This is a genomic window from Citrobacter sp. GW821-FHT07H02, assembly GCF_059418505.1.
Genome location: NZ_JBWKPZ010000004.1, coordinates 173,014 through 230,684, shown reverse-complemented (window position 1 = coordinate 230,684; position 57,671 = coordinate 173,014). Strand labels below are relative to the sequence as shown.

Here is a 57,671-nt window from a genome sequence, read left to right as displayed (position 1 = left end):
GACAGGACGCTTAAAGCGTGCTTCGTCAATACCCGCGAAGTAATACAGTTCACCTGGCTCCAGTTTTCCTACGCTTTTAAATGCGAGGATACCTGTTGCCTGAGCCATCGCTTCCAGAATCAGCACACCCGGGAAAATCGGTTTGCCAGGGAAATGGCCCTGGAAAAATGGCTCGTTAACGGAGACATTCTTCACTGCGCGCAGAAAACGACCTTCTTCAAAATCCAGCACACGATCAACCAGCAAAAACGGAAAACGGTGCGGCAGAAGTTCTAAAATCTCTTCAATATGCAGAGTATGAGTGTTAGTAGTCAAAATACTCTTCCTGTCTAAATATACTAAAAGGCAATAATAACACGGCCTGCCGCAATCGAAAGAATGCTGACAGGCCGGAAAGTTTGGCACGCAAAAGGTGAAGCGTTAGTCTTGCTGATTAACCTTGCGCTCAATCGCTTTGAGACGCTTGCTCATATCATCAATGTTCATCACCAGCGCAGCGGTTTTACGCCATACTTTATTAGGTTGCAACGGAATGCCTGAGGAATAGACGCCAGGTTCAGTGATGGGACGCATCACCATACCCATGCCAGTCACCGTGACTTTGTCGCATATTTCCATATGCCCGTTGATCACACTGGCGCCGCCAATCATGCAGTAACGGCCAATCTTCAGGCTGCCCGCCATAATGACGCCACCGGCAACCGCCGTATTGTCGCCAATCACGACGTTATGTGCAATCTGACACTGATTATCAATGATCACACCATTACCGATAATGGTATCGTCCAGCGCACCACGATCGATAGTTGTACAAGCGCCGATCTCCACGCGATCGCCGATAATAACGCGACCAAGTTGCGGGATCTTAACCCAATTACCACGATCGTTGGCATAGCCAAAACCGTCTGCACCCACAACCGTGCTGGATTGGATCAGACAATTTTCACCAATATGAATGTCGTGGTAAATCGTCACATTTGCCCACAAGCGTGAACCTGCGCCGATTTTTGTATTCTTTCCAACGAAGCAACCCGGACCGATAACCACGTTATCGCCGAGCGTTACGCCAGATTCGATCACCGCATTTGCACCTACGGAGACATTGCTACCCAGCGTCGCCGTTGCATCAATCACTGCACTGGGTGCAATGTTTTGCGCGGGCTGCGGCGTGGTATCTAAAATTTGTGCCATTCGCGCATACGTCAGGTAGGGATTCTTCACTACCAGGGCGGCACTCTTAGCAAAAGGAAGATCATCCTGCGTCATCACGACGGCAGAAGCCTGACATAAGGCCAGATGTTCACGGTACTTAGGATTTACCATGAACGTGATATTACCTGTTTGCGCAGATTGCATGGACGCAACGCCGGTGATGACGATATCGCCATCACCGTGTAATTCTGCATCCAACTGCTCTGCTAAATCAGCCAGTCGAATTGAAGGCATTACTTATTTAACCTGTTTCAGTACGTCAGCGGTGATATCTTTCACTTCGCTGCTGTTGTAAGCAACGGTGTTAGCATCAACGACCAGATCGATATCCTGGCTGTTAGCGACGGATTTCACAGCAGTCTGGATACGAGTAACCAGTTTGCCACGTTCTTCGTTGGAACGGCGCGCACGATCCTGCTCAAAAGACTGTGCTTTCTGAGCAAAAGTCTGGCGTTGAGCCATTACTTCTTTTTCCAGCTTAGTACGATCGCTACCTGCTTTCATAGACTGCAGACGTTGCATTTTAGATTGCAGATCGGATTCCATACGCTGCAGTTCGCTGGCACGGCCTTTGAACTCATTTTCCAGCGTGCTGGAAACACCCGTCTTCTGCGCAACCTGCTGGAACAGACTACCCATGTTGACGATTGCAATTTTGTCAGCAGCCTGTGCGGACGTAACCATCGCTAAACCGAGACCTGCAGCTAATAACCACTTTTTCACAATAAACTCCTTACCATCCCATTTGCACCCGAAGGTACAGCTCTTTGCGTGGCCAGGCGACCCTTAATGGGATCGCCAAAAGTCATCGCTACACAACACTTACATTCCTTTGCGAAGAACAGTTACCAGGTTTTACCAATGTTAAACTGGAACTGCTCTTTTTTGTCTCCATCGTAATCCTTAAACGGCTGGGCATAGGAGAAGACCAACGGCCCCAATGGGGACATCCATTGTAATGCGATACCTGCAGACATACGGATATTGCTTGGATCGCTGTAGTCCGGATAACCGGCATACTTGCTGGAATCCCAGTTAGTATCCCACACGGTACCCATATCCCAGAAGAACGAGGTACGGACCGAGTTGGCGTATTTTTCGCTAATGAACGGCGTTGGGGTAATGAATTCCAGGCTGGCGACAGCCATCGCGTTACCGCCCACTGCATCATCAGATTCGCACGGCGCTGTGTTAGTGCTTGCGCACTCGTTTTCGAAATCATCGTCACCGTCATGACGACTGTTCGCAGGTAAATACAGTGCCTTCGGACCAATGGTATTGGACTGGAAACCACGCACGGTGCTTGAACCACCCGCATAGAAGTTCTCATAGAACGGCATTTCTTTGCCGCCTAAGCCATCACCATAGCCCCAACGGGTACGACCCAGAACCACCCATTTGTGATCATCATCAATCGGCACATAGGTCGCCGTATCCAATGTCGCTTTGTAGTATTCGTTGTCAGAGCCCGGAATGGTCACTTTACCGTTCAGGTTGATACGCGTCCCTTCCGTCGGGAAGTACCCGCGGTCAAGTTTGTTGTACGTCCAACCATAGTTGAAGGTGAAGTCATCTGCAGCGAAACTGTTATTATCATTCGTCGGGTCTGGATTTTCTCCCATCGAATCAAGATAACGCCACATCGCTACCTGCGGCTGCATGTTAGACAGTTTGTTATGCACATAACCTAAACCGGCACGCAGCGTGTTGTATTCGTTGATTGGGAAGCCCAGCGTGACGTCCGTACCATAACTTTTGTTGGTATAGTCGGACAGGTCAGCATCATCAGCTTCAAAGTCGTTATAGAAGACACGACCACCGAGGCTAACACCATCAACGGTAAAGTACGGGTTCGTTATAGACAACTCAGTATAGGTTTGATAGTCGTTTTTGGTACCGTTGATCCCAACGGAATAACCCGTACCCAACCAGTTGTCCTGCTGAACGCCCGCCTGGAAGCTGACGCCGCTTTCCGTACCGTAACCAATACCGAAGTTGAAGCTACCGGTGTTACGTTCTTTGACCTTGTACACCACATCAACCTGATCCGGGACGCCTGGAACACGCTGTGTATCGGTGTCGACGGTTTCAAAGTAACCCAGACGGTTCAGACGTTCTTTACCCTGATCGACCAGATCGCTGCCTAACCATGCCCCTTCCATCTGACGCATTTCACGGCGCAAAACGGAATCTTTGGAGGTATCGTTACCTTCGAAACGGATCTTACGCACATAGAAACGGTTACCCGCATCCACGTTCACACGTAATTTTACGGTTTTGTCAGCATCGTTGATTTCAGGCTGCGACTGTACACGCGGATATGCATAACCATAGCGACCCAGAAGCTTCTTGATATCATCTTCCATTTTGGTCACTTTGGTGCCGTTATAGAGTTCACCTGGCTCTATCTTCGTCAGGCTCTCAATTTCAGCTGAATGACCCGCCAGGTTACCGCTCACCTCAACGCCCGAAAGCTTGTACTGCTCGCCTTCGGTGATGTTAACAGTGATGTAGATCCCTTTCTTGTCCGGTGTCAGACTTACCTGCGTAGAGTCGATATTGAAACGCGCGTAACCGCGATCCAGATAGTAGCTGCGCAAAGTTTCGAGGTCGCCCGCCAGTTTCTGTTTCTGGTACTTACGGTCGCCCACGACGTTCCACCACGGTACTTCATCCCGCAGTTGGAAGTGAGAAATGAGTTCGTCAGTGCTGAAGGCATGGTTACCGACGATATTGATCTGTTGGATCTTCGCCGATACGCCTTCCTGGAACACCAGTTTGAGGTCAACACGGTTACGCGGCAACGGTGTGACAACCGCTTTCACGCTGGCGCTGTATTTACCGACGCTATAGTAGAAGTCTTCCAGTCCTTTTTCGATATCAGCCAGAGTGGTGCGATCCAGAGATTCGCCAACACGCACGCCAGACGCCTCGAGGTTTTGCTTAAGCATTTCTTCTTTTACCGATTTGTTACCGGAGAAAGTAATGCTGGCAATTGTCGGACGTTCTTTTACCTGAACCAGAAGGGTATCACCGTCACGCAGGACACGGACATCCTCAAAGTTACCAGTGGCAAACAGAGCGCGGATGGTATTACTGATATCTTCATCATTAACCGTGTCGCCTGTGCGCACCGGCATACTGAGGAGGGCCGCACCAACAGCGACTCGCTGCAGGCCTTCGAAATGAATGTCCTTCACTACGAACCCTTCAGCACCGTATACGGTGGCGCTGCTAAACAGCAGCGACGCTATGAGCAACTTTTTCATCGCCATCGTTATTATGCGTTCTTCCTAACACTCTCTTACAACCGAGAGAAATCATTGAAAAGTGCAAGCCCCATTAACAACACCAGCAAAATCGAGCCAATGCGATAACTAAAGTCTTGAACCCGCTCGGATACCGGACCGCCCTTCAGCTTTTCAATCGCCAGGAACAGCAGATGCCCCCCGTCAAGAACGGGCAACGGAAACAGGTTGATTATCCCTAAGTTCACGCTGATAAGCGCAAGAAACATCAGGTAATAAATGCCCCCAAACTCCGCTGACATCCCAGCCCCCTGGGCGATAGAAATCGGCCCACTGAGGTTGTTCAGTTTCACATCACCGGTAATCAATTTTCCCAGCATACTGACCGTCAGCTTCATCAACTGCCACGTTTTGTCCGTGGCCTCGAGGATGGCGCTGAATGGCCCATACTGGCGTACTGTCTTGTACTCATCTGGCAGAGGAATAATTTTAGGCACCACGCCCGCAAAACCTTCTGCTTTACCGTTAACCGGTTTTGTATCCGGAATTAACGTCAAAGACAAGGAACTCCCCTGCCTTTCGATTTCGAGAGCTAACGGCTTACCTGGATTATCGCGCACCAGCGTCACGAACATCATCCATTGCGTTAGCGATTGACCATCGACTTTAACGATCCTGTCGCCAGCTTGCAAACCCGCCTTACTTGCTGCGGAGTTCGTTTGCACTTCTGACAACACGGGTTCAATCTGTGGACCGCGTGGTCGAATCCCTAAAGACGATACAGGATCTTCTTTGTCTGGCTCAAATGCCCACTGACGCAAATCCAGCGTTTTGTCCTGTCGTTGGTTGCTACCAAACGGCGCCACGCTGATAGTCGTATGCTCATCGCCGATTTTCGACACCAATTGTAAACGGACGGCATCCCAATCAGGGGTTTCGATACCATCAACGGCTTTAAGTTCCGTCCCTGGACGAATTTGCGCCTGAGCAGCAATGGAGTTGGGCGTTATTTCGCCAACCACCGGACGCACACCAGGGACACCGATGATAAAGACCAGCCAGTAAGCAAATATAGCGAAAAGGAAGTTTGCAATCGGACCTGCGGCGATTATCGCCGCCCGCTGTCCAACGGTTTTGTTGTTGAATGCATGGTGGCGCAGTTCCGGTATCACCGGCTCTGCGCGCTCATCCAACATTTTGACGTAACCGCCGAGGGGGATAAGAGCGATGACATACTCAGTGCCAAAACGATCGGTACGTCGCCAAAGCGCTTTACCAAAACCGATGGAAAAGCGCTCGACACGAACGCCGCAGCGCCGGGCAACCCAGAAATGACCAAATTCATGCACGGTGATAAGCACACCCAGTGCGATGATGAATGCAGCCAGATTCCAGAGAATACTCAGCATAATACCTTCCGTTAAAGCGTCCTGAATACCAGCAACAGCAGGCACGCAAAGACCGGTACTGCAGCCGTCAGGCTATCAATACGATCAAGAATACCACCATGTCCAGGGATCAAATGACCGCTATCCTTAATTCCCGCTTCACGCTTAAACATACTCTCCGTTAAGTCACCCAGCACAGAGGCCAGCGCAGCAACAATAGAGCATATGAACAAGGTTGAAGGCGCGACATCAAGGTTAGCCCACATACTGTAACCCCATGAGATCACCGCAGCGGTCACCAGACCACCAATGAAACCTTGCCATGTTTTACCGGGAGAAACCTTTGGCGCCAGCTTATGTTTGCCAAACAGTTTGCCAAACATATACGCCCCGGAGTCAGCTCCCCAGACAAGGATCATGACATAGAGCAGCCACACGGCGCCACTGTAATGATTCTCATCATAGTGCCAGGCGCGAAGCGCCAGCATTCCCCAAAAGAAGGGAACGATGGTCAATACGCCGAAAATAACGCGTAATGTCTTCGAATTACGCCACATTGCGGCTGAGCCCGGATAAAACAACACCAGCAATAACGCCACAACCCACCAGCCTAGCGACAGCCAAAGCGAGGCTTCAACGAGCGGTTGGCGAATATTGTGATGATATTCGGGTAATAAAAATAGCATCAGTGCCAGCAATAACCCGCACAGCACCGCCAGCCAGACCCGTTGTGTACGAGTGGCAAAACCGCTTAACTGTCCCCATTCCCAGGCGGCCAGCATACAAACGACCAGCGTAACAATGGCGAACCCCACCGGCGGCAACAGAAAAAGCGCCGCGATGACAACAGGTATTAAAACAAAAGCAGAAATCAGGCGATACTTCAGCAAAAGCGACCCCCATCAGGCTTTGTCATCACCGGGCTCGGTGCCGCCGAAACGACGCTCTCGATTAGCAAAGGCATGCAGCGCACCTTCAAAGTCTTGTTCATCGAAATCGGGCCAAAGAACATCAGTAAAGTAAAGTTCGGCGTAGGCAATTTGCCACAGCAAAAAATTACTGATGCGATGCTCTCCCCCAGTCCTAATTACTAAATCCACAGGAGCCAGCTCATGCATGCAGATTTGCTGACTTAGCATTTCTTCATCGATCTGATCAGGGCGCAGAAGACCTTCCTGCACCTGTTCTGCCAGTTGCCTGACTCCCTGGACAATATCCCAACGTCCGCCGTAGTTCGCGGCAATATTCAGCGTCAACCCGGTATTCTGGGCCGTTAGCGCTTCAGATTTGCGAATACGTTCCTGCAAACGCGAGTTAAATCGACTGGTATCTCCAATAATGCGCAGACGAACGTTATGGCGATGCAGGCTTTTTACTTCACTATCAAGCGCCCACACAAACAGCTCCATTAACGCACTGACTTCCTGCGCTGGTCGGTTCCAGTTCTCACTACTAAAGGCATACAGCGTTAACGCGTCAATACCGTTATTGGCAGCGAAAGACACAGCACGGCGGACAGATTTTGCCCCGGCCTTGTGCCCAAAGGCTCGAATCTTCCCTTGTTTCTTCGCCCAGCGACCATTGCCATCCATAATGATCGCAACATGACGACAGCCATGTGCTGGCAAATTTTCGCTTAATGGTTGAGTTGCAGACAACATAACGCGTTTTTAGTCCCTGAAAGGATTTAACGGTACTCAGGAATACTGAAGCCTTTACAAAAAAAAGCCGTGTCAAACCACGGCTTACCTGACCGAAAAAAGCCAAATACCTACGATCAGGTGGCGCAGACTATATCACTGAAGCACAACGCTAACAAATAGCACGATCTACTGTAGATGGATTATCGTCATACGGAGAGTCGCGTCACTTGCTTTCTGGCGACTTCCCGTGCGACAGCATCGACCCTCAGTACGTCGTCTACGCTTTGTGGCTCCTGCAGATCCATGTTATCCAGCACCGATAAATTCAGACTGGCAATATCGGTAAAACGAATCTGCTGTGCAAGAAATGCTGCAACAGTGACTTCATTTGCCGCATTAAGCGCGGTTGTGGCAGCTTGTCCCTGCTCGAAGGCGTCCATGGCCAGTTTCAGGCACGGATAGCGCTGATAATCCGGCGCAGAGAACGTCAACGCACTGAGCGAGCAAAAATCAAGCGGCTTCACGCCAGAGGAAACACGATTCGGCCATGCCATCGTATGGGCAATTGGCGTGCGCATGTCCGGTTCTCCCAATTGCGCCAGCACACTACCGTCCTGATAGCGCACCATGGAATGAATCACAGACTGCGGATGAATCAGCACTTCCATCTGACTTGCGCTGGCATTGAACAACCAACGCGCTTCAATGTATTCCAGACCTTTATTCATCATAGTGGCCGAATCGACAGAGATTTTTCTCCCCATCGACCAGTTCGGATGACGGCATGCCTGATCGGGCGTCATCGCCGTCAGATCGTGCAATGGCGTTTCACGGAACGGGCCACCAGACCCGGTAAGCAAAATCGACATTACGCCATTTTGCTCCAGGTCAGCGTATCCCAGGTTGTGCTGAATAGGTTGCGGTAAACTCTGAAAAATCGCGTTATGTTCGCTATCTACCGGTAAAAGCTGGGCTTTACTGTGTTTCACCGCATCCATGAACAGCCGCCCGCAGGTCACCAGCGACTCTTTATTCGCCAGCAGAATGGTTTTCCCCGCGTGGATAGCCGCCAGCGTTGGCAACAGACCGGCAGCGCCAACAATCGCCGCCATCACCTGATCAACGTCATCAAGCGCCGCCATATCACAGGCCGATTGTTGCCCGCTCAGTACCTCAGTACGGCTGCCATGCTGCAAAAGCGCAGCTTTCACCTGACGGGCGCTGTTCTCATCGTCCATCACTGCGTAACGCGGGGTGAATTCCAGGCACTGCTCGACCATACGGGTAACATTTTTACCCGCCACAAGTGCAACAATACGGAAATTGTCTGGGTTATGGCGCACCACATCCAGTGTGCTGCAACCAATAGAGCCGGTTGAGCCCAGAATGGTTAAATGCTTCATAAGACGTCCAGAAGAATTGAGATACGATAAAAAGCAAAACGCCGCCAGCCAACCCTTACAGGTTTTCTGTGCGGCGTTTTAGTCGTACAGGAAAATCAGAACTGCATCAGTTCTGTTTCTTTTTCTGCCAGCGCCGCATCAACTTTCTTGATGGCTGCGTCGGTCATTTTCTGCACGTCTTCCTGAGAACGACGATCGTCATCTTCGCTGATCTCTTTCTCTTTCAGCAGAGCTTTCACTTTGTCGTTCGCATCGCGACGTACGTTACGTACGGCAACACGTGCTTGTTCAGCTTCACCACGAACGATTTTCGTCAGATCTTTACGACGTTCTTCCGTCAGCGGAGGCAGCGGAACACGAATATCGCTACCTGCAGAGCTTGGGTTCAGGCCGAGGTCAGAAGCCATAATCGCTTTCTCAACAGCAGGCCCCAAAGAACGGTCAAACACGTTGATTTTCAGAGTACGGGAATCTTCTACCGTTACGCTTGCCAGCTGACGCAGCGGCGTCGGCGTGCCGTAATATTCTACGACAATGCCATCCAGCAGGCTGGGAGAAGCACGACCCGTGCGTATTTTGCTGATTTGGTTTTTGAACGCTTCGACGCATTTGTCCATGCGTACTTCAGCATCTTTTCTGATTTCGCTAATCACGTTACGAATCCTTGAAAACTTGTCTCAGTCAGACCAGACAGTCGCACACAGTGGCAGTGTGCTAAGTATAGCCCTGATTAATTCATATACGGGTAAGAGCCTCTCCCGCGACAGTAAAGCGGAATATTACCTGTATTTGGACATCACGGGAATTATTCCGTGATTAAAGTCCCTTCTTTTTCGCCCATCACAACACGACGCAGCGCACCAGGCTTGTTCATGTTGAATACACGAATCGGCAATTTGTGGTCACGAGCCAGCGTGAAGGCAGCCAGATCCATCACTTTCAGCTCTTTATCCAGCACTTCATTGTAGGTCAATTGCTCGTACATGGTCGCGGTTGGATCTTTCGCAGGATCGGCAGTAAATACGCCATCTACTTTGGTGGCTTTCAGTACAACGTCCGCTTCAATTTCAATACCACGCAGGCACGCTGCGGAATCGGTAGTGAAGAACGGATTACCCGTACCGGCAGACAAAATAACCACACGGTTATTACGCAGCAGGCTAATCGCTTCTGCCCAGCTGTAATTGTCACATACGCCGTTCAGGGGAATAGCAGACATCAGGCGGGCGTTCACATAGGCGCGGTGAAGCGCATCGCGCATTGCCAGACCGTTCATTACGGTGGCCAGCATGCCCATGTGGTCGCCCACAACGCGGTTCATACCCGCTTTCGCCAGACCAGCACCACGGAACAAGTTACCGCCACCAATTACCACACCAACCTGAATACCCAGTTCAACCAGCTCTTTGATTTCCTGAGCCATACGATCCAGTATGCTTGCGTCGATACCGAAGCCTTCCGTACCCTGCAGAGCTTCGCCGCTCAACTTAAGCAGAATGCGTTTATAGACGGGTTTTGCATTGGTAGCCATGTTTCTTTCCTGAGACTGTCAACGATTAAGATGGGGGTTAATTCTGGCGACATATGATATGTCGCATATCAGCACAGAAACGCCTGGAGTCTGTCTGAATTTTGCCTGACGGACACAAAAAGAAGCCGCCCTCAGGCGGCTCCTTATAAAATTAAGACTGCTTGGACATCGCAGCAACTTCTGCTGCAAAGTCAGTCTCAACTTTCTCGATGCCTTCGCCCACTTCAAAGCGGATGAAGCCAGTAACGTCAGCGTTGTGCTCTTTCAGCAGCTGAGCAACAGATTTGCTCGGCTCCATGACGAACGGCTGGCCAGTCAGAGAAACTTCGCCGGTGAATTTCTTCATGCGGCCTTCAACCATTTTCTCTGCGATTTCTTTCGGCTTACCGGACTGCATCGCGATGTCCAGCTGAACCTGGTATTCTTTCTCTACCACTTCAGCAGACACGTCTTCCGGCTTAACAAATTCTGGTTTGCTTGCAGCAACGTGCATTGCCAGCTGTTTAACCAGTTCTTCGTCAGCGCCAGTTGCAGCAACCAGAACACCGATACGCGCACCGTGCTGGTAGTTACCCAGAATTTCGCCTTCCAGGGAAGCAACACGACGGATGTTGATGTTCTCACCGATTTTAGCAACCAGAGCAACACGTTCTTCTTCGAACTGTGCTTTCAGAACTTCAACGTCAGTGATTTTGCCAGCAACGGCAGCGTCCAGTACTTTGTCAGCAAATGCCTGGAAACCAGCATCTTTAGCAACGAAGTCAGTCTGGCAGTTAACTTCCAGAATGAAAGCGATGTTGCCGTCGATTTTGGTTTTGATTACGCCGTCAGCAGCAACGTTGCCTGCTTTTTTCGCCGCTTTGATCGCGCCGGATTTACGCATGTTTTCGATTGCCAGCTCGATGTCGCCATTAGCTTCAGTCAGTGCTTTTTTGCAATCCATCATGCCTGCGCCGGTACGCTCACGCAGCTCTTTTACCAGGGATGCGGTAATTTCAGCCATTCTAAAATCCTCGGAAGATTTGATCTGCCCGGCCATAAACCGCACAGATTTAAAAGTGAAAAAGGGGGCCATATACAGGCCCCCTAACCAAACGTGATACTACCTGGTCTATAAGGGCTCTAACGAGCGTGCCTTATTATTCAGCTTCTACGAAGCTTTCTTCCGCCTGGGAAGCCAGATCCTGAGAACGGCCTTCACGAACGGTTGCAGCTACAGCGCCCAGGTACAGGCTAACAGCACGGATTGCGTCGTCGTTACCCGGGATAACGAAGTCAACACCGTCCGGATCAGAGTTGGTATCAACGATAGCAAATACCGGAATACCCAGGTTGTTTGCTTCTTTGATAGCAATGTGCTCGTGGTCAGCATCGATAACGAACAGAGCGTCCGGCAGACCGCCCATGTCTTTGATACCGCCCAGGCTGTTTTCCAGTTTCTCAAGCTCACGAGTGCGCATCAGCGCTTCTTTCTTGGTCAGCTTTTCGAAAGTACCGTCCTGAGACTGAGTTTCCAGGTCTTTCAGACGTTTGATGGACTGACGAACGGTTTTCCAGTTAGTCAGCATACCGCCCAGCCAGCGATGGTTCACGAAGAACTGGTCGCAGCTGTTAGCAGCGTCTTTCACCGCTTCGCTTGCAGCGCGTTTAGTACCAACGAAAAGGATTTTGCCTTTGCGAGAAGAGATCTTGTTCAGTTCAGCCAGAGCTTCGTTGAACATCGGTACAGTTTTCTCAAGGTTGATGATGTGAACTTTGTTACGCGCACCGAAGATGAACGGCTTCATTTTCGGGTTCCAGTAACGGGTCTGGTGACCAAAGTGAACACCAGCCTTGAGCATGTCGCGCATGGAAACAGTTGCCATGATTAAAACCTCTATATATAAAGTTGGGGTTATGCCTCCACGTATCCCATATTACCGACCCCAAAGGGCACCCCGGAATATGTGCCGATACGTGTGTGTTGTTACACAAAGTGAGATTTGTCGCTTCCGTCTATCTTGTGTATCTGAGAGAGAACGGAAGTCCGGCGCGCTTTATACCACAAATACGCCGCAGACACCAATAATTGTTGGCAGTCTGTGCTGTTAATGATTCTCAATTTGGCAGCGTGTACCCCTGACTGATACCATTGACAGCACTTACACAATTATTGTCGAAATAATCGACACTGATGGACAGAATTCATGGCTATCTCAATCAAGACCCCTGAAGAAATCGAAAAAATGCGCGTCGCTGGCCGTATGGCTGCCGAAGTGCTGGAAATGATCGAACCGTATATCAAACCGGGCGTCAGCACCGGTGAACTGGATCGTATCTGTAACGACTATATCGTTAATGAACAGCATGCTATTTCCGCATGTCTGGGCTATCACGGCTACCCGAAATCCGTCTGCATCTCTATTAATGAAGTGGTGTGTCACGGTATTCCGGATGATGCCAAACATCTGAAAGATGGCGATATCGTCAACATCGACGTGACCGTCATTAAAGACGAATACCACGGCGATACCTCAAAAATGTTTATCGTCGGCAAACCTACCATTCTGGGCGAACGTCTGTGCCGTGTGACGCAGGAAAGCCTGTATCTGGCACTGCGGATGGTAAAACCGGGCATCCGTCTGCGTACGCTGGGTGCTGCCATTCAGAAATATGCGGAAGGCGAAGGTTTCTCCGTGGTGCGTGAATACTGTGGTCACGGCATTGGTCGCGGCTTCCATGAAGAACCACAGGTTCTGCACTACGATGCTGATGACGGTGGTGTTGTGCTGCAAACCGGGATGACATTCACCATTGAACCGATGCTGAACGCCGGTGATTATCGTATCCGTACCATGAAAGATGGCTGGACGGTAAAAACGAAAGATCGCAGCTTGTCCGCACAGTATGAGCATACTATTGTGGTGACAGAGAATGGCTGTGAAATTCTGACATTACGCAAGGATGACACCATCCCGGCGGTCATCACGCACGACGAATAATTTTTTGCCTGATGGCGATGCTCCCGCATCTTATCAGGCCTACAAATTGCACTATCCCGTAGGCCGGATAAGGCGCTCGCGCCGTCATCCGGCTTTTTAATGGGTGGCATACGATGAAAACTCTTCCAGAACAGCATGCGAACACGGCCCTCCCCACCCTACCTGGCCAACCGCAAAACCCCGGCGTCTGGCCGCAACATGAGCTAACCTGTGCGGACATAAAAGCCCACCTTGATGTCTTTCAGCGTTGGCTGGGCGAGGCCTTTGACGAAGGCGTTTCCGCCGAAATGCTCATTGAAGCCCGTACCGAATTTATTGACCAGCTCCTGCAGCGACTGTGGATCGATTACGGCTTTGGGCAAATTAGCGATGTCGCGCTGGTGGCGGTTGGCGGCTACGGTCGCGGTGAACTTCATCCGCTTTCCGATATCGACCTGCTGATCTTAAGCCGTAAAAAGTTGCCCGACGCGCAGGCGCAAAAAATTGGTGAATTGCTGACTCTGCTGTGGGACGTCAAACTGGAGGTTGGGCACAGCGTGCGGACTCTGGAAGAGTGCCTGCTGGAAGGTTTGTCGGATCTCACCGTCGCCACTAACCTTATCGAAACACGTCTGCTCATCGGGGATGTCGCGTTATTTCTTGAATTGCAGAAACACATCTTCAGCGAAGGGTTCTGGCCGTCTGAAAAATTTTTTGCCGCGAAAGTTGAAGAGCAACACCTGCGCCATCACCGCTATCACGGTACCAGTTACAATCTGGAACCTGACATCAAAAGCAGTCCCGGCGGTCTTCGCGATATTCATACTCTGCAGTGGGTGGCGCGTCGCCATTTTGGCGCGACATCGTTAGACGAGATGGTCGGTTTCGGCTTTTTAACGCAGGCGGAACGTGCCGAGCTGAACGAGTGCCTGCATATTCTGTGGCGCATTCGCTTTGCACTCCACCTGGTGGTCAGCCGTTACGATAACCGTCTACTGTTTGACCGCCAGTTAAACGTTGCCCAGCGCCTCAACTATAGCGGCGAAGGCAACGAACCGGTCGAGCAGATGATGAAGGATTATTTCCGGGTCACCCGCCGCGTTACTGAACTTAATCAGATGCTGCTGCAACTGTTTGACGAAGCGATCCTCGCGCTGTCCGCCGACGAAAAACCGCGCCCCATCGATGACGATTTTCAGTTACGCGGTACGCTGATCGATCTGCGCAGTGAGGATCTTTTTATCCGTGAACCGGAAGCGATCCTGCGGATGTTCTATACCATGGTGCGCAACAGCGCGATCACGGGCATCTATTCCACCACGCTGCGTCATCTTCGCCATGCGCGTCGCCATCTTAATCAACCGCTGTGCTACATCCCGGAAGCACGATCGCTGTTTCTGAGTATGCTGCGCCATCCCGGCGCCGTCAGTCGCGGTCTGTTGCCGATGCACCGTCACAGCGTGCTGTGGGCCTATATGCCGCAATGGTCGCACATCGTCGGTCAAATGCAGTTTGACCTGTTCCACGCCTATACCGTGGATGAGCACACCATTCGGGTCATGCTGAAGCTGGAGAGCTTCGCCAAAGAAGAGACGCGTCAGGCTCACCCGCTATGCGTGGATCTCTGGCCTCGCCTGCGACAACCCGAGCTGATTTTTATCGCCGCGCTGTTTCATGATATCGCCAAAGGACGCGGCGGCGACCACTCGGTGCTGGGCGCGCAGGACGTGCTTAAATTCGCCGAGCTGCACGGTCTGAACTCACGCGAAACGCAACTGGTTGCCTGGCTGGTGCGTCATCACCTGCTGATGTCTGTCACGGCGCAGCGACGCGATATTCAGGATCCGGAAGTGATCAAGCAATTCGCCGAAGAGATGCAAACAGAACACCGTTTGCGTTTCCTCGCCTGTCTGACGGTAGCCGACATTTGCGCCACCAATGAAACGCTGTGGAATAGCTGGAAGCAGAGCCTGTTGCGTGAACTCTATTTCGCCACCGAGAAACAGCTCCGCCGGGGAATGCAGAATACGCCAGATATGCGCGAACGTGTGCGTCATCACCAGTTGCAGGCCCTGGCGTTGCTGCGTATGGATAATATTGACGAAGAGGCGCTGCATCACATCTGGTCACGCTGTCGCGCCAACTATTTTGTCCGCCATAGCCCAAATCAGCTGGCCTGGCACGCACGACATCTGTTGCAGCATGACCTCAGTGATCCATTAATTCTGCTCAGCCCGCAGGCCACGCGCGGCGGAACCGAAATTTTTATCTGGAGCCCGGACAGACCGTATCTGTTTGCCGCCGTCTGTGCCGAGCTGGACAGGCGTAACCTGAGCGTTCACGACGCGCAGATTTTCACCACTCGCGACGGCATGGCGATGGATACGTTTATCGTTCTGGAACCCGATGGCAGCCCCCTTTCGCCGGATCGCCACGAAGCCATCCGTTTTGGGCTGGAACAGGCAATCACACAGCGCAGTTGGCAACCTCCGCAACCGCGTCGACAACCGGCCAAGCTACGCCATTTCACCGTCGAGACTGAAGTGAATTTCCTGCCAACCCATACCGACCGGAAATCGTTCCTGGAATTGATTGCACTCGATCAACCTGGCCTGTTGGCGCGGGTCGGGCAAATTTTTGCCGATCTGGGAATTTCGCTTCATGGCGCCCGAATTACAACCATTGGTGAGCGAGTAGAAGATTTATTCATAATCGCCACAGCCGACCGGCGTGCGCTTAATAATGAGCTGCAGCAGGAAGTGCATCAACGGTTGACAGAGGCCCTCAATCCAAACGATAAAGTGTAGTGTGTTTATTTATATGGAAAGAGTTTAACAATGCAGCAGTTACAGAACGTTATTGAGTCAGCTTTCGAGCGTCGTGCCGACATCACTCCGGCAAATGTAGATACCGTGACCCGTGAAGCGGTTAATCAGGTCATTTCTCTGCTGGATTCCGGCGTGCTGCGTGTCGCAGAAAAGATTGATGGCCAGTGGGTCACCCATCAGTGGCTGAAGAAAGCGGTACTGCTCTCTTTCCGTATTAACGATAACCAGGTTATCGACGGTGCGGAAAGCCGCTACTTCGATAAAGTGCCGATGAAATTCGCCGACTACGATGAAGCGCGTTTCCAGAAAGAAGGCTTCCGTGTGGTTCCGCCTGCGGCTGTGCGTCAGGGCGCATTTATCGCTCGCAATACGGTGCTGATGCCATCTTACGTGAACATCGGTGCTTACGTTGACGAAGGTACCATGGTTGATACCTGGGCGACCGTTGGCTCCTGCGCGCAGATTGGTAAAAACGTTCACCTGTCTGGCGGCGTGGGCATCGGTGGTGTACTGGAGCCACTGCAGGCTAATCCAACCATCATCGAAGACAACTGCTTTATCGGCGCGCGTTCAGAAGTCGTTGAAGGGGTGATCGTGGAAGAAGGTTCCGTGATCTCCATGGGCGTGTACATCGGTCAAAGCACCCGTATTTATGATCGCGAAACCGGTGAAGTGCATTATGGTCGCGTTCCGGCGGGCTCGGTGGTTGTTTCCGGCAACCTACCGTCTAAAGACGGGAAATACAGCCTGTACTGTGCAGTGATTGTGAAAAAAGTGGATGCGAAAACCCGCGGCAAAGTGGGCATCAACGAGCTGCTACGCACCATCGACTAATCCTGATTAGAAAAAGCGGGGGCAACCCCGCTTTTTTTATATCTTCTGGTGGCGGAAAAAGAACTTTTCGTTAATTATTCAAAGGTTATGTTGAGATTAAGGGTACCGCTATGTACGACAATCTGAAAAGTCTGGGCATTACCAATCCTGAAGAAATCGATCGTTACAGCCTGCGGCAAGAAGCCAACAACGATATCCTGAAAATCTATTTCCAGAAGGATAAAGGCGAATTCTTTGCCAAGAGCGTTAAGTTTAAATATCCTCGCCAGCGCAAAACGGTCGTCGCTGATGGTGTTGGTCAGGGGTACAAAGAGGTTCAGGAGATCAGCCCGAATCTACGCTATGTGATCGACGAGCTGGATCAAATCTGCCAGCGTGACCGCACCGAAGTCGATCTTAAACGTAAGATCCTCGACGATTTACGCCATCTGGAATCGGTCGTGACCAATAAGATCAGCGAGATTGAAGCCGATCTTGAGAAGTTGACACGCAAATAACGCGGTTTGTTGCCGGGTGGCGGCTTCGCCTTACCCGGCCTACCCATTGGTGCGTGCCCGCCGCCACCCGGCTTTATTTTGCCTGATGGCACTACGTTTATCAGGCCGACAAAACAAATCCCGCCTACCGTTGTTCATCCAGTTGCAATGCCACATACAACAGCAACCGATCGTCAAAACTCCCCAAATCCAGCCCGGTGAGTTCAGAGATACGGTTCAGGCGATACTCTAGCGTATTACGGTGGATAAATAACGCTTTTGACGTCGCCAGCGGCTGTACGTTGTGGCGAAACCACGCCGCCAGTGTCCGGCGCAATAATCCGTTGTTATCCATGGCTTTCAGTCGTGCTAACGGCCTCGCCAGCTCATTATCAATATCGACAACGCGCCCTTGCGACAACACCAGCAATGCACCTTCGTGCAATTCACCAATACGTTCGCGATCGCCGCTGCCGATAATGCGCCCACGGGCATCCATTACGTTGATATTGGTATCAATGATGCGCATGGTCCGCGACACGATATCCTGTGCCATGTTGGTATCAAGATGCCAGCCATAAACCCTCCTGTGAGCGGAACTCAAGCATAGGGAAGATGTTAGCCTGCAACATTGTGCAAATGCACAAACTGACGGGAAGATATATGGACTTGTGGGAAACTTCACAAAACGGAGGAGAACCCTTTCCCCTGTGGGGAAAGGGTTTTGCGAGGGATTACTGCATCAGCAGGTAGATAGAGCTATCGCCACGCTGAATGTTCAGCGCCAGCACAGACGGTTTGCTGTCGAGGATTTTACGCAGTTCAGCGATGTTTTTAATCGCCTGCTGGTTTGCCCCAACGATCACGTCCCCTTTCTTCAGACCAATCATGGCCGCCGGAGAATTGGCTTTGACGTTATTCACGACAACGCCCTTATCCTGGCCTTTATTACTCATCTCAGCACCTTCAATACCGCTGAAGATGGTGCTGGAGTCGACCTGATTCTGGCTGCTTTGCTGCAGCTCCAGACTTACTGTAACAGGCTTGCCTTCGCGCAGCAGACCCAGGCTGATCTTGCTGCCAATCGGCATCGTTCCTACCTGAGCGCGCAGTGCGGCAAAGCTGCTGATCGGCTTGCCGTTCAGAGACGTAATGACGTCACCCGCTTTAATGCCCGCTTTCGCCGCCGACGAGTTCGGCAATACCTGGCTCACGAATGCGCCACGCTGGGCATCAACTTTCATTGCTTTCGCCAGCTCAGAGCTCAGTTCGGTCCCCAGAATCCCCAGCTCTCCGCGTTTCACCTGACCGTACTCCACCATCTGGGCCGTCAGGTTTTTCACCATGTTGCTTGGGATGGCAAAACCGATACCGATATTGCCGCCGTCCGGCGCAAGAATGGCGGTGTTAATACCGATCAGTTCGCCGTTCAGGTTCACCAGCGCACCACCGGAGTTACCCCGGTTGATGGCGGCATCAGTCTGGATAAAGTTTTCATAGTTCTCTGCGTTCAGACCGCTACGGCCCAGCGCAGAAACAATACCGGACGTCACCGTCTCGCCCAGACCGAACGGGTTACCGATGGCAACTGTATAATCCCCCACGCGCAGCGTGTCAGAGTCCGCCAGCTTAATCGCCGTCAGATTTTTCGGATCCTGAATCTGGATCAGCGCGATATCGGAGCGCGGATCTTTACCGACGACCTTCGCATCGAATTTACGGCCATCGCTCAGTTGTACTTTGATAACGCTGGCTTTGTCGACCACGTGGTTGTTGGTCACAACATAGCCTTTTGCAGCGTCAATAATGACACCGGAGCCCAGCGCCATGAATTTTTGTTGCTGACCGCCGCCGTTATCGCCGCCCTGCTGCACCCCGCCCTGACAGAAAGGCGAGCTCTGGAATGGCGAGCCATCCTGACAGAACGGAGAATCTTCACCGAAAAACTGCTGGAAGTTACGCGGCATACGCGGCGTATTCACCGTCGTGCTGCCTTCCACGTTAATACTCACCACCGATGGCATCACTTTTTCGAGCATCGGCGCCAGACTTGGCATCTGCTGGGCTGTTGTTGCTGAAGACGCCGTCTCAGCCGCCGTTGCAGACAGGGGGGACAACGCCAAACCTAAACTCAGAGCCAGTGCACTCATTGCTAATGTGGTTTTTTTCATGTGTTTCGATCTCGATTAACAGATAACGCAAAATTGCTGTGTACATCAGATTCGTTTTATAGCGCGAAGTTCCGGTATAAAGTTTCTGGAAACGGTAAATATTTATTGTTCATCTTTACAAAAGGTTGAATATTATTCAACCGCCATCAGTCGGCGATATTCATCCCAGGCATACAAATCGGTCATCCCGCTGATATAATCCTGGATCAGACGGCAGCGATAATAATATTCCAGCGTGGCGTATTCCGGGGAATCTGAGGCTAATTTACCCACCACTTCAACATAGGCCAGGCGGTGACGCGTAGAGAGCTTCTGGAATAGTCTGGACTCAATAGGAAAGCGTTTCAGTCGTTCGTTATCCACCAGCTCAGAAAAATCTAATAGCGACATTTTTAATAGCGGCTGATAAATCTCCAGCAAACCGCTGATCACCCGATATCCCTGTAATTCCAGCTGTTCGACATCCGGGTGGCTAAACACGTGTTTTACCGCGACATTTTTATATAATTCAAGCAACTGACTGAAGCCACTGGCATCTTCCAGCAATGCATGATTGAAATTACCGTCAAAGATTTGCGGCAAATTATCAATAAAGCGTTGGGCAGCATACGGCACCAGTTTATTAAGTGTATTCACGCGTAAATACATAAAAAACTGGTCTTCCGTACTGCGGCTTAATGAATTGGCGCGCGATTTCTCCCAGGCATTCTCAACCACCTGTGTGAACAGTGAGCCTTTTTCATGATGCCCCCAGGCTTCATAAAGATGATGATAAAGCTGCTCCACGCTGAAGATTCTTTTCTCAACAGCATCCTCAAGATCGGCCACACAATATGAAATATCGTCAGCCGCCTCCATAATCCACGCCAATGGATATCGGCTGTAAGGCGCCATTTCAAGCTCTTTACGTAACCGCTCAATATAGGGCTCTTCAGAAAGATAGTAGCCCGGCTTTTTCATTAAATAGGTATGTGAGGAAGGCGTTTCACCCCGCCACCAGGCGGGTCGCGTATATTTTAAAATACCGCCCACCTGCGCCCAGGTCAGATTCATTCGCATCAATGTATGAACCAGACGTATCCCCTGCGCATTCCCTTCAAACTGACATAAGTCCTGGCGCACTTTACGACGAAGATGATTCACTGACTCCTCACCCTCACGCAATCGCAGCGCGGCAACGACACAACGATCGTCACTGAGTGGCTGGCTTTCCGCATCTGCCGGGAACAAACGCTGGCGAAACCAGTCGTTAATCGCCGCCTCGCCAAAATGCCCAAACGGCGGATTGCCGATATCATGCATCAGGCAAGACATCTCCACGATGCTCTCAAAAGGACCGGTCAACTCATCAAGGCCGTACTTCTCTAATAGTTTCAGCTCTTTAAGGCGACTCAGTATCTCTTTAGCGATATAACGCCCAACCTGCTGCACTTCCATAGAGTGCGTCAGTCGCGTCCGCACCGCCGCATTGCGCTCAAGGGGGAACACCTGCGTTTTCTGTTGCAGACGGCGAATCGCGGGTGAGTTGATGATCCGACCACGATCGCTCTCAAAGATCCGTAGAATTTCATGCTCAGATTTCGTGCCCTGCGGTGAGCGATAACGACGGTGCCAGTTAATTTTATTTCGGAAATCGATCTGTGCCATGTTCTCTCCCGCCTGAGCAATGCGCTTCACCTTAAGCGCATGATAGACTATGCCCTCAAATCTGGCTTATCGCGAGTAAATCTATGAAAATCGGCATCATTGGTGCAATGGAAGAAGAAGTTACGCTGCTGCGTGACAAAATCGAAAACCGTCAGACAATTACCCTTGGCGGTTGTGAAATTTACACCGGCCAACTGAACGGAACCGAGGTTGCGCTACTGAAATCAGGCATCGGTAAAGTCGCGGCTGCGCTGGGCGCAACTCTGCTTCTCGAGCGATGCAAGCCAGATGTCATTGTTAACACCGGTTCTGCGGGCGGCCTGGCGCCGACGCTGAAAGTCGGTGACATCGTGGTTTCTGACGAAGCGCGTTATCACGATGCCGACGTCACCGCATTTGGTTATGAATTTGGTCAGCTTCCAGGTTGCCCGGCAGGTTTTAAAGCAGATGACAAGCTGATCACAGCTGCCGAATCCTGCATCGCAGAACTGAACCTGAATGCAGTTCGCGGGTTGATCGTCAGTGGTGACGCCTTCATTAATGGCTCAGTCAGTCTGGCGAGGATCCGCCATAACTTCCCGAACGCGATTGCCGTGGAGATGGAAGCGACCGCTATCGCGCACGTTTGCCATAACTTTAACGTGCCTTTTGTGGTGGTTCGCGCCATTTCTGACGTGGCCGATCAGCAGTCTCACCTCAGCTTTGACGAGTTCCTGGTGGTTGCCGCCAAACAGTCCAGCCTGATGGTGGAAACGCTGGTCCAGAAACTGGCACATGGCTAAATCATTATCCAGGGCGCTGGCCGCCCTGCTTCTCACTCTTCCGGTGTGGCTGTCTGCCGCGCCGCGCGTCGTTTCTCTTTCCCCCGCTAACACCGAACTCGCCTTTGCCGCAGGCATTACCCCCGTTGGCGTTAGCAGTTATTCCGACTATCCCCCGGAAGCGAAAGGCATCGATGAGGTTTCTACCTGGCAAGGGATGAATCTGGAACGGATTGTGGCGCTAAAGCCCGATCTGGTTATCGCCTGGCGTGGCGGGAATTCAGAGCGGCAGGTCAATCAACTGACCTCTCTGGGCATCGACGTCATCTGGATAGACGCGGAGACCATCGAGCAAGTTGCTGGCGCGTTGCAACAGTTGGCTGCCTGGAGCCCCGATCCCGAGAAAGCCAATCGTGCGGCGCAAACCTTGTTGGATGAGTATGCTCAGCTAAAATCTCAGTATGCAGAGAAACCGAAAAAGCGGGTGTTTCTCCAGTTTGGCATCAATCCACCCTTTACCAGCGGAAAAAACTCGATTCAGAACCAGGTTATTGAGCTTTGTGGCGGAGAAAATGTCTTTGCCGATAGTCGGGTTCCCTGGCCGCAGGTGAGTCGCGAACAGGTGCTGGCAAGGGCTCCCCAGGCGATCGTCGTCGCAGGAGATTCGGGCGAAATTCTCAAAATCAAACAATACTGGGGAAATCAGCTAAAAATTCCGGTTATTCCACTCACCAGTGACTGGTTTGAACGCGCAAGCCCGCGTATTATCCTCGCCGCAAAACAACTCTGTAATGCGCTTTCACAAGTGAAATAGAGCCAGGCCCCGCCAGGCTCTCAGTGGGGATTCGACAATGCTCGTCTATTGGCTCGATATTGTAGGCACAGCGGTATTTGCTATCTCTGGCGTATTACTGGCCGGAAAACTGCGCATGGACCCTTTTGGCGTTCTGGTTCTTGGCGTTGTCACGGCCGTTGGCGGGGGAACCATTCGCGATATGGCGCTGGATAACGGGCCGGTATTTTGGGTAAAAGATCCGACCGACCTGGTGGTAGCGATGATCACCAGCATGCTCACCATTGTGCTGGTGCGTCAGCCCAGACGACTGCCTAAATGGATGCTCCCGGTATTGGATGCCGTTGGCTTAGCGGTGTTTGTTGGTATCGGCGTGAACAAAGCCTTTATTGCCGGAAGCGGTCCACTGGTCGCCATCTGTATGGGCGTGATTACCGGCGTCGGCGGCGGGATTATTCGTGATGTGCTAGCCCGCGAAGTCCCCATGATTTTACGCACTGAAATTTATGCAACGGCCTGTATCATCGGCGGAATTGTGCATGCTACTGCGTATTATACGTTTGATATTCCACTGGAGACGTCCAGTATGATGGGGATGGTCGTGACGTTGCTCATTCGACTTGCCGCCATTCGCTGGCATCTGAAGTTGCCGACCTTTGCACTGGATGATCGCACCAGATAGCAAAAAGCCGTGTCTATGACACGGCTTTTTCATGTTCAGTACAATCAGATACTGAAGGACGAGCCACACCCGCAGGTGCTTTTTGCGTTCGGGTTGGTCACGACGAAACGAGAACCTTCCAGACCTTCGGTGTAGTCAACGGATCCGCCCACCAGATACTGCAGGCTCATCGGATCGACAACCAGACCGACGCCCTGTTTCTCAATGGTCATATCGCCATCGTTCACCTGATCATCAAAGGTGAAACCGTACTGGAAACCGCTGCAACCACCACCGGTGATATACACACGTAATTTCAGATTCGGGTTATCTTCATCAGCGATCAGGCTTTTTACTTTATTGGCTGCTGCTTCAGTAAATTGCAGTGGCAGCGCTACGTCATCACTCATTTTTTGCTCCAAACGACATTGGCAATTGGGCAAATTCTAACCCAATACTCTTGTCATTATCTAATACCCTGGTATTTCGTTCAAGTATTCTCGCCAGCGGTAACGCCCTGGCTTTTTGCCGCCTGCTCTGCGTCCTGCTTTGCCAGTGTGCGGGCAAGGATTGTAGAGTATAGCGGCTTTCCGCCCATAAATTGCGCTAACAGTGTTGCGCCAAGACAGGTAATAATCATTGGCAAAATGAGCTGATAGTTATCGGTCATTTCCAGCACCAGCACAATCCCCGTCAACGGCGCCCGCACAGATGCCGCCAGCAATGCCCCCATTCCGGCAATCGCAAACGTCCCCGCCTCAAGATGATATTGCGGGAAAAATACCGCCGCCGCCATGCCAAACGCGGTGCCCAGCAACGTCCCCAACGCCAGCATTGGCGCAAAAATACCGCCAGGCGCGCCGGATGAAAAACAGAGCAGCGTGGTAATGACTCGGGCGATAAAAATAAACAGCAGGAGTCCAACGCTGAAATTACCGGCTGCGGCAATGGGGATCAGGTTAAATCCTCCGCCGGCCGCCTCCGGTTTAATCAGCCCGAGAATACCGCACAGCCCGCCGATAGCGCCGCCCATCAATACCCATTTTTTGATATCGCCGCCATGAAAGCGTTGGAACATATCCTGGGTACGCAACACCAGGGTATTGAAGACCGGCCCCACGCAGCCAAAAACCATCCCGAGGATCAAATAGAGCCACAGGGTGTTAACCGGCGCATTCGACAGTTTCCCCACCTCAATGATCGGCGCTTCACCGTTGAAGATCCGAAACACGATGCTGGACATGATAACCCCAGTGAACACCGCCTTGATCGAAATAAGGTTGTAACGAAACTGCGGACGCATCTCTTCAATAATGAATAAAATGCCCGCCAACGGCGCGTTAAAAGCGGCAGACAGCCCCGCAGCCGCACCGGTTGCCAGTAACGTGTGGCGCGCTTCGGCGCTGCGCATGCGAAACACATCCAGCACCATGCGACCAATATTACCGCCGATCTGCACCGTGGGTCCTTCGCGTCCGAGCACCATCCCCGCGCCGAGCGTCCCCATACCTCCAACAAACTTAACCGGCAGGACGCGCCACCAGCGCACGGGACGCAGCTCTTCCAGAGCGCCTTCAATTTCTGGGATACCCGAACCACCGGCCTCCGGCGCAAATTTACGCACCAGAAAATAACCGACCATCGCAAGCCCGGCAGAGAGAATAAAGGCCAGCGGCCAGACCAACAGCGCATGGTCTGCGACATGGGCCAATGAGCCGAGACGCTGGTTCTGGACCCAGGTCACCGCTTTTTCGAATGCCACGCCAACCAACCCAGTGACAGTACCGACAACGGCCGCCATCAACAAAATCGCCAGCGGCGTTTTATCGCGCTCAACGAGTCGGCGGATCAGATCCCTGCGCCGTAAGCGCAAAACGTGCTGTGCTTCAAAAGAGGGAGTGTCTGTTTTCATCGGATGATCATTAATTGGTAATACAAATACAGAGACGGCATTCTACTCGTCCCAATGATGAAAATCCCCTGTAAATCGTGTTGTTTCAAATGCGGATAACTTTACTTAGAATAGCGGGCATTCACTTTTTCTACGAACCAGGAACCCATCCATGAGTAAGTCTGAAAACCTCTACAGCGCAGCACGCGAGCTTATCCCCGGCGGCGTTAACTCCCCTGTTCGCGCCTTTACTGGCGTGGGGGGAACTCCGCTGTTTATCGAAAAAGCAGACGGCGCGTATCTGTATGATGTCGATGGCAAAGCCTACATCGATTACGTCGGTTCCTGGGGACCGATGGTGCTGGGTCACAACCATCCGGCTATCCGTAACGCGGTGATTGAAGCTGCCCAACGGGGTCTGAGTTTCGGTGCCCCTACCGAGATGGAAGTGAAAATGGCGGAGCTGGTCACCAATCTGGTGCCAACCATGGACATGGTGCGTATGGTGAACTCAGGTACCGAAGCCACCATGAGCGCCATCCGCCTGGCACGCGGCTTTACGGGTCGCGACAAGATCATCAAATTTGAAGGCTGCTACCACGGTCACGCCGACTGCCTGCTGGTCAAAGCCGGTTCCGGCGCACTGACGCTGGGTCAGCCGAACTCACCGGGCGTACCGGCAGATTTCGCTAAACATACCCTGACCTGTACTTACAACGATCTGGACTCGGTTCGCGCGGCATTCGAACAGTATCCGCAGGAGATTGCCTGCATCATCGTTGAGCCCGTCGCAGGTAACATGAACTGCATCCCGCCGCTGCCGGAATTCCTGCCTGGCCTGCGCGCGTTGTGCGACGAATTTGGTGCACTGCTGATTATCGACGAAGTGATGACCGGTTTCCGCGTCGCGCTGGCTGGCGCACAGGATTACTACGGCGTGACGCCAGACCTGACGTGCCTGGGCAAAATCATCGGCGGCGGTATGCCTGTCGGCGCTTTCGGCGGTCGCCGCGACGTGATGGATGCGCTGGCCCCGACCGGTCCGGTTTACCAGGCGGGAACGCTTTCCGGTAACCCTATCGCGATGGCAGCCGGTTTTGCCTGTCTGACCGAAGTCGCCCAACCGGGGATCCATGAAACGCTGAATGAGCTGACCACGCAACTGTCAGAAGGTTTGCTGGAGGCAGCACAGGAGGCGGGAATTCCGCTGGTGATGAACCATGTTGGCGGTATGTTCGGGATATTCTTCACCGATGCCGAATCCGTGACCTGCTACCAGGATGTGATGGCATGTGATGTGGAACGCTTTAAGCGTTTCTTCCATCTGATGCTGGATGAAGGCGTTTATCTGGCGCCGTCAGCGTTTGAAGCGGGCTTTATGTCCGTGGCGCACAGCGTGGACGATATCAATAACACCATCGACGCAGCACGTCGGGTGTTCGCGAAGCTGTAATCTTTTCGCCTCGCCCTTCCGGGCGAGGCATTACTCTTATCGGCTCTGCTTTCTCAACAGATAGATAAAGTACGGCGCACCAATAAACGTCGACAGTAATCCCGCCGGGATCTGATACGGGAACAGTACCATCCTGCCGCACCAGTCAGCGAAGACTAACAGCACGCCCCCCGCCAGCGCCGACATCATCATATGCGGCATCGTCCGGCGAAAACCTAACATCCGCGCAATGTGTGGCGCCATCAGTCCGACAAAGCTCAGCGGGCCGATAGTCATCGTCGCCGTCGCCGTCAGACACGCGGCCAACATCAACAGGCCAATGCGCGAAGGCGTCAACGCCATCCCCACAGCCCGTGCGGTATCGCCGCCTAACGGTAAAATGGTCAGCCAACGGCGACACAGCGGTGTTATCGCCAACAAAATCACCATCACGATCCCGGTATGCAGCACTTGCTCACCCGAGGCGTTATAGGTCGAACCTGAGATCCAGGTTAACACTTCCGCCATTCGCGGATCGCCGCTTGCCTGCAGCATCATCAATAGCATGGTGAATGCCGTACTGAGCGCCATCCCCGCCAGTAACATACGGTGTGGAGAGAACCCTCCGCGCCCCGCGGCGATCATAATGATCAGCAACGTCACTGCCGCACCAACACTTCCGGCAGGCAGTAGCCAGCCGAACGCATTTCCCGGCACCAGAAACAGCATTAATACCACGCCAAACGCCGCACCGGAGCTGATCCCCAACACTTCCGGGCTCGCCATCGGGTTTCCGGTCAGGCGTTGAATAATGCACCCCGCGACCGCCAGCATCACACCGGCAATCATAGCGGCCAGAATACGTGGCCAACGCCAGGGCATTAACTCATCCAGCATTGCGCCACTGGCCCACGTCCAGCCGTGCACATCACGTCCTAGCGAGAGCGCCACAATCACCACCGCCAGCAGCACCACGCCGCCTGCCAGCGCAAAACCCAGCACATGCTGTCGTTCGGCTGCAATCCTGTCATTCGCATTCATCGCCGGCATGCTCATACTGCGCAGGCGCGGAAGTAGCCACAGAAGCAGCGGCGCGCCAATCAACGCGGTTGCCGACCCGGTGGAGACTTCCATCCACACCCGCGTCAGCCAGAGAATAATTTGATCGGAAAGCCAGAGGATCAGCGCCCCAATCAGCGGCGCCAGCATCAGACGCGCCAGCAGACGCCGCGCACCGAGCATTTTCGCGAGCAGCGGCGCAAACAGACCGATAAAGCCGATAATCCCCACCGCGTTCACCAGTAGCGCACTGATCACAATCGCCAGTGACAGTACTGCCAGTCGCGCCAGCGACAAGGCCAGTCCCAGATTGCGCGCCACGCCGTCGTCTAACCCCATCAGGGTCATGGGGCGTAACAGCAGCAAAGTGAGCATCACCCCGCCCAACAACTGCGGCCACAGACGCTGCACGCCGCCCCAGTCCGTTTGCGTCAGCGTCCCGGAACTCCAGAGAAACATACTTTGCAGTTGATCATGATGGAAAAGGACCATCAGTTGATTGATTGCGCCGCAGTACAAGCTGACGACCAGCCCGGCGAGAATTAATGTCACCGGAGACAGACGTTTACCCCATGCGACGCCAAACACCACGGCACCGACGACACAGGCGCCCGCCAGCGCGGCGAATTGCGTTGTCAATGCGCCGGGGAGCGCCCACAGGGTGGTGACGGTGATCCCCAGTTGCGCACCGGTTGCCACACCCAACGTCGTCGGCTCCGCCAGCGGGTTACGCAGTACCTGCTGAAAGAGTACGCCCACCAGACCCAGCCCGGCGCCCACCAGCAAAGAGATCGCCAAACGCGGCAGCAAGCTGTAGTGGAACAACATCTGCTCAACCACATCAATATCGGGTGACCACACCGCCTGCAGCCACTGGCTACGCGGCAGTGCGATCGAGAAATTAGTCCAGGTTAGTCCGGCGGCGACAATCAGCAGCACCGCCAGAAATGATGCTGGAAACAGCGCAATACGTTTACTCACGACTTGCCTCCCAGCGCATTATCCAGAATACGAACAAAGCTCATAGTGGAAAGCGTTGCACCATAGAACCAGACGGCGGGCACCTGCTGAAAACGCCCGGCACGCACAAACGGCATAGCCTGCCACAGCGGTGTGGCGATCAATGCGTCCATCTCACGGTGATTACCGTGATCAAAGCAGATAACATCAGCCTCTTTATAGGCTGCCAGACGATCAATCCCCACCACGGTGCTTCCCCAAAAATTGGTTTCACCCTGCCAGGCATTACGAATGCCATACTCGTCCAGCACCGGTTGAAAGAGGCAATTCGGCCCGAAGATCAGCATATGACGCGAATCCAACAGGCTCGTGATCAGCAACGGTCTCTCCCCGCGCTGCGTAAAGCGAGTTTTCTGGCTTTCAATAAAGCTGTCGAACTCCGCCAGATGGCGTTGGGCTACGGGTTCTACATTGAGAAGTTGCGCCATCTCCGTGAGCGACTGGCGCGCCACTGCTAAGGGATTTTTGCCGTCACTGAAGTTAAACCCACGCCCTGGCGCAATACGTGCCAGCTTCTCAGGTGAAGGGCCGTATCCTGCCGACCAGACCATAAATGAGGGGTTCATTTCGGTCAGCAGTTCCAGATTAGGCTCCGTACGCAGACCCACGTCAATAACGGAATCCGGCAACGGCGGTTCGTTAACCCACAAACGGTAGTTAGGAATATCCGCCACGCCGTAAGGCGTAATACCCAGCGCCAGCAGAAGCTCTACTGGCAGCCATTCCAGCGCCACGATACGCTGCAAGTCGACTGAGGCGGCGCGCGCCTGCCCCATTTTCCAGAGCAACGGAGAAAGCGCCATCGCGGTTAATAAGCGACGGCGAGAAAGAGGATATAAACCACTCATTAATAAACAAAACTCACAGGTGCGGCGCCCGCAGGGTGCGGTAAAATCCCCATCGGGATGCCGTAAATCTGTTCCAGCGTTTCACCACGCATCAGTTCGGCGGGCGTTCCCTGCGCAATCATTTCACCGCCACGCAGCGCGACCAGATAGTCGCAGTAGCGCGCAGCCATGTTGATATCATGAAGCACAGCAATCACGGTCAGGCCGCGCTGCTGGCTTAAACGGTGTACCAACGCCAGCACATCAACCTGATGCGCAATATCCAGCGCCGAGGTGGGTTCATCAAGCAACAGGCAGCGGCTATCCTGCGCCACCAGCATCGCTATCCATGCCCGCTGACGTTCGCCACCGGAAAGACTATCCACCAGCCGATGCGCTAACGGTTTTAAGCCGACCAGCGCAATCGCTTCTTCCACTTTCTCTCTGTCGGCCACGCCAAAACGCCCCAATGCGCCATGCCACGGATAACGCCCAATCGCGACAAGTTCACGCACCGTCATCCCTTCAGCCTGCGGCAACTGCTGCGGCAGGTAAGCGACTTTGCGCGCAAACGCTTTGCTGCTCCAGTTTTCCAGCGGCTGACCGTCCAACAAAATCTCGCCTTCCGAAGGCGGCTGATGTCGCCCCAGCATTTTCAGCATGGTGGATTTACCTGAGCCGTTATGCCCGATAAGTCCGGTCACTTTGCCGACAGGAAAGGTCAGAGAGAGAGGATGCAGCAGCGTGCGTCCAGGCACGCGAAAGGAGACTTTGCGCAACGCAAACGTCGTGTCGGAATGGGTTGTGTTTTCCTGCATAGCGGCCAACTTGTATAGCGGGCACGGAAAACCGTGCCCTAAGAGAAATTAGAAACGGAAGGTTGCGGTTGCAACAACCTGACGTTCCGCGCCCCAGAAGCAACCATACGTGTTGAAGCAGCTGGCGACGTATTCACGATCAAGCAGGTTGTTGACGTGGAGCGCCACGTTGGAACCCGCCATACCCACGCGAGCCAGGTCGTAGCGTACTAACGCATCCATAACTGCATAACTCCCCACTTTAAAGGAGTTTGCCGGGTCACCATAGCTTGAGCTGCTAAAACGTCCCCCGGTACCCAGCGTCAGACCAGACAATGCGCCATCATAAAAGGTGTAATCCCCCCACAGTGACGCCATATGTTCCGGCACCTGTGCAGGCGTGTTGCCTTTGTATTTGGTGTCCGTCGTGTATTCAACATCGGTATAAGTGTATGAACCGACGATGTTAACACTCGCTGACAGCGCCGCTTTCGCTTCGATCTCAACGCCACGCGCACGAATCTCGCCACCGTCAACCGAGAAGAATGAACCCGACGGATCCGCCATCAGGTTGTTGGTTTTCGTCAGTTGATACAGGGCACCGGTAATCACGATCGGGCGATCTTTCGGTACATACTTCACGCCGACTTCGTACTGTTTGCCTTTTGAAGGGGCAAACAGATTACCTTGCGCATCAGTCTGTGAAGACGGTTCAAACGATTCGCTATAGCTGAAGTAAGGTGTCACACCATTATCGAACAGGTAGTTTACACCGCCACGCCAGGTGAACTGGTTGTCATCACGCTCTGAGGTCGTGCCGGAAACGCGGTTGAACGACTCCTGATCGGCCCAGTCATAACGACCGCCCAATGTTACCAGAACTTTATCCCACTGAGCCTGATCCTGAATATACAAACCCGTCTGTTTCTGCTTGTTCAGCACCTGATAAGGACCAGAGGTAGCCGGATCCTTCGAATTAAAATCGAAATCGCCGTTCACTGGATTGTTCAGATCCAGCAGCGGAACCGAGTCGTCATAACCAAACCAGGAGTTGATGTCATTACGCATACGCATAAAGTCAACGCCAGTCAGCAGGACATGGTCGACGTCGCCGGTCGCAAAGTTACTCTGCAACTGGGTATCCACAGCGAAGTTCTGTAATTTCTCATCATCAACAACGTACTTACGCGCGAGGTAGTGTCCTTTGTCTTCCGGTGCCAGCGCCGCACATTGTTTGCTGCCCGCGTTCGCAGGGTCGGAGCAGACGCCATAGCCGTAGACACTGTTTTGCGAGGTTTTATTTTCCGCAAAGCGCAGGTTCTGACGCACGGTAAAGGTGTCGTTAAATTCGTGATCGAAGCTGTAGCCCACCATTTTCTCGTTACGAGAGTAGGTATTGTTGTCAGCACCTTCGTTGAAATCGGTAGGCAGACGCTTACCGTTCGGCAATTCAGACACGGTCCCCTCTTTTGGCAACCAACCGTAGTAACCGGTCTCCGGCTCGTTCTGGAAGTAAGAGAGGAAGGTGAAGTTGGTTTTGTCATCCGGACGCCAGGAGAAAGACGGCGCGATGGTATAGCGCTGCTCTTCCGCGCCCTGCTGCTGCGCATCGGCGGAACGCGCCAGGCCGGTTAAACGATAGGAGTAAACGCCATCGTCATCCAGCGCATCGCTGAAGTCAAACCCGGTCTGGAACAGGTTGTCGGTGCCCATTTTGAACTGAACTTCTTTCAGGGGCTCCGTGGTTGGACGCTTGCTGACCATGTTCAGTAAGCCGCCCGGGTTGCTCTTTCCGTAAAGAACGGAAACCGGACCGCGCATCACTTCCGCGCGCTCCAGCATATAGGGGTCGATCACCGCATCGTTGTAGAAGTTACCCTGCATCTTCAGGCCATTCAGATAGTTATTCTGGCTTTGGCCATCGGCGGCGAAACCGCGGATAATCAGGTAATCATAGGTGTTGGACGCGCCACGGGTGCCCACGGCAACGCCAGGGGTGTAGCTGAGCGCCTCTTTCACGGATTTAGGCTGGTGCAGCGCCATCTCTTCGGCAGTCACCACGGAAATAGACTGAGGCGTCTTTTCAATCGGGGTATCCGTTTTGGTCGCCGTAGCGGACTGTCGTGCTGCGATGGTGGCTGCGGGTCCCCATGCGCTTTCTTGCGGGGCAGGTGCGGCAGTAACAGTAATGGTTTCTTCTTTCGGTTGAACCGCTGCCTGTGCATAGACAGACATGCCGCTAACCGCTGTGGCTACTACGACTGCGATTTTACGCAGCGAGTAGGTTGGCTGAGCAGTTTTGAAACGCGCCATTGGTATATCTCTGATGAAAAGTGAATGATAACGTAAACGAGAATTATTATTATGCCGCAGCATAATATTCGAAATACTGGCGAGATCGCAAGCGATACGCGACCCTGAGAAAACTGAGGGGTTAAGAAATAACCAGATGAAAAGAAGGGGTTAATCAATCAGGCGAAATCGCCTTGCCTGACGGCAAAGAAAAACCCGCCGAAGCGGGTTTTGAGGGCATCAGTTACTGCCAAACATATCCTTTATCCAGCCTGCGACGCCGTCACCGTCTTGCTTCTCCTGCTGTGGCGGTTGCTGTTGTTGCTGCTGCGGTTGAGAGGACTGATCAAACGGATTGCCCGATTGCGGTTGTTGCATCATCTCACCCTGCTGGCACAGCGCATCAGGATCGGTGGTCCAGACCGGGAGCGTACGCATTCCGCCGCCACACACAAAGTTGCCGTCGTAATCCACGCCCATGTCCACAATGTCTTCCGGTGGTGTTAGCACCAGCGGAGTTGGCGTCTGGTTGGCCAGGTAACGCTGATAAATCGACATCGCACCGCTGGCGCCGTACAGTTTGGTTGGCTGGTTATTATCACGGCCCACCCAGGTAATCGTGACCTGGCTACCGTCAATACCGGCAAACCAGGTGTCCACGTTATTGTTGGTGGTCCCGGTTTTACCTGCCAGATGCAGTCCCGGATATTTCGCGCCCAGCTGACGTCCGGTACCACGCTGTATAACCTGCTGCATGGTCCACAGTGTCATATAGGCCGCCTGTGCCGGAACCGCGCGTTCCGCCTGCGGGAAGCTCTGATAGAGCACCGCTCCATCTTCAGCAATCACCGAACGTAACGCCGACAACGGCGCACGGTTACCGCCGCTGGCGATCGTCTGGAACGCTTGCGCGACTTCGATTGGCGTCAGGTTCAACGCCCCGAGCAGCATCGCTGGCACCGGATTAAGCTGATCCTTCGGCGCGCCCAGCTTCAGCCAGGTATCGGTGACAGCAGGCAGTCCCAGCGCCATCCCCAGATTTACCGTCGGCACGTTCATTGAACGCGTCAGGGCATCCACCAGCATCACTTTACCGCTCTCGCTGTAGCGACGGTCATCGTTCTGCGGCGACCAGACCTGGCCGTTTGGCTGACGCAGCGCAATCGGCGCATCGGCAATCCAGGTATTGAGACGATACAGTTTCGGCTGACTGAGCGCGGTCAGGTAGGTCGCCGGTTTCGCCAGCGAGCCAATGGAACGGCGCGCCTGCATTGCACGGTTATAACCAGCAAACTGCGGTTCAGCCCCACCGACCATCGCACGCACTTCGCCACTGAAGCGGTCAACCACCACGATAGCCGTTTCCAGATCGCTCAGTTTGCGCTGTTTCTTCAGTACCGGAATCCCCTCAACGGCGGCTTTCTCAGCGGCATCCTGCGCCACAGAGTCAAACGTCGTGAAGATCTTCACTCCGGAGAGGTCTTTAACCTTGTCGCCCAGCTTCGCCTGTAGCTCCTGACGCACCATCTGCATGAACGCCGGTTGCGGAGAGATCACCCCACCGCGCGGCTGCACGCCCAATGGACGCGCGCTCAGCATTTCGTAAAGTTCCTGGTCAATGACCTGCTGCTGTTGCAGCAGGCGTAACACCAGGTTACGACGCTCCAGCGCCAGTTTCGGGTTACGCCACGGGTTATAGATGGACGCCCCTTTCACCATCCCCACCAGCAAGGCCTGCTGATCAAGACTCAGTTCCTCAACCGGACGACCAAAATAGTACAAACTCGCCAGCGGGAAGCCGCGAATTTCATTGTCGCCGCTCTGACCGAGGTACACTTCGTTCATGTACAGTTCGAGAATGCGGTCCTTGCTGTAACGCGCATCCATCAGCAGCGCCATATAGGCTTCGTTGGCTTTACGCCAGTAGGAACGTTCGCTGGAGAGGAAGAGGTTTTTCACCAACTGTTGAGTCAGCGTACTCGCCCCTTGCACCGTACGTCCGGCCGTCAGGTTCGCCAACACCGCGCGTCCGATGGAGTACAGGCTGACCCCATCATGCTCATAGAAGTGGCGGTCTTCGGTCGCCAACAGCGTATCCACCAGCAGATCCGGGAAGCCGTTACGCGGTACAAACAGACGCTGTTCACCGTTCGGTGAAGAGAGCATCGTGATCAGGCGAGGATCGAGACGGAAGAAACCGAACTGGCGGTTGTTGTCCATGTTCTCGATGGTGTCGAGATGATCGCCATCAAACGTCAAACGCGCCCGTACCTGCCCTTCTTTGCTGTCCGGGAAGTCAAACGGACGACGAATCATCTCAATGCTGTTCGCCTGTACGGTGAACTCGCCAGGGCGTGTCATTTTCGACACCTGACGATACTGGGTCGCTTCCAGCAGCTTCACCATTTCGTTTTTGCTGACCGGCATTTCTGGCTCAAGGTTTACCATGCGGCCATAGACCGCCGCAGGCAATTGCCAGACTTTGCCATCAATACGGCTACGGATTTTTTGATCCAGATAGACGCCGTAAATGGCAATCAGCACCACAAAAACAATCGACAGTTTTAGCAGCAGCCAGACCCAGCCGCGCTTACCACGAGGCTTACCGCCTTTGCCTTTACCCTTACGCGGCATCGGTTCTTCATCCTCATAGTCATCATCATAATCGTCGTCATACTCTTCATCTCTGAGTCGACGACGGCTCACCTTTTGTTTCACCGGACGCGTCGGTTTCCCTTTACGCCCGATTGGCTCGCGGTCATTCCCCGCCATGCTTTTTCTCCGCAACGTTCAGGCGCAAAGGCCTGATTCTCTGTTCTTCCGCCAGAGGACAGAAGAAGAAATCTCTCAATTTTTGCTGCTCGTACGCCGGATGGCATCCGGTCTACAAATACTACGAATACTTTTTGGTGCGCCGCGTCGGCGCGGTATTCGCCGGATCGTCCGGCCACACATGTTTGGGATAGCGTCCTTTCATCTCCTTTTGCACCTCACGGTAGGCGCCCTGCCAGAACGCGCTTAAATCCCGCGTGATTTGCAGCGGTCGCTGCGCCGGTGATAATAACTCCAGCACCAGCGGAATGCGCCCCTGAGCAATAGTAGGTGTTTGCGCTTCCCCAAACATCTCCTGCATTCTGACGGCCAGCGCAGGCGGGTTATCGTCATGATAGCGAATGGCTATCCGGCTTCCCGTCGGCACAGTGTAATGCGCAGGCAGTTCACTATCCAGACGTTGCAGCATAGACCAGTCCAGCAAACTGCGTAACGCCAGACCCACATTCACGGCCTTCAGCCCACGCAGAGAATGCACACCGGTCATCTGCGGCAGTAACCAGGATTCCAGGCTAGCCAGCAAAGAGGCCTCATCCACGGCAGGCCACGCGTACTCCGGCAGCCATTTTGCCGCGCAGTGCAAACGCAGCCGTAGCTGCTCTGCTTCCGGCGTCCAGTTGAGCACACTTAAGCCTTTATCGCGAATGCCATTCAGCATCGCCTGATGCAGTTCGTCTTCAGAAGGTTTGGCAAGCGGCTGAACTTTTACCGTCAGCTGCCCGATACGCAACCGTCGTAGCGCTTTCAGCGTGCCTTGCGCGTCATCCCACTCAACCGTGTCGGATTGCTGCAAGAGTGCAGGACACGTCTGAATAAGCGCGTCGATCTCCAGCGGCAGCGCCAGCAAAATACGCGCATCCGGTGAGGCACTCCCTTGTAACAGCAGCGGCGCAATCAGCCACTCATGGCGACCCAGCGCGTCATCGGCATCCAGTTTTGCCCCCATCCCGTTCGCCAGTTGGTAGCGTCCGTCCAGCCCGCGCCGACGCGCAATGCGATCGGCAAATGCGTGGGCAAGCAACGGAGCAATCAGACGACTGTCCGGTTCCGAGGCGCGCACGTTGAGGCGTTTCAGAAGTTGCTGACTTCGCTGTTGCCAGCCAGGATGATGACGTGAAAACGCGACGCTTAAATCGCTGCTCCCTCCCCGCGGCGGCTCTTCAAGTATCGCCGCGAGCTTCGCCGCCGTTGCGGCTTCACTGCTGTTGCTGGCGCTCACCAGCATCGCCGCCAGTCGGGGATCGTTGCCAAGTGCCGCCATTTTTTGACCGGTTGCGCTCAGGCGATCGCCCTCGAGCGCGTTCAGCATCTGTAACAGCCGCTTAGCCGCCAGCAGATGGTTCGCGGGCGGAAGATCTAACCAGGTGAGCTGGGCGGGATCGTGACATCCCCACTGCAACAGCTCCATCAGTACGCCCGACAGATCGCTTTGCAAAATCTCCGGCTCGCTTTGCACCGCCGCTCTCTCTGCTTGATCTTTAGGCAGAAGATGAAGACAGATTCCCGGTTCCAGTCGCCCCGCTCGTCCCGCCCGCTGCGTCATGGAGGCCTGGCTGACGCGCTGGGTTATCAGGCGCGTCAGCCCCGTTCGTGGGTCAAAACGCGCCACCCGCTCCTGCGCGCTGTCCACCACCAGGCGGATCCCTTCGATCGTTAAACTGGTTTCGGCAATATTGGTTGCCAGTACCACTTTGCGCATACCGGCTGGCGCTGGCAAAATGGCTTTCCGCTGGTCATCCAACGACAATGCTCCGTAGAGCGGGCACAGCAGAACATCGCTCCCCACGCGCGAAGTCAGGTGTTCCTGCACGCGTTGGATCTCCCCTACGCCGGGTAAAAACAGCAGCAACGACCCCGACTCGCTGCGCAATAAATCCGCCGTGGCAATGGCCACAGCCTCATCAAAACGCAGTTGAGCCGCCAGTGGCTGGTATCGACGTTCGACAGGAAAGGCGCGCCCTTCGGAGACCACCACCGGCGCATCCGGCAGCAGTTGTTGTAAGCGGTCGTTATCCAGCGTCGCGGACATGATCAGCAGTTTTAAATCGTCGCGCAGCCCCTGCTGTACGTCCAACAGCAACGCCAGCGCCAGGTCAGCCTGCACACTGCGCTCGTGAAATTCATCGAGGATCACCATCCCGATGCCGTTAAGCTCCGGGTCGCGTTGGATCATTCGTGTCAACACGCCTTCGGTGACCACTTCAAGCCGCGTCTGTGGCCCCACGCAGCTTTGTGCCCGCATCCGGTAGCCTACCGTTTCACCGGTTTTTTCGTTCAGGAGTTCCGCCAGTCGCTGCGCCACATTGCGCGCCGCCAGACGGCGTGGTTCCAGCAGGATAATCCGCCCCTGGATGCCTTTATGCGTCAGGAACTGCAGCGGTAGCCAGGTTGATTTCCCGGCGCCGGTCGGCGCGCTCAGTAAGACCTGGGGGGCGCTATCAAGGGCAGTGAGCAGTTCAGGCAGTACGGCGGCTACAGGCAACGACGTCACAAATGACTCCAGAGGGTTAACTTTCTTCGCGCTGCATTGTAGCATCGCGTTAATTCATAACCGAGTACCCATCATGACTGAGCCAAAACGGCTGTTCTTTGCGATTGAATTGCCCGGCCCTGTTCGTGAGCAAATTATCACCTGGCGCGCCGCCCATTTTGCCCCTGAGGATGGTCGTCCGGTGGCCAGCGCAAATCTGCATCTGACGCTGGCCTTCCTGGGCGACGTCAGCCCGGAAAAACAACAGGCGCTGTCACAACTTGCCGGACGCATTCGTCAACCGGGGTTTACGCTCAAACTGGATGACGCGGGCCAGTGGCTACGTTCGCGCGTCGTCTGGCTGGGGATGCGCCAGCCGCCGCGGGGACTTCTGCAACTGGCCAACATGCTGCGGGCGCAGGCTGCGCGTAGCGGCTGTTATCAGAGTCCTCAACCTTTTCATCCGCATATCACCCTGCTGCGCGACGCCAGCCATGCCGTAGCGATTCCACCGCCAGGTTTCTGCTGGTCGTTTCCGGTGACAGAATTTTCCCTTTATGCCTCTTCATTCGAGCGGGGACGTACGCGATACACCGCTCTGCAACGCTGGACGCTTGCCGAATAACCAAGGAACTCAGATGAAATTCTCTCCCCCTTTACAGCGCGCGACGCTGATTCAGCGCTATAAGCGTTTTTTAGCCGATGTGATCACGCCAGACGGCACCGAATTAACGCTGCATTGCCCTAATACAGGGGCAATGACCGGCTGTGCGACAGCAGGCGATACCGTTTGGTATTCGGCGTCAGAAAATACGAAACGAAAATATCCTCATACCTGGGAATTAACTGAAACTCAGTCCGGGGCATTCATTTGCGTTAATACACTGTGGGCAAACAGATTAACGAAAGAGGCAATAGAAAATAACCACCTGCCGGAATTGTCAGGCTACAGTGTCTTGAAAAGCGAAGTAAAATACGGCGTCGAACGTAGCCGTATTGATTTTATGTTACAGGCAGATTCCCGACCCGACTGCTATATTGAAGTAAAATCGGTTACGTTGGCGGAAGAAGAGTATGGTTATTTTCCCGATGCCGTTACTGAACGCGGTCAGAAACATCTTCGGGAACTGATGAGCGTAGCGGCTGCTGGCCATCGCGCGGTGGTGTTATTTGCGGTGCTGCACACAGCCATTACACGGTTTTCACCCGCGCGGCATATCGATGCAAAATATGCGCGACTCCTGATTGAAGCACAACAAAAGGGGGTAGAAATTCTGGTTTATAAAGCGGAACTTTCTGCCGAAGGCATGACTCTTAATGAACCGTTGCCCATTACATTGTAGTGGTAAAAACAACTGGTTAATTAGTATTCTGGCCGCGTGCGCAAATACGCTTTTCCTCACAGGGTTGTCAAGTGTTAGGTATAGATAATTGCTATCCGGAAAAGCATCTGCTATTTATAGCGACCTGATTTTTCCCCCGAACATGGGGATCGATAGTGCGTGTTAAGGAGAAGCAACATGCAAGAAGGGCAAAACCGTAAAACATCGTCCCTGAGTATTCTCGCCATCGCTGGGGTGGAGCCGTACCAGGAGAAGCCGGGCGAAGAGTATATGAACGAAGCCCAGCTGTCGCACTTCAGACGTATTCTGGAAGCATGGCGTAATCAACTTAGGGATGAAGTCGATCGCACTGTAACTCATATGCAGGACGAAGCAGCGAACTTCCCTGATCCGGTGGACCGTGCCGCACAGGAAGAAGAGTTCAGTCTTGAACTGCGTAACCGCGATCGTGAACGCAAATTGATCAAAAAGATCGAGAAAACGCTGAAGAAAGTAGAAGACGAAGATTTCGGCTACTGCGAATCCTGCGGTGTAGAAATTGGTATTCGTCGTCTGGAAGCGCGTCCGACAGCCGATCTGTGCATCGACTGCAAAACGCTGGCTGAGATTCGCGAAAAACAAATGGCGGGTTAATCCCGGCCATTTTTACCACCTTCAATCCAGGCGGGAGTCACTCCCGCCTTATTTTTTTATGTTTCTTAATCCATGACAGAGTCACACTATATTGGCCGCTTCGCCCCTTCCCCTTCCGGCGAGCTACACTTTGGTTCGTTGATCGCTGCGTTGGGTAGCTACCTACGGGCGCGTGCGCAGGGCGGCATCTGGCGAGTGCGCATTGAGGACATTGACCCTCCTCGTGAAGTTCCCGGTGCCGCAGAAACCATCCTGCGTCAGCTGGAACATTACGGTCTGCACTGGGACGGCGACATACTATGGCAATCTCAGCGCCACGATGCTTACCGGGAAGCGCTGGCCTGGCTCTTTGAACAAGGTCTGAGCTACAACTGCACATGCTCGCGCGCCAGAATCCAAAGCCTTGGCGGGATTTACGACGGCCATTGCCGCACCCTGGCCCATGGACCAGAACATGCTGCCGTGCGTATTAAACAGCAGCATCCCGTTACCCAGTTTTATGATGTGCTGCGCGGGGATATCCAGGCGGACCGTCATCTGGCGCAAGAAGATTTTATTATTCATCGCCGCGACGGCCTGTTTGCCTATAACCTCGCGGTGGTGGTTGACGATCATTTTCAGGGCATTACTGAAATCGTGCGCGGCGCGGACTTAATCGAACCCACCGTTCGACAAATTTCGTTGTACCAGCAATTCGGCTGGCAAGCACCTGACTATATTCATCTTCCGCTGGCGCTCAACGAACAAGGCGCTAAACTCTCCAAGCAGAATCATGCACCTGCGCTACCGCAAGGCGATCCGCGCCCGGTACTCATTGATGCGTTACGCTTCCTGGGTCAGAACGTCACGTTAGAATGGCAGGAGATGAAAGTGGAAGAATTGCTGCAAAATGCGGTGAAGAACTGGACGCTTGCGACAGTGCCTGCATCGTCTATTGTAAATTCAGCGTTCTCAAACGCGTCATGCTGAGCTATGATTAGCCGCTATTTTTTTGTCCTGATTGAAGTTTGACACTACCGAGGTGCACTATTTTTACCCGAGTCGCTAATTTTTGCCGCAAAGTGCTAAGTCGCGAAGAGAGCGAGGCTGAACAGGTCGTCGCCCGTCCACATATGACGGTAATCCCGCGTGAACAGCACGGAATTTCCCGCAAAGATATCAGTGAAAATGCCCTGAAGGTAATGTACAGGCTCAATAAGGCGGGTTACGAAGCCTGGCTGGTCGGCGGCGGTGTGCGCGATCTTCTGCTCGGCAAAAAGCCGAAAGATTTCGACGTCACGACTAACGCCACGCCTGATCAGGTACGTAAACTGTTTCGCAACTGTCGTCTGGTTGGTCGCCGATTCCGTCTGGCCCACGTTATGTTTGGCCCGGAAATCATCGAAGTCGCCACCTTCCGTGGTCATCATGAAAGCGGCGACACTGACCGCACCACGTCTCAGCGCGGACAAAACGGCATGCTGCTGCGTGACAACATCTTCGGCTCGATTGAAGAAGATGCACAACGTCGCGATTTCACGATCAACAGCCTCTATTACAGCGTGGCTGATTTTACCGTGCGTGATTATGTCGGCGGCATGAAGGATCTGGAAGATGGCGTGATCCGTCTGATCGGTAATCCGGAAACGCGTTACCGCGAAGATCCTGTACGTATGTTACGTGCTGTCCGTTTTGCGGCCAAACTCGACATGCGCATCAGTCCGGAAACCGCAGAGCCTATTCCACGCCTGGCAACACTGCTCAACGATATTCCTCCTGCACGTCTGTTTGAAGAATCGCTGAAACTTCTGCAGGCGGGTTATGGTTTTGAAACCTATAAAAAACTGTGCGAGTACAGCCTGTTCCAGCCGCTGTTCCCGACCATTACGCGCTATTTCACCGAAAACGGCGATAGCCCAATGGAACGCATCATCGCGCAGGTACTGAAGAACACCGACACCCGTATCCACAATGATATGCGCGTCAACCCGGCATTCCTGTTCGCCGCCATGTTCTGGTATCCGTTGCTCGAGATGGCGCAGAAAATTGCACAGGAAAGCGGTCTGGCTTATTACGACGCGTTTGCGCTGGCCATGAATGATGTGCTGGACGAAGCATGCCGCTCGCTGGCGATCCCCAAACGCCTGACGTCCCTCACGCGTGATATCTGGCAGCTCCAGTTGCGTATGTCGCGTCGCCAGGGTAAACGCGCCTGGAAGCTGATGGAACATCCTAAGTTCCGTGCGGCTTACGATTTACTGGCTTTGCGCGCCGAAGTGGAAAACAACGCGGAACTGCAACGTCTGGTACAGTGGTGGGGTGAGTTCCAGGTCTCTGCGCCGCCTGAGCAAAAAGGCATGTTGAACGAACTGGATGAAGAGCCGGCCGCCCGTCGACGTCATCGTCGCCCACGCAAACGCGCTCCGCGTCGTGAGGGCAGTGCATGACCCTTGCGTATATCGCAATTGGCAGTAATCTGGCCTCTCCGCTGGAGCAGGTCAATGCGGCAATTCAGGCGCTGGGAGAGATCCCGGAAAGCCGGATTGTCGCGCTCTCCTCGTTTTACCGCACCCCGCCGCTGGGACCGCAGGATCAGCCCGACTATCTGAACGCCGCCGTGGCGCTGGAAACGACGCTTCTGCCGGAAGCGCTGCTGAACCATACCCAACATATTGAGTTACAGCAGGGACGTGTCCGTAAAGCAGAGCGCTGGGGACCACGCACGCTGGACCTCGATATCATGCTGTTTGGCGATCAAGTAATTCACACTGAACGTCTGACCATTCCCCACTATGACATGAAAAACCGCGGCTTTATGCTGTGGCCACTGTTTGAAATCGCGCCTGAGTTGGTATTTCCAGATAGCATCACATTGCGCCAACAACTCACCCTTCTTGCAGCAGAAAAACCTGCTTACTGGTAATTTTGGCTTTCCGCTTAACATGTTCTGCGGACGCGTGAATCATTTCCTTAAAATAATTGCCCCCCTGACTGCGACTGTTAGAATGCCGGATAATGATACTTTTATGATCCGGAAATGTTATGAAACCGACCACCATCTCGTTACTGCAGAAACACAAACAAGACAAAAAACGCTTCGCCACCATTACTGCTTACGACTACAGCTTCGCTAAACTGTTTGCCGATGAAGGGCTGAACGTGATGCTGGTGGGCGACTCGCTTGGCATGACGGTACAAGGTCACGACTCCACCCTGCCGGTGACCGTCGAGGACATTGCCTATCACACCCGCGCCGTACGTCGCGGCGCGCCAAACAGCCTGCTGCTGGCTGACCTGCCATTTATGGCTTACGCCACGCCAGAACAGGCGTTTGAGAATGCGGCGGTGGTCATGCGCGCGGGCGCGAACATGGTCAAAATCGAGGGCGGTGCGTGGCTGGTGGATACCGTAAAAATGCTGACAGAACGCGCGGTGCCGGTTTGCGGACATCTGGGTTTAACGCCACAATCAGTCAATATCTTCGGTGGCTATAAAATTCAGGGGCGCGGCGATGCCGGTCAGGTGCTGTTCGATGACGCGCTGGCACTGGAAGCGGCAGGCGCACAGTTGCTGGTGCTGGAGTGCGTTCCGGTTGAGCTGGCGAAGCGGATAACGGAAGCGCTCTCCATTCCGGTGATCGGCATTGGCGCGGGCAATGTCACCGACGGGCAGATCCTCGTGATGCATGACGCGTTTGGTATCACCGGCGGGCATATTCCAAAATTTGCTAAAAATTTCCTGGCAGAAGCGGGCGACATCCGCGCCGCCGTGCGGCAGTATATTGCCGAAGTGGAGTCCGGTGTCTATCCGGGCGAAGAACACAGTTTCCATTAAGCTACGTTTGGATCGTGTAGGCCGGATAAGACGCGTCGTGTCGCCGTCCGGCATTTGTGCAGAGATGCCTTCTGGCGCTGCACTTATCAGGCCTACGGATAATCAGGCCACTAAAGGAGTCCTGTTGTGTTAATTATTGAAACCCTGCCGCTGCTACGCCAGCATATCCGTCGTCTGCGTCAGGAGGGCAAACGTGTTGCACTGGTGCCTACCATGGGCAACTTGCATGATGGCCATATGAAACTGGTTGATGAAGCCAAAACGCACGCTGACGTCGTGGTGGTCAGTATTTTCGTTAACCCGATGCAGTTTGACCGTCCGGACGACCTGGTGCGTTATCCCCGTACGCTGCAGGAAGACTGCGAAAAGCTGAACAAGCGCAAAGTCGATCTGGTATTTGCTCCCGCGCCTGACCAAATTTATCCGCACGGTACTGAAGGCCAGACCTACGTTGACGTACCGGGACTCTCCACCATGCTGGAAGGCGCCAGTCGCCCAGGCCATTTCCGCGGCGTTTCTACTATCGTCAGCAAGCTGTTCAACCTGGTGCAGCCAGACGTTGCCTGCTTTGGCGAGAAAGATTTTCAGCAACTGGCGCTGATCCGCAAAATGGTTGCCGATATGGGTTACGACATTGAAATCGTGGGCGTTCCCATCATCCGCGCCAAAGACGGTCTGGCTCTGAGCTCCCGTAACGGCTACCTGACGGCTGAACAACGTAAAATTGCGCCGGGCTTACACAAAGTCATGAATGGCATTGCCGGGAAATTACTGGCCGGAGATCGGGATTGTGAAGAGATGATCGCCATTGCCGAGCAAGAGTTGAACGAAAAAGGCTTCCGCGCTGATGATATTCAGATCCGTGATGCCGACACCCTGCTGGAACTCACAGATACCAGCAAACGTGCGGTCATCCTCGTTGCTGCATGGTTAGGTCAGGCGCGTCTGATCGACAATCAGAGCGTTGCATTAACCCAGTAGACAGGGGTTAAAAATCGGGCAATACTGCCTGGAATTTCCTGAAGCTGTTAGAAATATCAGCTTTGTTATCGTTATGGTAGAAAGGTAGAAGTTATGATTCGCACTATGTTGCAGGGCAAACTCCATCGCGTGAAAGTGACTCAGGCGGACCTGCATTACGAAGGCTCTTGCGCTATTGACCAGGATTTTCTCGACGCGGCGGGCATTCTTGAAAACGAAGCCATTGATATCTGGAACGTCACCAACGGCAAGCGTTTCTCAACCTATGCCATTGCGGCTGAACGCGGCTCTAAAATTATCTCTGTAAACGGTGCGGCGGCACACTGCGCCAGCGTGGGCGATATTGTGATTATCGCCAGTTTCGTGAGCATGTCCGACGAAGAAGCGCGTCGCTGGCAGCCAAAAGTGGCCTACTTTGAGGGCGACAACGAAATGAAACGCACGGCGAAGGCGATCCCAGTACAAGTTGCCTGAGCAGAGTTACCCCTGCGGCTGATTGCTGATCAGCCGTGACATGGTTTCCAGTGAATCCGTTCTTAAGATATACAGGCGTTTCAGTAAGAACGGATTATCCCCCGGCTTTACCTTCCCTTTCACTGTCGTGACCGCCATATGGAATCCCGCATCATTAGCCGCTTTTACCGCCGTGGCGTTATAGCCGCCAAACGGATAAGAGAGATAGAGCACGTGCGGGTTAAACTGCGCCAGCGCGCGGCGTGAACGTGAAAAATCCATAAAAATGTTGTGATAGCTGCGGCTGAGCAGGATCGGCCGACGATTACCGTCTACCCGATGCAAAAAGTGCGTATGCGACTGGAAATCAAAGGTATCCCTGATCTCCTGCAGTTCAGAAATACTCATAAATTGCAGCGATTTGGGATCCCATTTCTGTGGATGTCCCTTAATGCGGGATGAAATGATAAAGGCTATCGCCTTAAAGCCATACTGCTTCAATACCGGATACGCATAGCGACTGACCGATTTCAGTCCATCATCAAAGGTAATGACTACTGCGCGCGCTGGCAGATTCATCTTATTGCGCACATACCCTTCCAGTTGGTACATCGTCAGCGTGGTATATCCCATGTCTCGCAGCCAGGTCATCTGGTTACTAAAAGCACGCACGGATGTCGTCGTCGAGGTATGGCGAAAACGGGTGTTCTCTTCATCGCGTAAAATATGGTGGTAGGTGAGCACGGGGATACCGTGATCTTCCTGCGCGTCCAGCGCGCTGACATAGGCAAGCCGGTTACCTACCCGTACCTGGTACCAGGTTTGGTTGAGTCGACCTTTTAACTTACTGATAATGGGATAACGTAGGTTTTCTGCGAGTATGCCGAAAGGCGCGCTTCCCGCATCCGGCGCATTATAGACGGGCGTATCTTTCCAGGTGACCAGGTTCTGGTTGCTGAGGGGTTTATTAAGTTCGCCCAGACCATCTTCCACTTTCTGATGACCCTGCACTGGCTCCAGGTGGCCTTTATCGATAAACCCGGTGCCGAAGCCAAATTTGAATTCGTAATACTCTGCGGCAATGGGTTCAACAGAGATTATCTGCCCGGCACGAAGCGTTCCCACGTTCTTCATGTTGTTGCCAACCTGCGCCCAGATGGCGGCATCTTCCGTTGTCTGCATATAACGCGCAGGCAACGTAGCGCCAGTCCCCACTGAAACCAGCAGCAACAGAAGAAAAAGACCGTGTTTGATCATGAGAGATAGCCGGGACGTGAACACCCTGTCTATTGTAACAAAACCCTTCTCAATACCAACGGCTAATGCTCATACAAATCATGCAGCAACACAAAAGGGGGATTTTTTTGCTGCTGATGCCAGAGACTTGTCACCTCAGACGTGCCACGAGCAACGATTTGATTGCGAAACTCAACGCTGCTCATTGTCTCTCGCGACGACAGCATTTTTTCCAACAATGGCAGAGTGACGCCGGAAATCACCTCGCACTGAGCATGTTTATGACTCAACAAAGACGCGACGCGATAAGGCGCAGCGCCCGACGTGTCGGTTAAAAAGATCACGCCCTCGCCGGAGTCCGTTTGATGCAACGCGTCACACAACGTGCGGCTCAACATATTTGTGCTTAATCCGCGCCAGAAATTCACCGCGCGGCATTGCGCCTGCGGGCCGTGTTTCTTTTCCAGACGATACAGCAGTTCCTCTGCACGATCGTCATGACAGGTAATGACCCAACCTAACATTGCCTACCTCCTTAGCAAGAAAGTAGTTTATCAGGGGAATCAATAGGTAATGGTGACAACCGTCAAAGGATTCCCCTCCCAAAATGGGAGAGGAATGTGAAATCAGCTACGCAGCCCACGTCCACGCTGGATCAAATACCAGCACAACATGTAGAAAGCGACGGTGAAAATCACCAGTACGCCAAACGTAGTGATTAACGGAACATCATGAATACCGAGGAAACCATAGCGGAAACCACTGATCATGTAGACGATCGGGTTCAGATGCGACAGCCCCTGCCAGAACGGCGGCAGCAGCGTCAACGAGTAAAATACCCCGCCGAGATAGGTCAGCGGCGTCAGTACAAATGTGGGAATCAGGCTGATATCATCAAAGGTTTTTGCGAACACGGCATTCAACAACCCGGCCAGCGAAAACAACACCGACGTCAATGCCAGCGTTAACGCAACGAACAGCCACGAATGAACCTGAAACGGCACAAAGAACAACGAAATTGCCGTCACCAGCACACCGACGCACAGCCCGCGCGCCACACCGCCGCCGACAAATCCGGCAATGATGACATGTGTCGGTACCGGGGCAACCAACAACTCTTCAATGTTGCGCTGAAATTTGGCGCTAAAAAACGACGACGCCACGTTGGCGTAAGAGTTGGTAATCACCGCCATCATGATAAGACCCGGCACGATAAACTGCATGTAGCTAAAGCCATGCATTTCACCTATCCGCGAACCGATCAAGTTGCCAAAAATAATGAAGTAGAGCGTCATGGTGATGACGGGCGGAACCAGCGTTTGTACCCAGATGCGCATAAAGCGCTGGATCTCTTTGGCCCAGATGCTTTTCAGCGCGACCCAGTAAAGCTGCATCATGCGCGATCTCCTTGTTTTTCATGAACCAGTGACACAAACAGCTCTTCCAGACGGTTCGCCTTATTGCGCATACTCAGCACCTGAACCCCCTGCTCGCTGAGCTGGCTGAATACACTGTTAATCCCCTGCTCGCGCAGCACTTCCACTTCCAGGGTGGCGGTATCCACCAGGCGATACTGATAGCCTTCGAGCTTCGGCAGCGGGCTTTTTGCCGCCAGATCGAGAATGAACGTTTCTGATTTCAGCTTCGAGAGCAGGTTTTTCATGGAGGTGTTTTCCACCAGCTCTCCGTGCTGAATAATCCCGATGTTGCGACACAGCATTTCCGCTTCTTCCAGATAGTGGGTCGTCAGAATGATCGTGGTGCCTTTGTCGTTTAAATCCTTCAAAAAACCCCACATTGAGCGGCGAAGTTCGATATCGACGCCCGCTGTCGGTTCATCAAGAATTAACAGTTTCGGTTCATGCATAAGCGCACGCGCGATCATCAGGCGCCGCTTCATCCCCCCCGACAACATGCGCGCCCGTTCGTTACGCTTTTCCCACAAATCGAGCTGTTTTAAGTACTTTTCGCTGCGTATGATGGCTTCATTTCGTTCGACGCCATAGTAACCCGCCTGATTCACCACGATCTGCTGGACGGTTTCAAACGGGTTGAAGTTAAATTCCTGCGGCACTAAACCCAGCTGACGTTTGGCATTGACCACATCTTTCGCCAGATCGTAGCCAAAAACACTGACGCGGCCAGACGTTTTGTTTACCAGCGAGCTGATAATACCGATCGTGGTGGATTTTCCTGCCCCATTCGGCCCCAGAAGCGCATAAAAATCACCCGCTTCGACTTGTAAATCTATCCCACGCAACGCCTGAACGCCGCCAGGGTAGGTTTTTTTAAGTTGTTGAAGTTCCAGTGCAATGGTCATAAATTTTTACTTACCTTACGTTCCTACACTTTATATGTGGTTTAAATAATCCCGGAGTTGACCTATATTAGCCCAACGCGTTTATTTGGTTACAGGTCGTTAACCTCCATGAAAGACATAGATACACTCATCAGTAACAATGCACTATGGTCAAAAATGCTGGTGGAAGAGGATTCCGGATTTTTTGAGAAACTGGCGCAAGCACAGAAGCCGCGCTTTCTATGGATTGGATGTTCCGACAGTCGCGTTCCCGCAGAACGTTTAACCGGGCTTGAACCGGGCGAATTATTTGTGCACCGTAATGTGGCCAACCTGGTCATCCACACCGACCTCAACTGCCTCTCTGTCGTTCAGTATGCCGTTGATGTGTTAGAAGTTGAACATATTATTATTTGTGGTCACTACGGTTGTGGTGGTGTTCAGGCCGCTGTTGAAAACCCGGAACTGGGGTTGATCGACAACTGGCTGCTACACATCCGTGATATTTGGTTTAAGCATAGCTCCCTGCTGGGTGAAATGCCTCAGGAGCGTCGTATGGACACCCTGTGCGAGCTGAACGTCATGGAACAGATATATAACCTGGGTCACTCCACCATTATGCAGTCCGCCTGGAAACGCGGTCAGAAAGTGACGATCCACGGTTGGGCGTATGGTATTCATGATGGCCTGCTGCGCGATCTCGACGTGACAGCCACCAGCCGCGAATCCCTTGAACAGCGTTACCGTCAGGGAATTTCCAATCTCAAACAGAAACACATCAACCACAAGTAAGTTCACAATAAAATGCCGGGCGGCGGTGTCGCCTTACCCGGCATCTGGACCTGGCTTCGCGTAAGCCTGATAAGAGAAGCGCCATCAGGCGCTTCTTTTTTTGATTACTCGTCCAGCAGTACCACTTTCCCAACATACGGCAGATGGCGATAACGCTGTGCGTAATCAATGCCATAACCCACCACAAATTCGTCCGGAATAGCAAAGCCCACGTATTCGACCGGTACGTCCACTTCACGACGCGTCGGTTTATCCAGGAGGGTACAAATCGCCAGTGATTTAGGCCCACGCAGGCTCAGGATTTCACGCACTTTTGACAATGTGTTACCGGAGTCGATGATGTCTTCGACGATCAGCACATCTTTGCCACGAATATCTTCATCCAGGTCTTTGAGGATTTTAACATCGCGGGTCGTGGACATGCCGCTACCGTAGCTGGAGGCGGTCATAAAATCGACTTCATGAGATACCTGAACTTCACGGCACAGGTCCGCCATAAACATAAATGAACCGCGCAGCAGACCCACCAGCACCATATCACTGCCGCTGTCTTTATAATGCTCAGTAATCTGACGACCCAGTTCAGCAATACGTGCTTTGATCTCCGCTTCGGGGATCATGACTTCTACAGTATGTTTCATATCTCTAACCATATGATTTAAAAACAAATCACTCAATGCCTTCTCGGAATTGCACAGCATCGAAGCGCAAGGCACGCAGTATACCAGCAAAAGTAATTGTTCGCGGCATCCGTTAATAAGTCTAATTTTACAATTAGGATCGCGCCTCTTAAATCCAAAAACCGACTACCATAAAAATCAGAAAATTGAGATAACGTATTGTTATAGCAGGAAATAACACACGATGATCGCGGTTCGTTTGGCAAAAAAATAGGCGACTCATTGTCGCCTATGCACAGCCGGATGATGAAAAGTAGCTGCCTGTTTTTTACAAAAGCAGCGTGGTGACCCCACGCTGCTTTTCTGTTTTAACGGTTATCAAACGTATCGTTGGAGCCGTCATTTTCTGCGGCAACAGACACAACAACGTCATCAAAGCGCAAATCATTCACCGCAACAATGCGTCCAAACTCCCTGGCTTCAATCCGACAGTTGCTAAAACTAATGTTCTCCATCGGTTTTTCTGGGAAGGCGACCAGATCGAACGCGCGTGCCGGTAAAGCATAGTCGGCATCCAGAGTGGCATTAACGTGACTAATGCGGATATTACGCACTTTGGTCATCTGTAAATGCTCCGGGATCTGCCTTGCTACTGCCTGCCAGTCTTCTGGCAGTTCATCAATGTTGTCAAAGAGTTTGCGGTTGTAGGAATTGTGCCAATCCATAATCCAGGAAAATGGGAATTGCACGTTGTGCATCTGCAAATTTTCCACAACCACATCTTCCATGAAACCGCCACGTTCTTTCGACGACTTCATGCGCAACCCGCAATCAGAGTTCTCAAAGGTAATGTCATGCACATAGACATTCCGAATGCCGCCGCTGACTTCACTGCCCAGCGTCACGCCGTAGCCTGAGCGAATAAGACAGTTGTCGATTTCGATATGTTCCGCAATCTTACCGACCCGGTAACCATCGCCATCACGACCCGATTTGACGACAATACAGTCATCGCCGCACGACACATCACACCGGGTGACGCGTACATGGCTGGATGAATCAATGTCAATGCCGTCGGTGCTTGGCCCATGGTTATCACGGATGGTTAAACCACTCACCAGAACCTGGTTCGCATAGGTTATCTGTAAATTCCAGAACCCGGCACGTTCAAAGGTCAGATCAGAGATCGTGACGTTTTCTGCCTTGTAAATCAGGCAGGCGCGTGGGCGTTTAACGAGGTAGTCCGCAATCCAGCGCAGCCCTTTTTTGTCGTAATCGACGCGCAGTCCACTCTCTTTATCCGGACCACAATAGAGATCCCACCAGTGCGTACCCTGACCGTCAATCTTGCCAGGACCTGAGATCTCAATGTTGTTAACCTCAATAGCATTGAGTACTGCAGCGGGCCACATCATCTCAACGCCCGCGACCCGCGTTGGGATCTCCGGATAGTCAGAAAGATCGGTAGAACCCAGCAGGGTCGCGCCTTGCGCGAATTGCAATTTGCTCCCTTCTTTCAGAAAGAGCGAACCTACCAGGTAGTTCCCCGGTGAAATCACGACGGGAAGTCCCTGTTCAGCACCAGCATCAATAGCCCGTTGAATTGCCAGAGTGTCTTTCACAACACCATCACCCATCGCACCAAAATCTTTCACTTCAATTTGTACAGGCATTAATTCAGTCCTTCTCTCATTCTCGGGGTTATTTGCTAATACCATTTAATTTATTCAGCGTTTTTTCCATTTCGAGCGTTTGTTTACGGTTCAATGGATAGAAATAAATCAGCGTTATCGCAGCCAAAAACAGGCATAACGCAGGCAAAAGATTCGCCATCGCGTAAATATTTTCCTGCACGGCACTGCTCTGGACGATTCCCCCCTTTGAAGAGGATTGATAACCGATAATGGCCAGCATGAAGCCGCCAATTGCACCCGCACACGCCTGACCCACTTTGCGGGCAAAGAAGTTCACACCATAAACGGTGCCATCCTCGCGGTCGCCGGTGACATATTGGTGATAATCACAAACATCCGTCATGAATGCCCAAATCATCAGGTTGAAGAGTCCAGCACCCAAGGTCGCAAGGAACAGGAAGACCAGATAGGTTTTCGCATCCGTGATATGGCAGAAGTACATAACCAGATACATAACCACCGAAAAGAGCAGTGCGCCTACGCTTGCCTCTTTTTTACCAAACCGCTTCGTGAGCCAGGACGCCGATGGCGCAAGCAGAACCAGAGAGCCGAAGGTAAACAGTAATGCGACAGACATCGCCTCTTTGTTGTGGAAGTAGTCATTAAACAGATAGGTCATGTTGGTACCAGAGAGCCCCTGGTTGATAACGATGAGCAAATCAACAATAACCAAAACAATCAAAGCCTTATTGCGCAACAATCCTTTCAGTAAAACAGATACTGGCACGTTCTCTTTTGTCTCAACGCGCACACGTTCCGTCGTTAACTGGCACGTCAGTGTTAAGAAGATGAAAGCCAACACTGAACATCCGATCGAAATCCAGAAGAAGCGCTCACCAGAAATAACCTGGCTACCGTCAACAAGGGTGGTATACATCAGGATAGGAATAAAGAAGCCGGTCGCCCCACCACCGATAGCGGAACCAATGCTGCGATACGTAGAGAGCGAAACACGGTCGTCCGGATTGGAACTGATAGCCGCCGACATTGCGCCATAAGGAATGTTAACGGTCGATAACAGAGCACCGTAGACAAAATAGGAGCCGCAGATGTAAATGATTTTCGCGGTATATGAAAATTCACTCACAAATGGCAGGAACAGCAATACCGCAACGGCGCAAAAAGGATACTTCATGCGACTAACCCAGGGGTTAAAACGCCCTTTGGCGGTTAGCTTAGAGGTATCGCATAAACGCCCCACGGCCACATCGACAAACGCATCAAAGAGTTTTGTCACAAAATAGAGTGACCCGACGATAACGCCAGAAATACCCAGAACATTGGTGTAATAAATCATTAAAAAACTGTTCACTAACCCAAGGATAAAACAGTTACCCAGGTCACCGCACATATAACCAAATTTATCTCTAAACCCGAAGGGCCTGATATTAATACTTTTATTACTTTCGATGATATGTTCATCTCGAACCGTCATACCAACTCCTTACACGTATTATTCACAAAAATTATGTATACATTCTGATAGTCTGGGTAATAGAAAGATGTACTATCGCTAACCATTTTTGGTACGACACATTTTCGCTGTAAAGAATAATTGGTATGACATCAAGATGGAGTGCTGGAGATCACACAATCTCAACAGCCCCTTTAACGACAGCACAAAAGGTATATATTTCAAATAAAATTGGTGTGATAACTATAATGCAGTAAAACCTGGCTACGCTTTGTAGAACTATACGTTTTACATATGAAATGGTTTCAGGAAATTAACAACACATATACATTCGCGGAAGTTATAGATGGATTACATTAATATCATTGGTTTTATTGGCGGCGGTTGCACTACCATTTCTTTTATTCCGCAGGTTGTTTTAGTGCTAAAAACAAAGTCAACGAAAGATATCTCGTTGATGATGTACTCCGTTTTTGTTTTCGGCATTTCTTTATGGCTGCTATACGGAATTTTGTCGGGCGCACTCCCCGTCATCATCCCCAATTTGATTACTTTCGTACTGGCAGGTTCAATTCTGTTTATGAAGATAAAAAACGAAATTATTCAAAAAAATCGATGATTGTAGCGCCAGGTAGTAAAGCGAGTATGGATAATGCCTGCTACTTTTACTACCTGGATAATGACAGACCAGACCTTTCCCCTGTACAGCGCCACAGAGATAAAATATCTCAGGCATCAGGTTGAGCCATTTTCGGAGTCGCGCACGCCGGCAAGCCGCGGGCGCGAAGTATTACTGAGTGGTAAATCCAAGCATCATTCCCGTATCTTCATGCTCTAACAGATGGCAGTGCGCCATATAGGCATGCTCTTTCGGGGCCTCATGATCAAACTTGACCAACACCTCGCTAACACCGCCTTCGACGCGTACTGTATCTTTCCAGCCCGTACGATGTGCTGCTGGCGTTTTGCCGTTTTCCGACAGAATACGGAACTGGGTACCGTGGATGTGGAATGGATGTAGCATCATGTCGCCCTCACCGGAGATGACCCAGCGCTCATACTGCCCTTTCGCCGCCGCAAACATCGGCTTGTTCATATCAAAAGCCTGACCATTGATCTTGTTGGCGTTATGGAAATCAAACTGCCCACCGTGATTCATATGCCCCATGTTGCCATGATTCATATTGCCGTGATTCATTTTTCCATTGCCCATATGCCCCATCATCTGCCCACTCTTCATCCCCGCCATCGCTTGATCGCCGTATTTTTGCATCAGCATTTGCATGCCCATCATGTCGAGCATAGGGTCCATGGCGAGTTGCAGCTTGCGTACCGTCAGGCCATCAAGGGACGGTAATGTCGGCATGCGGGTTAACGTATCCGGCAACGTACCAGAAGCGGTCACCACCAGCGGCTGGATGTGCATGACCGGGTGCGGTTGATCAAAAGGCGCAACCGCCATTCCCATCTGGCTGACCGGCAGAGTCACCAAATCAAACGTTTTGCCATCGCTGATATCCACCAGCACTTCGAACCGTTCCCCCATCAACATGGGCAGTTCATTCACTTTGACAGGCTCAGCCAGCAATCCACCGTCACTGGCGATCACATACAGAGGGCGGCCATCGCTGGCAGCGATGTTGAGCGAACGGGCGTTACAGCCATTGAGCAAACGCAGTCGTAGCCAGCCTCTTGGCGCGGCGTGTTGAGGGTAAATCGCCCCGTTGGTCAGCAATGTGTCACCAAACCACCCTACTGCGGCGGTCATTACATCCAGTTGGTAATTAATCTGTCCGTCAGCGGAAAACTGTTTGTCCTGGATTATCACCGGTACATCGTCGATGCCCCACTGCGTAGGGAGCAGCAGCTTACGAATCTCTTCATCTTCGATGAGCACCAGTCCCGCCAGCCCCATCGCGACCTGACGTCCTGTTTTTCCATGCTGATGTGGGTGGAACCAGCAGGTGGCGGCCCGCTGCTCAGGTGTGAACGTAACAGTGCGCGAACCACCGGCAGGAATAACGCCTTGCGGGCCTCCATCCACTTCACCAGGAATTTCCAGGCCATGCCAGTGTAATGTGGTCTCTTCAGCGAGCTGATTATGAATGTCGACGGTGACGGCTTTCCCCCTGTGCAGTTTTAACGCCGGTCCCAGCAGATTACCGTTGTAACCCCATGTCGTGGCCGTCTTGCCCGCGAATGCCGATTGCCCGGTTTTGACGATCAACTGTATTTTATTGCGTGCATCGGCGGTTAACAGATCGGGAATCGGTAACGCGGGGCGCGCGGCGGCAAAGACACTCCGGCTCCACAGTGGCAATGCAGATGCGACCCCAAGTGCGACAGAATATTTTAAGAAATCACGACGTTGCATTTTCACTTCCTTATTCTCAGCAGGCGGGACACAGCCTAAAACTTGAGCATAGACCCTCCCCCTACAGGAAGGTCAAGTCAGGGACTGCATCGAATGTAATAATAAAAGTCGTCGCCTCGCTCGCAGTATGCTAACGTTTAATTTCCGTGATGCAGTGGTAGAAGCAATGAAGACGTTTTTCAGAACCGTGTTGTTCGGCAGCCTGATGGCCGTATGCGCAAACAGCTATGCGCTCAGTGAGTCCGAAGCCGAAGATATGGCCGATTTAACGGCAGTTTTTGTGTTTCTGAAAAATGACTGCGGATACCAGAATTTACCCAATGGGCAGATTCGTCGCGCACTGGTCTTTTTTGCCCAGCAAAACCAGTGGGATCTCAGTAATTACGACACCTTCGACATGAAATCCCTCGGTGAAGACAGCTACCGGGATCTCAGCGGAATTGGTATCCCCGTCGCAAAAAAATGCAAAGCACTGGCACGAGATTCCCTCAGTCTGCTGGCCTACGTCAAATAAATTCCCCGATACCAGATTGCTGAAGTAATGACCGTGCAACACCGGTCATTGTTAGCTATGATGTTGCGCCCTTTTTCACGGGCGTCAACAATGGAGGTATCAACCAATGGCCGAAAATACCCCGTGGCATGAAACGCTACACGACCAGTTTGGTCAGTACTTTGCCGTGGATAACGTGCTGTATCATGAGAAAACCGACCATCAGGATTTGATCATTTTCGAGAACGCCGCGTTTGGTCGCGTGATGGCGCTGGACGGCGTGGTGCAAACCACCGAGCGCGATGAATTTATCTATCACGAAATGATGACCCATGTGCCCTTGCTGGCGCACGGTCACGCTAAACATGTGCTGATCATCGGCGGCGGCGACGGCGCAATGCTGCGCGAAGTGACACGCCATAAAAACATCGAAACCATTACGATGGTGGAGATCGATGCAGGTGTGGTCTCATTTTGCCGACAGTATTTGCCGAACCACAACGCAGGCAGCTACGACGATCCGCGGTTTAAACTGGTGATCGACGACGGTGTCAACTTCGTGAATCAGACTCACCAGACCTTCGATGTGATCATTTCCGACTGCACAGATCCAATTGGTCCCGGCGAAAGCCTGTTCACCTCGGCATTCTATGAAGGCTGCAAACGCTGCCTGAACCCTGGCGGGATTTTTGTCGCCCAAAATGGCGTCTGCTTCCTGCAGCAAGATGAAGCCCTCGACAGCCATCGAAAACTCAGCCACTACTTTGATGACGTTGGTTTCTATCAGGCCGCCATTCCAACCTATTACGGCGGGATCATGACCTTTGCCTGGGCGACCGACAACGAAGCCCTGCGCCATCTTTCGACCGAGATTATTCAGGCCCGATTCCACACTTCCGGTCTGAAATGCCGTTACTACAATCCGGCAATTCACACGGCTGCCTTTGCCTTACCTCAATACTTGCAAGATGCACTGTCCGCGCAGTGACTCTAAGGATGTGATAAAAATTGAAAAAGCTGAAACTGCATGGCTTTAATAACCTGACCAAAAGCCTGAGTTTTTGTATTTACGATATCTGCTATGCCAAAACCGCCGAAGAGCGTGACGGCTACATCGCCTATATCGATGAACTCTACAACGCCAACCGTCTGACCGAGATCCTCTCGGAAACCTGTTCCATCATCGGCGCAAACATCCTGAATATTGCCCGTCAGGACTACGAACCGCAGGGCGCCAGCGTCACCATTCTGGTGAGCGAAGAGCCGATGGACCCCAAACTTATCGATAAAACCGAACATCCAGGTCCTTTGCCGGAAGTGGTCGTCGCGCACCTTGATAAGAGCCATATC

The 57,671-nt window shown here is 52.6% G+C and carries 53 protein-coding genes (2 of these 53 only partly in view); 22 read left to right on the top strand and 31 right to left on the bottom strand.

Annotation, left to right across the window (positions count from 1 at the left end):
- From fabZ to rpsB, 12 genes are all read right to left on the bottom strand, one after another.
- Positions 1–315 carry the 5' portion of a 3-hydroxyacyl-ACP dehydratase FabZ gene (fabZ, locus tag AC07NP_RS07995; protein ID WP_003018528.1) on the bottom strand. It extends 141 nt beyond the left edge of the window, so the window shows 315 of its 456 coding nt (coding positions 1–315); its start codon is at positions 313–315; its stop codon lies off the left edge, out of view.
- Positions 316–420: 105 nt separating this feature from the next.
- Positions 421–1,446, bottom strand: coding sequence for a UDP-3-O-(3-hydroxymyristoyl)glucosamine N-acyltransferase (gene lpxD, locus AC07NP_RS07990; protein ID WP_203358864.1), 1,026 nt, complete (start codon positions 1,444–1,446; stop codon positions 421–423).
- Positions 1,447–1,449: 3 nt separating this feature from the next.
- Positions 1,450–1,935, bottom strand: coding sequence for a molecular chaperone Skp (gene skp / locus AC07NP_RS07985; protein ID WP_192611148.1), 486 nt, complete (start codon positions 1,933–1,935; stop codon positions 1,450–1,452).
- Between the two features lie 122 nt (positions 1,936–2,057).
- Positions 2,058–4,487 (bottom strand): outer membrane protein assembly factor BamA, encoded by a 2,430-nt coding sequence (gene bamA / locus AC07NP_RS07980; protein ID WP_203358865.1) that lies wholly within the window; start codon positions 4,485–4,487, stop codon positions 2,058–2,060.
- Positions 4,488–4,516: 29 nt separating this feature from the next.
- Positions 4,517–5,869: a sigma E protease regulator RseP gene (gene rseP / locus AC07NP_RS07975; protein WP_192611146.1), complete on the bottom strand. Its 1,353-nt coding sequence runs from the start codon at positions 5,867–5,869 to the stop codon at positions 4,517–4,519.
- Positions 5,870–5,880: 11 nt separating this feature from the next.
- Entirely contained in the window at positions 5,881–6,738 is an 858-nt protein-coding gene (gene cdsA, locus AC07NP_RS07970) for a phosphatidate cytidylyltransferase (protein WP_192611145.1), read from the bottom strand.
- A gap of 12 nt (positions 6,739–6,750) precedes the next feature.
- The gene (gene ispU / locus AC07NP_RS07965) at positions 6,751–7,509 is read right to left on the bottom strand and encodes a (2E,6E)-farnesyl-diphosphate-specific ditrans,polycis-undecaprenyl-diphosphate synthase (protein WP_162381150.1); all 759 of its coding nucleotides are present in this window, start codon (positions 7,507–7,509) and stop codon (positions 6,751–6,753) included.
- Between the two features lie 188 nt (positions 7,510–7,697).
- Positions 7,698–8,894 (bottom strand): 1-deoxy-D-xylulose-5-phosphate reductoisomerase, encoded by a 1,197-nt coding sequence (ispC, locus tag AC07NP_RS07960; RefSeq protein WP_203358867.1) that lies wholly within the window; start codon positions 8,892–8,894, stop codon positions 7,698–7,700.
- Positions 8,895–8,989: 95 nt separating this feature from the next.
- Positions 8,990–9,547: a ribosome recycling factor gene (frr, locus tag AC07NP_RS07955; RefSeq protein WP_203358868.1), complete on the bottom strand. Its 558-nt coding sequence runs from the start codon at positions 9,545–9,547 to the stop codon at positions 8,990–8,992.
- 152 nt (positions 9,548–9,699) lie between these two features.
- Positions 9,700–10,425 carry a UMP kinase gene (gene pyrH / locus AC07NP_RS07950; protein WP_046475796.1) on the bottom strand — a complete coding sequence of 242 codons (726 nt, stop codon included), beginning with the start codon at positions 10,423–10,425 and terminating at the stop codon, positions 9,700–9,702.
- Positions 10,426–10,576: 151 nt separating this feature from the next.
- Positions 10,577–11,428: a translation elongation factor Ts gene (gene tsf, locus AC07NP_RS07945; RefSeq protein WP_203358869.1), complete on the bottom strand. Its 852-nt coding sequence runs from the start codon at positions 11,426–11,428 to the stop codon at positions 10,577–10,579.
- 136 nt (positions 11,429–11,564) lie between these two features.
- On the bottom strand, positions 11,565–12,290 hold the full coding sequence (gene rpsB / locus AC07NP_RS07940) for a 30S ribosomal protein S2 (RefSeq protein ID WP_162381141.1): 726 nt from the start codon (positions 12,288–12,290) through the stop codon (positions 11,565–11,567).
- Positions 12,291–12,611: 321 nt separating this feature from the next.
- Here rpsB and map point away from each other — a divergent pair, with 321 nt between their 5' ends.
- The 4 genes from map (at position 12,612) to AC07NP_RS07920 (ending at position 17,544) form a co-directional block, all read left to right on the top strand.
- Positions 12,612–13,406, top strand: coding sequence for a type I methionyl aminopeptidase (map, locus tag AC07NP_RS07935; protein ID WP_494660084.1), 795 nt, complete (start codon positions 12,612–12,614; stop codon positions 13,404–13,406).
- Between the two features lie 113 nt (positions 13,407–13,519).
- Positions 13,520–16,192: a bifunctional uridylyltransferase/uridylyl-removing protein GlnD gene (glnD, locus tag AC07NP_RS07930; RefSeq protein WP_494660083.1), complete on the top strand. Its 2,673-nt coding sequence runs from the start codon at positions 13,520–13,522 to the stop codon at positions 16,190–16,192.
- Positions 16,193–16,222: 30 nt separating this feature from the next.
- Complete coding sequence (gene dapD, locus AC07NP_RS07925) at positions 16,223–17,047, top strand: 2,3,4,5-tetrahydropyridine-2,6-dicarboxylate N-succinyltransferase (RefSeq protein ID WP_203358873.1); 825 nt, start codon at positions 16,223–16,225, stop codon at positions 17,045–17,047.
- Between the two features lie 110 nt (positions 17,048–17,157).
- The gene (locus tag AC07NP_RS07920) at positions 17,158–17,544 is read left to right on the top strand and encodes a DUF3461 family protein (protein WP_192611139.1); all 387 of its coding nucleotides are present in this window, start codon (positions 17,158–17,160) and stop codon (positions 17,542–17,544) included.
- 124 nt (positions 17,545–17,668) lie between these two features.
- On the opposite strand, the gene AC07NP_RS07915 is transcribed toward AC07NP_RS07920, so the two are convergent.
- From AC07NP_RS07915 to dgt, 3 genes are all read right to left on the bottom strand, one after another.
- A complete protein-coding gene (locus AC07NP_RS07915; protein WP_494660082.1) occupies positions 17,669–18,079 on the bottom strand; it encodes a helix-turn-helix domain-containing protein in 411 nt (136 codons plus the stop codon).
- A gap of 178 nt (positions 18,080–18,257) precedes the next feature.
- The gene (gene degP / locus AC07NP_RS07910; RefSeq protein WP_494660081.1) at positions 18,258–19,694 is read right to left on the bottom strand and encodes a serine endoprotease DegP; all 1,437 of its coding nucleotides are present in this window, start codon (positions 19,692–19,694) and stop codon (positions 18,258–18,260) included.
- A 132-nt stretch (positions 19,695–19,826) separates the two neighbouring features.
- Positions 19,827–21,341 (bottom strand): dGTPase, encoded by a 1,515-nt coding sequence (gene dgt, locus AC07NP_RS07905; RefSeq protein ID WP_203358876.1) that lies wholly within the window; start codon positions 21,339–21,341, stop codon positions 19,827–19,829.
- Positions 21,342–21,424: 83 nt separating this feature from the next.
- On the opposite strand from dgt, the gene mtnN reads away from it, so the two are divergent.
- From mtnN to AC07NP_RS07890, 3 genes are read left to right on the top strand one after another with little or no spacing between them, the layout of a single operon-like run.
- Positions 21,425–22,123: a 5'-methylthioadenosine/S-adenosylhomocysteine nucleosidase gene (gene mtnN / locus AC07NP_RS07900; protein WP_203358877.1), complete on the top strand. Its 699-nt coding sequence runs from the start codon at positions 21,425–21,427 to the stop codon at positions 22,121–22,123.
- Positions 22,116–22,916 (top strand): vitamin B12 ABC transporter substrate-binding protein BtuF, encoded by an 801-nt coding sequence (gene btuF / locus AC07NP_RS07895; protein WP_494660080.1) that lies wholly within the window; start codon positions 22,116–22,118, stop codon positions 22,914–22,916. Before mtnN ends, btuF begins: the two co-directional genes overlap by 8 nt.
- Positions 22,917–22,953: 37 nt before the next feature.
- On the top strand, positions 22,954–23,577 hold the full coding sequence (locus AC07NP_RS07890) for a TRIC cation channel family protein (RefSeq protein ID WP_203358879.1): 624 nt from the start codon (positions 22,954–22,956) through the stop codon (positions 23,575–23,577).
- 44 nt (positions 23,578–23,621) lie between these two features.
- On the opposite strand, the gene erpA is transcribed toward AC07NP_RS07890, so the two are convergent.
- Both erpA and clcA read right to left on the bottom strand, forming a co-directional pair.
- Positions 23,622–23,966: an iron-sulfur cluster insertion protein ErpA gene (gene erpA / locus AC07NP_RS07885; RefSeq protein ID WP_006686771.1), complete on the bottom strand. Its 345-nt coding sequence runs from the start codon at positions 23,964–23,966 to the stop codon at positions 23,622–23,624.
- A gap of 80 nt (positions 23,967–24,046) precedes the next feature.
- Entirely contained in the window at positions 24,047–25,468 is a 1,422-nt protein-coding gene (gene clcA / locus AC07NP_RS07880) for a H(+)/Cl(-) exchange transporter ClcA (protein ID WP_494660079.1), read from the bottom strand.
- A 151-nt stretch (positions 25,469–25,619) separates the two neighbouring features.
- Between clcA and hemL the strand changes: the two genes are divergently transcribed.
- Positions 25,620–26,900, top strand: a complete 1,281-nt coding sequence (hemL, locus tag AC07NP_RS07875) for a glutamate-1-semialdehyde 2,1-aminomutase (RefSeq protein ID WP_192611131.1) — start codon at positions 25,620–25,622, stop codon at positions 26,898–26,900.
- A 36-nt stretch (positions 26,901–26,936) separates the two neighbouring features.
- Here the strand turns inward: hemL and fhuB are convergent, their stop codons facing one another.
- From fhuB to hrpB, 6 genes are all read right to left on the bottom strand, one after another.
- Positions 26,937–28,919: a Fe(3+)-hydroxamate ABC transporter permease FhuB gene (gene fhuB, locus AC07NP_RS07870; RefSeq protein WP_494660078.1), complete on the bottom strand. Its 1,983-nt coding sequence runs from the start codon at positions 28,917–28,919 to the stop codon at positions 26,937–26,939.
- Positions 28,916–29,806: a Fe(3+)-hydroxamate ABC transporter substrate-binding protein FhuD gene (gene fhuD / locus AC07NP_RS07865; RefSeq protein WP_494660077.1), complete on the bottom strand. Its 891-nt coding sequence runs from the start codon at positions 29,804–29,806 to the stop codon at positions 28,916–28,918. The genes fhuB and fhuD overlap by 4 nt, the downstream gene beginning before the upstream one ends.
- Positions 29,806–30,603, bottom strand: a complete 798-nt coding sequence (gene fhuC, locus AC07NP_RS07860; RefSeq protein ID WP_494660076.1) for a Fe3+-hydroxamate ABC transporter ATP-binding protein FhuC — start codon at positions 30,601–30,603, stop codon at positions 29,806–29,808. Before fhuC ends, fhuD begins: the two co-directional genes overlap by 1 nt.
- A 48-nt stretch (positions 30,604–30,651) precedes the next feature.
- On the bottom strand, positions 30,652–32,895 hold the full coding sequence (gene fhuA, locus AC07NP_RS07855; RefSeq protein ID WP_494660075.1) for a ferrichrome porin FhuA: 2,244 nt from the start codon (positions 32,893–32,895) through the stop codon (positions 30,652–30,654).
- A 219-nt stretch (positions 32,896–33,114) separates the two neighbouring features.
- The gene (mrcB, locus tag AC07NP_RS07850; RefSeq protein ID WP_494660074.1) at positions 33,115–35,646 is read right to left on the bottom strand and encodes a bifunctional glycosyl transferase/transpeptidase; all 2,532 of its coding nucleotides are present in this window, start codon (positions 35,644–35,646) and stop codon (positions 33,115–33,117) included.
- A gap of 121 nt (positions 35,647–35,767) precedes the next feature.
- Entirely contained in the window at positions 35,768–38,197 is a 2,430-nt protein-coding gene (gene hrpB / locus AC07NP_RS07845; RefSeq protein ID WP_494660073.1) for an ATP-dependent helicase HrpB, read from the bottom strand.
- A 73-nt stretch (positions 38,198–38,270) separates the two neighbouring features.
- Here hrpB and thpR point away from each other — a divergent pair, with 73 nt between their 5' ends.
- The 9 genes from thpR to panD all read left to right on the top strand — a co-directional run bounded on the left by thpR (position 38,271) and on the right by panD (position 45,420).
- Positions 38,271–38,801, top strand: coding sequence for an RNA 2',3'-cyclic phosphodiesterase (thpR, locus tag AC07NP_RS07840; RefSeq protein WP_203358887.1), 531 nt, complete (start codon positions 38,271–38,273; stop codon positions 38,799–38,801).
- A 13-nt stretch (positions 38,802–38,814) separates the two neighbouring features.
- Positions 38,815–39,519 (top strand): DNA/RNA nuclease SfsA, encoded by a 705-nt coding sequence (gene sfsA / locus AC07NP_RS07835; protein WP_203358888.1) that lies wholly within the window; start codon positions 38,815–38,817, stop codon positions 39,517–39,519.
- Positions 39,520–39,696: 177 nt separating this feature from the next.
- The gene (gene dksA / locus AC07NP_RS07830) at positions 39,697–40,152 is read left to right on the top strand and encodes an RNA polymerase-binding protein DksA (protein WP_003829221.1); all 456 of its coding nucleotides are present in this window, start codon (positions 39,697–39,699) and stop codon (positions 40,150–40,152) included.
- A gap of 72 nt (positions 40,153–40,224) precedes the next feature.
- Positions 40,225–41,121, top strand: coding sequence for a tRNA glutamyl-Q(34) synthetase GluQRS (gene gluQRS / locus AC07NP_RS07825; RefSeq protein WP_494660072.1), 897 nt, complete (start codon positions 40,225–40,227; stop codon positions 41,119–41,121).
- Between the two features lie 59 nt (positions 41,122–41,180).
- The gene (gene pcnB, locus AC07NP_RS07820) at positions 41,181–42,578 is read left to right on the top strand and encodes a polynucleotide adenylyltransferase PcnB (protein ID WP_494660096.1); all 1,398 of its coding nucleotides are present in this window, start codon (positions 41,181–41,183) and stop codon (positions 42,576–42,578) included.
- Complete coding sequence (folK, locus tag AC07NP_RS07815) at positions 42,575–43,054, top strand: 2-amino-4-hydroxy-6-hydroxymethyldihydropteridine diphosphokinase (protein ID WP_494660071.1); 480 nt, start codon at positions 42,575–42,577, stop codon at positions 43,052–43,054. Before pcnB ends, folK begins: the two co-directional genes overlap by 4 nt.
- Before the next feature lie 119 nt (positions 43,055–43,173).
- Positions 43,174–43,965: a 3-methyl-2-oxobutanoate hydroxymethyltransferase gene (gene panB, locus AC07NP_RS07810; RefSeq protein ID WP_494660070.1), complete on the top strand. Its 792-nt coding sequence runs from the start codon at positions 43,174–43,176 to the stop codon at positions 43,963–43,965.
- Between the two features lie 126 nt (positions 43,966–44,091).
- The gene (gene panC, locus AC07NP_RS07805) at positions 44,092–44,946 is read left to right on the top strand and encodes a pantoate--beta-alanine ligase (protein ID WP_192611119.1); all 855 of its coding nucleotides are present in this window, start codon (positions 44,092–44,094) and stop codon (positions 44,944–44,946) included.
- Between the two features lie 93 nt (positions 44,947–45,039).
- A complete protein-coding gene (gene panD, locus AC07NP_RS07800) occupies positions 45,040–45,420 on the top strand; it encodes an aspartate 1-decarboxylase (protein WP_203358894.1) in 381 nt (126 codons plus the stop codon).
- Between the two features lie 6 nt (positions 45,421–45,426).
- Here panD and AC07NP_RS07795 read toward each other — a convergent pair whose 3' ends face one another.
- The 4 genes from AC07NP_RS07795 to AC07NP_RS07780 form a co-directional block, all read right to left on the bottom strand.
- On the bottom strand, positions 45,427–46,656 hold the full coding sequence (locus tag AC07NP_RS07795) for a polysaccharide deacetylase family protein (RefSeq protein WP_494660069.1): 1,230 nt from the start codon (positions 46,654–46,656) through the stop codon (positions 45,427–45,429).
- Between the two features lie 62 nt (positions 46,657–46,718).
- Positions 46,719–47,159: a PTS sugar transporter subunit IIA gene (locus AC07NP_RS07790; RefSeq protein ID WP_494660068.1), complete on the bottom strand. Its 441-nt coding sequence runs from the start codon at positions 47,157–47,159 to the stop codon at positions 46,719–46,721.
- A 102-nt stretch (positions 47,160–47,261) separates the two neighbouring features.
- Complete coding sequence (locus AC07NP_RS07785) at positions 47,262–48,032, bottom strand: ABC transporter permease (RefSeq protein WP_276292806.1); 771 nt, start codon at positions 48,030–48,032, stop codon at positions 47,262–47,264.
- Positions 48,029–48,955: an ABC transporter ATP-binding protein gene (locus tag AC07NP_RS07780; protein ID WP_203358898.1), complete on the bottom strand. Its 927-nt coding sequence runs from the start codon at positions 48,953–48,955 to the stop codon at positions 48,029–48,031. Before AC07NP_RS07780 ends, AC07NP_RS07785 begins: the two co-directional genes overlap by 4 nt.
- A gap of 108 nt (positions 48,956–49,063) precedes the next feature.
- On the opposite strand from AC07NP_RS07780, the gene can reads away from it, so the two are divergent.
- Positions 49,064–49,726, top strand: coding sequence for a carbonate dehydratase (can, locus tag AC07NP_RS07775; RefSeq protein WP_203358899.1), 663 nt, complete (start codon positions 49,064–49,066; stop codon positions 49,724–49,726).
- 104 nt (positions 49,727–49,830) lie between these two features.
- Here the strand turns inward: can and hpt are convergent, their stop codons facing one another.
- From hpt to AC07NP_RS07760, 3 genes are all read right to left on the bottom strand, one after another.
- Positions 49,831–50,367, bottom strand: coding sequence for a hypoxanthine phosphoribosyltransferase (hpt, locus tag AC07NP_RS07770; RefSeq protein WP_192611113.1), 537 nt, complete (start codon positions 50,365–50,367; stop codon positions 49,831–49,833).
- A gap of 347 nt (positions 50,368–50,714) precedes the next feature.
- Complete coding sequence (locus AC07NP_RS07765; protein ID WP_203358901.1) at positions 50,715–52,019, bottom strand: glycoside hydrolase family 28 protein; 1,305 nt, start codon at positions 52,017–52,019, stop codon at positions 50,715–50,717.
- Between the two features lie 28 nt (positions 52,020–52,047).
- Positions 52,048–53,475, bottom strand: coding sequence for an MFS transporter (locus tag AC07NP_RS07760; protein WP_494660067.1), 1,428 nt, complete (start codon positions 53,473–53,475; stop codon positions 52,048–52,050).
- A 325-nt stretch (positions 53,476–53,800) separates the two neighbouring features.
- Here AC07NP_RS07760 and AC07NP_RS07755 point away from each other — a divergent pair, with 325 nt between their 5' ends.
- On the top strand, positions 53,801–54,073 hold the full coding sequence (locus AC07NP_RS07755; protein WP_494660066.1) for a SemiSWEET transporter: 273 nt from the start codon (positions 53,801–53,803) through the stop codon (positions 54,071–54,073).
- Between the two features lie 171 nt (positions 54,074–54,244).
- Here AC07NP_RS07755 and cueO read toward each other — a convergent pair whose 3' ends face one another.
- Positions 54,245–55,828, bottom strand: a complete 1,584-nt coding sequence (gene cueO / locus AC07NP_RS07750; RefSeq protein ID WP_494660065.1) for a multicopper oxidase CueO — start codon at positions 55,826–55,828, stop codon at positions 54,245–54,247.
- A 166-nt stretch (positions 55,829–55,994) separates the two neighbouring features.
- Between cueO and AC07NP_RS07745 the strand changes: the two genes are divergently transcribed.
- From AC07NP_RS07745 to speD, 3 genes are all read left to right on the top strand, one after another.
- Positions 55,995–56,342, top strand: coding sequence for a YacC family pilotin-like protein (locus AC07NP_RS07745; RefSeq protein WP_000846617.1), 348 nt, complete (start codon positions 55,995–55,997; stop codon positions 56,340–56,342).
- Between the two features lie 106 nt (positions 56,343–56,448).
- Complete coding sequence (speE, locus tag AC07NP_RS07740; RefSeq protein ID WP_494660064.1) at positions 56,449–57,309, top strand: polyamine aminopropyltransferase; 861 nt, start codon at positions 56,449–56,451, stop codon at positions 57,307–57,309.
- 20 nt (positions 57,310–57,329) lie between these two features.
- Positions 57,330–57,671, top strand: partial view of an adenosylmethionine decarboxylase gene (speD, locus tag AC07NP_RS07735; RefSeq protein WP_494660063.1) — the 5' end (the start) only. It continues 453 nt past the right edge of the window; 342 of the gene's 795 nt are visible here — the first part of the coding sequence; its start codon is at positions 57,330–57,332; its stop codon lies off the right edge, out of view.

What these genes read in the sequence shown, in the direction of transcription:
- bamA (WP_203358865.1), bottom strand. Translation starts at nt 4,487, where the DNA reads ATGGCGATGAAAAAGTTGCTCATAGCGTCGCTGCTGTTTAGCAGCGCC.
- AC07NP_RS07765 (WP_203358901.1), bottom strand. Translation starts at nt 52,019, where the DNA reads ATGCCTGTACAAATTGAAGTGAAAGATTTTGGTGCGATGGGTGATGGT.
- thpR (WP_203358887.1), top strand. Translation starts at nt 38,271, where the DNA reads ATGACTGAGCCAAAACGGCTGTTCTTTGCGATTGAATTGCCCGGCCCT.
- AC07NP_RS07920 (WP_192611139.1), top strand. Translation starts at nt 17,158, where the DNA reads ATGTACGACAATCTGAAAAGTCTGGGCATTACCAATCCTGAAGAAATC.
- folK (WP_494660071.1), top strand. Translation starts at nt 42,575, where the DNA reads ATGACCCTTGCGTATATCGCAATTGGCAGTAATCTGGCCTCTCCGCTG.
- ispC (WP_203358867.1), bottom strand. Translation starts at nt 8,894, where the DNA reads ATGAAGCATTTAACCATTCTGGGCTCAACCGGCTCTATTGGTTGCAGC.
- AC07NP_RS07890 (WP_203358879.1), top strand. Translation starts at nt 22,954, where the DNA reads ATGCTCGTCTATTGGCTCGATATTGTAGGCACAGCGGTATTTGCTATC.
- sfsA (WP_203358888.1), top strand. Translation starts at nt 38,815, where the DNA reads ATGAAATTCTCTCCCCCTTTACAGCGCGCGACGCTGATTCAGCGCTAT.
- cueO (WP_494660065.1), bottom strand. Translation starts at nt 55,828, where the DNA reads ATGCAACGTCGTGATTTCTTAAAATATTCTGTCGCACTTGGGGTCGCA.
- dgt (WP_203358876.1), bottom strand. Translation starts at nt 21,341, where the DNA reads ATGGCACAGATCGATTTCCGAAATAAAATTAACTGGCACCGTCGTTAT.
- AC07NP_RS07785 (WP_276292806.1), bottom strand. Translation starts at nt 48,032, where the DNA reads ATGATGCAGCTTTACTGGGTCGCGCTGAAAAGCATCTGGGCCAAAGAG.
- fhuA (WP_494660075.1), bottom strand. Translation starts at nt 32,895, where the DNA reads ATGGCGCGTTTCAAAACTGCTCAGCCAACCTACTCGCTGCGTAAAATC.
- hpt (WP_192611113.1), bottom strand. Translation starts at nt 50,367, where the DNA reads ATGAAACATACTGTAGAAGTCATGATCCCCGAAGCGGAGATCAAAGCA.
- hemL (WP_192611131.1), top strand. Translation starts at nt 25,620, where the DNA reads ATGAGTAAGTCTGAAAACCTCTACAGCGCAGCACGCGAGCTTATCCCC.
- dapD (WP_203358873.1), top strand. Translation starts at nt 16,223, where the DNA reads ATGCAGCAGTTACAGAACGTTATTGAGTCAGCTTTCGAGCGTCGTGCC.
- map (WP_494660084.1), top strand. Translation starts at nt 12,612, where the DNA reads ATGGCTATCTCAATCAAGACCCCTGAAGAAATCGAAAAAATGCGCGTC.
- clcA (WP_494660079.1), bottom strand. Translation starts at nt 25,468, where the DNA reads ATGAAAACAGACACTCCCTCTTTTGAAGCACAGCACGTTTTGCGCTTA.
- fhuD (WP_494660077.1), bottom strand. Translation starts at nt 29,806, where the DNA reads ATGAGTGGTTTATATCCTCTTTCTCGCCGTCGCTTATTAACCGCGATG.
- rseP (WP_192611146.1), bottom strand. Translation starts at nt 5,869, where the DNA reads ATGCTGAGTATTCTCTGGAATCTGGCTGCATTCATCATCGCACTGGGT.
- erpA (WP_006686771.1), bottom strand. Translation starts at nt 23,966, where the DNA reads ATGAGTGATGACGTAGCGCTGCCACTGCAATTTACTGAAGCAGCAGCC.
- lpxD (WP_203358864.1), bottom strand. Translation starts at nt 1,446, where the DNA reads ATGCCTTCAATTCGACTGGCTGATTTAGCAGAGCAGTTGGATGCAGAA.
- panD (WP_203358894.1), top strand. Translation starts at nt 45,040, where the DNA reads ATGATTCGCACTATGTTGCAGGGCAAACTCCATCGCGTGAAAGTGACT.
- degP (WP_494660081.1), bottom strand. Translation starts at nt 19,694, where the DNA reads ATGAAAAAAACCACATTAGCAATGAGTGCACTGGCTCTGAGTTTAGGT.
- AC07NP_RS07760 (WP_494660067.1), bottom strand. Translation starts at nt 53,475, where the DNA reads ATGACGGTTCGAGATGAACATATCATCGAAAGTAATAAAAGTATTAAT.
- can (WP_203358899.1), top strand. Translation starts at nt 49,064, where the DNA reads ATGAAAGACATAGATACACTCATCAGTAACAATGCACTATGGTCAAAA.
- mtnN (WP_203358877.1), top strand. Translation starts at nt 21,425, where the DNA reads ATGAAAATCGGCATCATTGGTGCAATGGAAGAAGAAGTTACGCTGCTG.
- AC07NP_RS07780 (WP_203358898.1), bottom strand. Translation starts at nt 48,955, where the DNA reads ATGACCATTGCACTGGAACTTCAACAACTTAAAAAAACCTACCCTGGC.
- AC07NP_RS07915 (WP_494660082.1), bottom strand. Translation starts at nt 18,079, where the DNA reads ATGGCACAGGATATCGTGTCGCGGACCATGCGCATCATTGATACCAAT.
- tsf (WP_203358869.1), bottom strand. Translation starts at nt 11,428, where the DNA reads ATGGCTGAAATTACCGCATCCCTGGTAAAAGAGCTGCGTGAGCGTACC.
- fhuC (WP_494660076.1), bottom strand. Translation starts at nt 30,603, where the DNA reads ATGCAGGAAAACACAACCCATTCCGACACGACGTTTGCGTTGCGCAAA.
- rpsB (WP_162381141.1), bottom strand. Translation starts at nt 12,290, where the DNA reads ATGGCAACTGTTTCCATGCGCGACATGCTCAAGGCTGGTGTTCACTTT.
- speE (WP_494660064.1), top strand. Translation starts at nt 56,449, where the DNA reads ATGGCCGAAAATACCCCGTGGCATGAAACGCTACACGACCAGTTTGGT.
- btuF (WP_494660080.1), top strand. Translation starts at nt 22,116, where the DNA reads ATGGCTAAATCATTATCCAGGGCGCTGGCCGCCCTGCTTCTCACTCTT.
- AC07NP_RS07745 (WP_000846617.1), top strand. Translation starts at nt 55,995, where the DNA reads ATGAAGACGTTTTTCAGAACCGTGTTGTTCGGCAGCCTGATGGCCGTA.
- dksA (WP_003829221.1), top strand. Translation starts at nt 39,697, where the DNA reads ATGCAAGAAGGGCAAAACCGTAAAACATCGTCCCTGAGTATTCTCGCC.
- AC07NP_RS07755 (WP_494660066.1), top strand. Translation starts at nt 53,801, where the DNA reads ATGGATTACATTAATATCATTGGTTTTATTGGCGGCGGTTGCACTACC.
- mrcB (WP_494660074.1), bottom strand. Translation starts at nt 35,646, where the DNA reads ATGGCGGGGAATGACCGCGAGCCAATCGGGCGTAAAGGGAAACCGACG.
- pyrH (WP_046475796.1), bottom strand. Translation starts at nt 10,425, where the DNA reads ATGGCTACCAATGCAAAACCCGTCTATAAACGCATTCTGCTTAAGTTG.
- gluQRS (WP_494660072.1), top strand. Translation starts at nt 40,225, where the DNA reads ATGACAGAGTCACACTATATTGGCCGCTTCGCCCCTTCCCCTTCCGGC.
- ispU (WP_162381150.1), bottom strand. Translation starts at nt 7,509, where the DNA reads ATGTTGTCTGCAACTCAACCATTAAGCGAAAATTTGCCAGCACATGGC.
- panB (WP_494660070.1), top strand. Translation starts at nt 43,174, where the DNA reads ATGAAACCGACCACCATCTCGTTACTGCAGAAACACAAACAAGACAAA.
- glnD (WP_494660083.1), top strand. Translation starts at nt 13,520, where the DNA reads ATGAAAACTCTTCCAGAACAGCATGCGAACACGGCCCTCCCCACCCTA.
- AC07NP_RS07795 (WP_494660069.1), bottom strand. Translation starts at nt 46,656, where the DNA reads ATGATCAAACACGGTCTTTTTCTTCTGTTGCTGCTGGTTTCAGTGGGG.
- AC07NP_RS07790 (WP_494660068.1), bottom strand. Translation starts at nt 47,159, where the DNA reads ATGTTAGGTTGGGTCATTACCTGTCATGACGATCGTGCAGAGGAACTG.